This window comes from Alistipes sp. An66, assembly GCF_002161445.1.
GTDB classification, from domain to species: Bacteria; Bacteroidota; Bacteroidia; order Bacteroidales; family Rikenellaceae; genus Alistipes; species Alistipes cottocaccae.
Window position 1 is genome coordinate 57,672 of record NZ_NFHT01000006.1, and the last position, 57,671, is coordinate 115,342.

Here is a 57,671-nt window from a genome sequence, read left to right on the forward strand (position 1 = left end):
GACCGCCGTGGCAGCCACGCTTGCCGCCCTGACGGCAGCGGCCGACGGCACCGCCGCCCCTGCCGTCGCCTCCAAACCGGCCCCATCCGCCGGTCAACACCCCGACATCATCGTCATCATGACCGACCAGCAGACGGCCGGAGCCATGTCGTGCGCCGGCAACCCGTGGGTCCGCACGCCGGCAATGGATGCACTGGCGGCCGACGGCGTGCGTTTCACGCGGGCCTACTGTCCCTATCCGTTGAGCGGGCCGTGCCGAGCCTCGCTCGTGACGGGACGGATGCCCTTCGAAGTGGGGGCCGCCGACAACGGCATCCGACCCTCGGCCGAGGCGTTGCGCGAGGGGATCGGCCACCGCATGTCGGCTGCGGGCTACGAATGCCTCTACGCGGGGAAGTGGCACGTTCCGGAGGTGAACCTCCCGGATTCGGGCACGGGCTTCCGCCGCATCTCGAAGATGGACGACCCGACGCTGGCCGCGGCCTGCGACGCCGCACTCGGGGCCTGCGACGGACGCAAGCCGCTCTTCCTGGTGGCGTCGCTGCTCAATCCGCACGAGATCTGCGAATACGGGCGCAACGAGACGCTGCAATACGGCGAGCTGGAACCCTTCGCAACCGGGGAGTGCCCGAACCTTCCGGCGAACTTCATGCCCTCGACCTACGCGGCCGAGGCCCTGACGTTGGAACGCGCCGCTTCGCCCCGCTACCACGACACCGGCACCTACACCGAGGATGACTGGCGCCGTTACCTGTATGCCTACTACCGTTTTGTCGAGCGGGTCGACCACGAGGTCGGGCGGCTGATCGAGGTGCTCAAAAAATACAGGCTTTACGACGATGCGGTGATCCTCTTCCTTTCGGACCACGGCGACGGTGCGGCGGCCCACGGCTGGAACCAGAAGTGGAACTTGCAGGAGGAGGTCATCAACGTGCCGCTGATCGTCAAGTCGCCGAAAGGCGCGGGGCTTCGGGGTGCGGTGAACGCCGCGGCGCTGTCGAACGTCGGACTGGACCTCTACGCCACGGTGTGCGACTATGCGGGCGTATCGCCCGATGCCGGGCGCTACCGGGGGCGGAGCCTGCGTCCGGTAGCCGAGGGGCGTGCGGAGACGCTCCATGAGGAGGTCTTTGTCGAGACGCTGCTTTCGGGTGTCGGGATGCGCGGATGGAGCATCGTCGGACCGCGCTACAAATATGTCCTCTACCAGTGGGGCCGCAACCGCGAGGCGCTCTACGACTTGCAGTCCGATCCGGGTGAAATGGTCAATCTGGCCGTCGACCGCCGCTATTTTGGGGAACTCGTCCGCCTGCGCCGGGCACTTTACGAATGGGGCGTGCGGATCGGCGAGCAGCGCCTGATCCGGAATCTACGCCCCTGGGCCGGATCGGAGGAGTGAAGCTCCGCCGCGGCCTCCGTGCGGAGCCTGCCGGGCTTCTCCCGGCGCCGGATCCGAACCGGGACAAGCCGGGGAATCCCCGAACCGAAAGAGAACCGGAACAATCCGGAAAACCGTTGACCGGAACCATAACCTGTATGAAAAACCTCGAAACCTTGCGGACGGGCGTGCGTTGCGCCGCCGTGCCGCTGACGCTGGCGACCCTTTCGGGTTGCGGCGGGGGGCAGCCCGAGCGCCCCAACATTCTGGTGATGATGACCGACGACCACACGGCGCAGGCGATGAGCTGCTACGGGAGCCTTTTGGTCGAGACCCCGAATCTCGACCGCCTGGCGCGCGAAGGGATGCTCTTCGAGAATTGCTATGTCTCGAATGCCATTTCGGGGCCTTCGCGGGCCTGCATCCTCACGGGCAAGTACAGCCACGTGAACGGCTTCACGGACAATTCGCGGACCTTCGACGGCGACCAGCAGACCTTCCCGAAACTGTTGCACGCGGCGGGCTACCAGACGGCGATGATCGGCAAGTGGCACCTCAATTCGGACCCGCAGGGGTTCGACTTTTGGAGCATACTCGTCGGGCAGGGCGAGTACTACGCGCCGCGGTTCATCGAGAACGGCGAAGAGCGCACCGAGGAGGGCTACGTCACGGACATCATTACGGACAAGGCGATCGACTTTCTCGAACACCGCGATCCCTCGCGGCCCTTTGCCCTGTTGTACTACCACAAGGCGCCGCACCGCAACTGGATGCCGGCGCAGCGGCACCTGGGGATGAACGATGCGCGGGTCTACCCCGAGCCGTTCAACCTGCTGGACGACTATTCGGGGCGCGGAAGCGCCGCGCGCGAACAGGCGATGGAGATCGGGCGCGACATGTGGCCCGAGTGGGATCTGAAACTGATGACTCCCGAGCGTCTGGCGCAGTCTTACGAGCTGGCGGCCTCGGGGGATGCGAACAAGGACGACGTGTCGCGTGCGAACGACTGGCGGAGCAGCGTCATGCAGTATCAGGCGGCCTACAACCGGATGACCGATGCCGAGAAGGAGCGCTGGAACGCGGCCTATGCTCCGCGGATCGCCGAGTACGAACGCCTGAAACGGACGGCCACGCCCGACGAGCTGACGCGCTGGAAATACCAGCAGTACATGAAGGACTACTGCGCCGTCATCACGGCCGTGGACGAGAACGTCGGGCGGCTGCTGGACTATCTGGAACGGATCGGCGAGCTGGACAACACGATCCTCGTCTACACGTCGGACCAGGGCTTCTTCCTGGGCGAGCACGGGTGGTTCGACAAGCGCTTCATGTACGAGGAGTGCCAGCGCACGCCGCTTCTGGTGCGCTACCCGAAGGCCGTCGGGGCGGGTACGCGGAGCCGGGCGCTGGCCATGAACATCGATCTGGCGCCGACGTTCGTCGAGATGGCGGGTCTTCCGGTTCCCGACGACATGCAGGGACGTTCGCTGCGCGGGGTGCTGACCTCGGGCGGCGAGGCCCCCGAGGGTTGGCGCACGGGGGTCTACTACCACTACTATGAATACCCGTCGTGGCACTCCGTGAAGCGCCACTACGGCATCCGCACGGCCGACTACAAACTGATCCACTTCTACAACGACGTCGACGAGTGGGAACTCTACGACCTGAAACACGATCCGCACGAGATGCGTAACGTCTACGACGATCCGGCCTATGCCGGGATCCGCAGGCAGCTGCACGCCGAACTGGAAGCGTTGCAGGCCGAGTGCGGGGATGCGGATCCGTGCGAACGGGAGTACGAGTTCTTCCGGGGGTCCGACAACCTGTGACGAATGCGAAAAATCACCGAAATAAAACTGCAACAGCGATGGACAGACGAGAATTTCTGAAAACTTCGGGGTGGACCCTGCTGGGCCTTGCTGCGGTGCAGGCCCTGCCGGGCTGCTCGCGCCTCGGGGACCGGGAGACGCTTCCCGACGATGTGAAACACGACTTCCCGTCGCTCCGGGACTTTCGGGTCTTCTGGGGCGATGTGCACAACCACTGCAACGTGACCTACGGCCACGGCGACCTGTCGGACGCCCTTGCGGCCGCGGCGCAGCAGCTCGACTTCGTGTCGGTGACGCCGCACGCCCTGTGGCCGGACATTCCGGGTGAGAACGACCCGCGGCTGAACTGGGTCATCGGCTACCACACCGAGGCGTTCCGGCGGCTGCGGGCGGGGGGCTATGAGAAGTACCGGCGGATGGTCGAGGCGGCGAACCGTCCGGGCGAGTTCCTGACGTTCGTCTCCTACGAGTGCCACAGCATGGAGCACGGCGACCACGTGGCGCTGTTCCGGGATTTCGACGTACCGCTCGTGGAGTGCGCGTCGGTTCCCGACCTGAAAGAGCGGCTGAAAGCCTACGCCTGCTACATCACGCCGCACCACATGGGTTACCAGACCGGATTCCGCGGCTACAACTGGGCGGCCTTCCGCGACGGGGACCCGCAGCTGCCGTTCGTGGAGATGTTCTCGCGGCACGGCCTTGCGGAGAGCGACACGGGCGACTACGACTACCTGCACGACATGGGACCGCGCATCTGGGAGGGTTCGATCCAGTACGGGCTGGAACAGGGGCACAAGTTCGGACTGATGTGCTCGACGGACCAGCATGCCGGTTATCCGGGGAGCTACGGCGACGGCCGCATCGGGGTCTACGCTCCGTCGCTGGACCGCGATGCGCTGTGGGAGCACATGGGTCGGCGGCATGTCTGCGGCGTTACGGGCGACAAGATCAAGATCGATTTCCGGATCAACGAAGGCATGCCGGGCGACGTGATCCGGGCCTCGCGGCGGGAGATCTACCTGAATGTCGAGGCGCAGAACGCCATCGACTACGTGGATGTGATCCGGAACGGACAGTGCGTGGCGCGCCTGAACGGTCCGCACCGTGCTGCGGCGCCCTCCGACGAGGTGATCCGCACGAAGGTGAAGGTCAATTTCGGGTGGAACCGCGAGGAGGAGTACGTCCACTGGACGGGGTCGCTGCGGCTCTCCGAGGGGGAGATCACCGACATGCAGACCTGCTTCCGGGGTGCGGCGTTCACCTCGCCGCAGCCGGGCGAGACGGAGTTCCGCACGCGGGTGAACCGCGTCGTGGAGCGCGATGCCCGCCGCGTGGCGCTGGACCTCTACTCGTCGAAGAATCCCAACGTGATGACGCCGGCCATGCAGGGCGTGGTGCTCGACATCACGGCTCCGCGCACGGCGCGCCTCGTTGCGGAGTTCAACGGCCGGCGTTACGAACACACGATAGCCGAGCTGCTCGACGGTGCGCGTGCGCACTTCCTGCGGGGGTGGCTCTCGGAGGCGGTCCAGTTCGAGCGGGCGCAGCCCGAAGCGGCCTTCTGTGTCGGTCACCGCATGGTCGACACGGATGCGCAGCGCGATACGGATTATTATTACGTGCGGGTGCGCCAGCGTGACGGACAGTGGGGCTGGTCGTCGCCGATCTGGGTGGAAAGGGCCTGACGATGGAGCGGCATGCCATAGGAATCGACCTCGGTGGTACTTCGGTGAAGTACGCCGTGGTTGCCGCTTCGGGCCGGATCCTGCACCACGGGGAGCATCCTTCCCGGGCTGCGGAGGGAGCCGACGCGGTTGTGGAACAGATCGTGCGGGGGATCGACGCCTGCCGGACGTGGGCCGCGGCGTCGGGTGTCGAACTCTCCGGCGTCGGTATCGGCACGCCGGGGGTGGTCTCCGACGACGGGCGCACGGTGCTGGGCGGAGCCGAGAATATCGCGGGATGGGAGAACGTCCCGCTCGCGTCGCGGATCGAGGCGGCGACGGGCCTTCGGACCGTTGCCGGGAACGACGCCAACGCCATGGCGCTGGGCGAGACGCTCTACGGGGCGGCCCGGGGAGCTACGGACGCGGTTTTCGTGACGGTGGGGACCGGGATCGGCTGTGGGGTGCTGATCGGCGGCCGCCTCTTCCGCGGCTACCGCGGGCGCGGCATGGAGATGGGTCACATCACGGTCAAGTGCGACGGCGAACGCTGCGCCTGCGGCGGGGTGGGGTGCCTCGAACACTACGCCTCGACTTCGGCGCTGGTGCGGCGTTTCCGCGCGTTGAGCGGTGCGGCGGAGGCCGATGGCCGCGAGGTGGTGCGCCGTTACGAAGCGGGCGATCCGGCGGCCGTCCGGGCGCTGGAAGAGCATTGGAACTACCTCTCGCACGGCATTGCCTCGATGGTGAACCTTTTTGCGCCGCAGCGGGTCGTCGTCGGGGGCGGGATCTCCGAAGCGGGACCCTTCTACCTGGACCGCCTGCGCGAAGGGGTCCGGCGCCAGATGATGTCGGTCTGCGGTGCGGAGACCGAGATCGTGGCTGCCCGGCTCGGCAACCGGGCCGGAAGTCTCGGGGCTGCGGGCCTGTTTTTCAACAGCCTGAATACGCCGCAGCCATGAACCGGATTCTGCTGATTGCGGCGCTGCTGACCGGAATGCCGGCCGCGGCGCAACCCCTGCTTCCCGCCGAGAAACGACTCGACCGACCGTCCCTGCACCCGCGCTACCGGGAGTGGATGCAGCCCGCCGGAGGTGTCTCCGTGCCGCGGAATCCGCCGGCGCTGCTCTGGCCGGCGGGCGGTGATGATGTGTCCGGCTACCGGGTCGAGTTCTCTTCGTCGCCGGACTTTCCGTCCGACAAAACGCGGACCGGCGATCAGGAGTGGGCCGTCTGCGCGCTCCATACGCCGCTGGCGCCGGGGCGCTACTGGTGGCGGGTGACGGCCTTCACGCGGGACGGGGTCCCGCAACGCTCGGAGACGTGCGATTTCGTGGTGCCGGATTCCGCACGCCGCTTCGCCACGCCGACGGGCGGCGAACTCGTGCGGCGGATCGCCGCGATGCCCCACCACCGGCTCTACGTCACGCGCGACGGCCTCGGGGCGTTCCGCACCCGCTCGGCGTCGAACCCCGAAGCCCGGGAGTTCCTCGACCGTGCGCGCAAACGCATCGACATGGACCTGGTGCCGATCGCGCCGACGCGGCCGCGCGACACGACCGGGATGTCGCCCTTCCAGAAGCGGTCGCTCATCAACTTCATGTACCACAAGTTCGGCGAGGTGGCCACCCAGCCGATCGTCGACTTTTCGCTGGCGTGGCTGCTTTCGGGCGAGGAAGCCTTCCTGGACGCCGTGGTTCGCCATGCGCGGCACGTGGCGGCGATGCCCGTCGACAGCGACGCCACGTCGGAGGACTTCAACCGCTCGGCGATCATGTACGGGCTGGCCTTCGGCTACGACACGGCGTGCGACCGCATGACGGCGGCGGAGCGTGCGGCGGTGCTCGAAGCGATCCGCGTGCGGGGCGAACGCTTTTACCGGCAGTACGTGCGCGATTTCGAGTGCCACTCGATGGACAACCACGTCTGGCAGCATACGTTCCGCAACTTCTTCTTCACGGCGATCGCCACGCTGGGCGACCTGCCCGAAGCCGAGCGGTGGCTGCGCTACTGCTACGAGGTGTGGTGCGGGCGTTTCCCGATCCTCGGGGGTGACGACGGGGGCTGGCACGACGGCAGCAGCTACATGCAGGCCAATCTGGTGACCTTCATTTACGTGCCGTTCGTGCTGACGCGCCTGACGGGGACGGACTTCTTCGCGCTGCCGTGGTACCGCAACCTGCCGTCGTTTCTGGTCTGCTCCTTCCCGAAGGGCTCCTACGCCACGGGTTTCGGCGACGACTACGAGAAGATGACCTCGCCGTCGCAGCTCTACATGGGCTTTGCCGACGCGCTGGCGCGCGAGACCGGCAGCGGCGAGGCGCGCTGGTATGCCGACCGGCTGATCGGCCCCGATGCGCGGAACCTCTACCGCTCGAAGGGCTTCACGCTCTACCGGATCCTCACGGACAAACCGCGGGAGGGCGTGGCGCCGGTGGCTCCGGCGCGCAATACGTCGCGTTTCTACCCCGATGCGGGCTTCTCGCTGATGCACACCGACCCGGCCGATGCGCGGGAGGACCTGATGGCGGCCTTCTTTGCACTGCCGTTCGGCTCGACGGGCCACGCCCACGCGGCGCACAACGGCTTCACGATCAACTACGGCGGACGGCAGCTCTTCGGCGGTACGGGCTACTACTCGAACTTCAACGACAAACATACGCTGCTGCACTACCGCACGCGGGGTCACAACACGATCCTGGCCGACGGGCTGGCGCAGGTGATCGGCGAGAACGGCTACGGGTGGCTGGCGCGCTTCGCCGATACCGGGGCGCTGACCTATACGCTGGGCGACGCCTCGCATGCCTACGATTCGATCCGCACACCCTTCTGGATCGACCGCATGGCGCAGTCCGGGGTGGAGTATACGCGCGAGAACGGTCTCGGTGATCCGGGTGTGACGCGTTTCCGGCGACACTTCCTCTTCCTGAAACCCGACGTGATCGTCCTCTACGACGAACTGGCGGCGCGCGAGCCCGTCGCGTGGACGTGGCTGCTGCACAGCCACCACCGGCTGACGCAACCGGCCGCTGCGGCCGTCGAGGCGGATAACGGACTGGCCGTGGGACGGATGGACCTCTTCACTTCGAGCGATTTGGAGGTGAAGGTTTCCGACCGGTTCTATGCCCCGGCCGTCAACTGGAAAAAACGCACGGGCCCCGACGGGAAGGTGATGGAGTATGTGAACCACTGGCATTCGGAGTTCACACCCCCGGCGAAGAGCCGTGCGCAGCGCTTCCTGGCCGTCTTCCGCATCACGCCTGCGGGTCGGGAGCCGCTGCCGCTGACCCGCCGTGCCGACGGCTGCATCACGGTCGGGTCGTGGACCCTCCGCGCCGAGCTGGATGCCTCGCGACCCGCACGGCTCGAAGTCTCCGATTCCCGCGGCAACGCCGTGCTCTACGCTACCGAAGCGTCGAAGATCGGAGGCAGCACCCTCATCCGTACGCCCGGTGAGGCGGACCGCGAACTGATCGACGTCGTCCCGGCTTCGGTCCGCTGACAGCCCCGTTTCCCGATTGCCGCCGGATGCCCGACCTCCGGCGGCCCTCTTTTTGCCGGACGAAAAACCCGCCGAAGGTGCGGAATTCTCCGAAAAAAAACGTAATTTTACTCCTGATAACACGATACCCATGCTTAAATTCCGCTACTCGCTCTTCGGCCTGTTTGCTGTTTTGTTCGCCGTTCCGGCCTTCGCCGCGATCGAATTCCGGACCCTGTCGGTCAACGACGGACTTTCGCAATCGACCGTGCTGGCCCTTGCGCAGGACCCGCTGGGCCGCATCTGGATGGGTACGCAGGACGGACTGAACTGCTATGACGGCTATTCGTTCCGGGTCTTCCGCCATGTCGAGGGCGATCCGCAGAGTCTGGGCGACAATTCGGTCAATGCGCTGCTGGCCGACGGCGGGAGACTCTGGGTGGGAACCTCCTCGGGCCTTTCGTGCTACGATGCCGCGACGCAGCGCTTCGAGAACTTCCGGCTCGAAGGCTACAACATGCAGGTCTCCGACATCGCCATCCAGCCGGACGGGAATCTCCTGCTGGCCACCGACCTGGGTATCGTGCTCTTCGACCGTGCGGCGCGTTCGTTGGAGATCCGCACCTACCTCAAAGGCATCAGCGTGCATACCGTGTGCCCTTCGCACGACGGATTCCTCGTCGGGACCTCCGACGGCGTCTATACCTATTCGTCGACCTACGGCAACGCGATTCGGGTGCTGCCGCAGATGGCGCGCTTCGACATCGCCTGCATCGCTCCCGCCGGGGACGGCGGTTACTGGGTCGCCACCCACGGAAACGGGCTTTACCGGTTGGATGCGGCCTTGCAGGTCATCGGGCGCTATACGGCTGCGGAGCATCCCGGACTGGTCTCGGACTACATCCGCGTGCTGCGCAGCGACTCCGACGGGCGTCTCTGGATCGGGACCTTCGACGGCCTTTCGATCCTCGATCCCCGCACGGGCCGTTTCGAGAAGTATGTCCATACCTCCGAAAGCGGATCGTTGAGCCACAACTCCATCCGCTCGATCTTCATCGACGGGCAGCGTGGCGTCTGGCTCGGAACCTACTACGGGGGCGTGAGCTACTACCATCCGCTGGCGCGGCGTTTCGGGGTGCTGCGACATGATCCGGCCCGCAATTCGCTGGGCGACAATACGGTGAGCTGTATCGTCGAGGACCCGTCGGCGGCGTGCCTCTGGATCGGTACGAACGACGACGGCGTGAACCGCTACGACCGCCGCACGGGCCGTTTCACGGAGTTCAACGTCTCCGGCGGCGCCCTGCTGTCGAACAACATCAAGTGTATCCTTCCCGACGGGTGCGGGAACCTTTGGATCGGCACCCACGCCGGAGGCCTCTCCCGGATGTCCGCCGCCACGCACCGCGTGCAGCACTATTCGGTCAACGCCTCGATCCCGATCAACAACAGCTGCTATGCGCTGCTGGACGATGACGACGGCACGTTGTGGGTCGGGTCGCTCAACGGACTGCTGTCGTTCGACCCCGCGACGGGACGCTTCTCGCGTCACCCCTGCGCCGACTACGAACCCCGTCTGGCGTCGCTGCCGATTACGACGCTCTGCCGCGACTCGAAACGCCGGGTCTGGATTGGCACCCAGGCGGGTCTCTACCTCTGGCATCCCGACCGGAAACAGGTCTCGGCCTGCAACCTGACCACTTCGGAGCCGAGCATCACCCCCCCCCTTCGGCAGGAGGCCTCCGTGATGTGCGTTACCGAGGATTCGCACCGTAACATCTGGGTCGGGACGCGGCAGGGGCTCTACCGCTTCAACACTGCGGATTCCGGGTTTACGCGCTTCGCCGTGGCCGACGGCCTGCCCAACGATGTCGTGTACGGGATTCTGGAGGATGAGTTGTCGCGGCTCTGGATCTCGACCAACGCCGGGCTGGCCTGCTTCGACGTGCAGAAAAACTCCTTCCGCAACTATACCCTGCGCGACGGAATCGCCAACAACCAGTTCAATGCCTATGCCTACTGCCGGAGCCGTGACGGCGTCTTCTGGTTCGGCGGCATCGGCGGCATCACGTGGTTCCGGCCCCACGATCTGGTGGACAACCCCTTCGCGCCGGCGGCCCGGATCACGGAGGTCTCCGTGACCGACGCGGAGGAGGACCGCCGCGTGCGGATCGACCGCGACTCCGTCGGGCGAGTGGTACGGGCCGCCTTCCCGTCGGTGCGCAACATCTTCTCGGTAGGCTTCGTCGCGGTCAATCCGCTGGCCGCCGGGCGCAACACCTTCGCCTACAAACTCGAAGGTTTCAACACCCGGTGGTATGAAACCACACACCTCGAAGCCAACTACTCGAACCTCAAACCGGGCCATTACCTCTTCAAGGTGAGGGCGGCGAACAACGACGGGCGTTGGAGCGACGAGGTGTCGACGGTCGAGATCCGCGTGCTGCCGATGTGGTGGCAGACGCTTGCTGCGCGTATGCTGTGGGTCGTGCTGGCGCTGGGTGCTGTCGGCGGGGTGATTGCGGCGATTTTCGGCCGCATGAAGATGAAGGTGCAACTGCGTCTGGAACGCCTCGAACGCGAGTCCGTCGAACGGTTGAGCCAGGAGAAGATCCGCTTCTACATCAACCTCTCGCACGAGCTGCGCACGCCGCTGACGCTGATTCTCTCGCCGTTGCAGGAGATCCGCGACCACGGGACGTCGGACAAATACGTTGCCACGCGGCTGAACTACATCCGCCGCAACAGCCTGAAACTCCTGCATATCGTCAACCAGCTGCTGGATTACCGGAAAGCCGAACTGGGGATGTTCCGCATGCGTGTTGCCGTGCAGGACGTGGACGCCATCGTCGCGGAGGTCTTCTCGATGTTCGAGGAGGTGGCCCAGAACCGCGACATGGATTATATTTTGAGTTCGGACCTTCGGGGCGAGCTGCGTCCCGTAGACCGGATGTTCCTCGAAATGATGCTGACGAACCTCCTCTCGAACGCCTTCAAGTTCACGCCCGACGGAGGGATCATCCGCGTGGCGCTCCAACGCGGCGAGGGATGCTTCCGCATTCAGGTGCGCGACAGCGGCATCGGCATCACTCCCGAGCAGCAGAAGCATATCTTCGAGCGGTTCTATCAGGTCAACGAATCCAGCGCCGGAGCGGGAATCGGTCTGTCGATCGTGCAGCGGATCGTCGAGCTCCATCAGGGAACGATCACGCTGCGCAGCGAGCCGAACCGCTATTCGGAGTTCACCATCACGCTTTCGGACGATATGGAGAGCTATCCCGACGAGAAGCGGGCCCGTGAGAACGATGTGCGTGCGACCATCATCCGCGATGCGGAGAAGTTCCTGCCCGAGGAGTGGTCGGGCGACGGTTCGGGACAGCTCCCGGTGGAGGCGTCCGAGGAGGGGAAGCGCGGTACGATCCTCGTGGCGGAGTCCAATCCGGACGTCGCCCGCTATATCGCCGAGCATTTCCGGGCCCGTTACCATGTGGTTCCGGTTTCCGACGGCAGCGAGGCCCAGGAGCGCTTGAAGACACTCGAACCGGATCTGATCATCGCCGACCGGATGTTGCCGGGAATCGACGGTCTGAAACTCTGCCAGGCCGTGAAACAGAATATCCGCACGTGCCATATCCCGGTGGTGATCCTCGCTTCGGAAGGGAGCCTCGAAGAGCAGATCACGGGCATCGAGGCGGGAGCGGACAGCTATCTGCCGATGCCGCTGTCGATTTCGCTGTTGTCGGCCAAGGTCCAGAATCTGCTGAAAGCCCGTTACCGGATGCGGCACCACTATTCGGACGATACGGAGATCGATCCGGACAAGATCACTTCGAATTCGATGGACGGGGAGTTCCTGAAAAAGGCGATCCGGATTGTCGAGGAGAACATGGACAACGAGGAGTTCTCGTCGAACGATTTCAGCAAGGCGCTCTGCATGAGCCGTTCGAACCTCCACTTGAAGATGAAGTCCATCACGGGCGAATCGGCCACGAAGTTTATCCGCAAGATCCGCTTCAACCATGCCTGCAAGCTGTTGCTGGACCGCAAGTATTCGATTTCGGAGATCAGTACGATGGTGGGTTTCAATTCACCCTCCTATTTTGCCACGAGTTTCAAGAAGCATGTGGGGTGTCTGCCCACGGAGTATGTCCGTATCCGGACCCGCGGCGATCGGGATAAGGATCGGGACAGGGATCGGGAGAGTGGCGGTGAATAGTGCTCCGCGGTTCGGATTGTCCGGGCCGGCGGATTCGGGCCGGAACAAAAAATTCTCCCCTGTCGCGGTGTTGCGGCAGGGGAGAATCGTATGCGGTTGTCTGACATTGGCTGGTCGCGCCGTTTGCGTCGTGCCGCGTTGCCCGATACCTGTTTGTGTTGCGCCGTTTGCGTCGTGCCGCCGCTTGTCCGACCCCTGTGGTGTCGCGCTGTTTGCGTCGTGCCGCGTTGCCCGATACCTGTTTGCGTTGCGCCGTTTGCGTCGCGCCGCCGCTTGTCCGACCCCTGTTGGTGTCGCGCTGTTTGCGTCGTGCCGCGTTGCCCGACCCCTGTTTGCGTCGCGCCGCCGCCTGTCCGGCCCGCCTACTTGAAGAAGATCGAGGAGATCTCCTTGTAGTTGTGGACGCGCTCGATGACGTCGGCGAAGATGTCGGCGACCGAGAGGACCGTGAATTTGTGGAGATCCTTGTCGGGGTTGAGCGGAATGGTGTCGGTGACGATCACCTCCTGCAAGGCGCTGTCGTTGATGCGCTCGTAGGCGGGACCCGAAAGCACGGGGTGAGTGATCGCGGCCCGCACGCTCTTCGCACCGCGCGACATGAGCATGTCTGCCGCCATGCAGATCGTGCCGGCCGTGTCGATCATGTCGTCGACGATCAGGATGTTGCGGCCTTCGACCTCACCGATTGCGGTCATCTTGCCCACGACGTTGGCCTTCGCACGCTCCTTGTGGGAGATGATGATCGGTGTTCCGAGGTGTTTGGCGTAGGTGTTGGCACGTTTGGCGCCGCCCATGTCGGGTGCGGCGATCGAGAGGTCCTCGATGTTGAGGCTCTTGATGTAGGGCACGAAGATGCCGCTGGCGTAGAGCGCATCGACGGGGACGTCGAAAAATCCCTGAATCTGGTCGGCATGGAGGTCCATCGTCATCACGCGGTCGACCCCGGCGGCCATCAGGAGGTTGGCTACCAGTTTGGCTCCGATCGGCACCCGGGGGCGGTCCTTGCGGTCCTGGCGCGCCCAGCCGAAGTAGGGCATCACGGCGACGACCTTGTAGGCGGATGCGCGGCGTGCGGCGTCGATCATCATGAGCAGCTCCATGAGGTTGTCCGAGGGCGGGAAGGTCGACTGGATGATGAAGACCGTGCAGCCGCGGATCGACTCGTTGTAGCAGGGCTGGAACTCGCCGTCGCTGAACCGCAGCACTTCGACCTGGCCGAGCGTCGTGCCGAAACTTGCGGCGATTTTCTTGGCCAGATATTCCGAACCGCGCCCGGAAAAGATTTTGATTTTGTGGATAGCCATAGGTTACGAGGATTTTTGACGTTGCAAAGATAGGACAATAGGATGAAAAAATGCGCCCGGGAGGGCGCTAATTTTCAACAAAAAATTAAACTTTCAGACAGGATTCGATGAAATCCAGAATCTCCTCGCGGCCCAGCCCCTGTTCGGAGGAGCTGACCAGCATCGGCGGCAGCTCCTCCCACTGTTCGGAGAGAGCCTTGCGGAAGCGTTCGACGCTTTTTTCGCGCTGGGTTTTGGAGAGTTTGTCGGCTTTGGTGAAGATGATTCCGAAGGGCACTCCGTTTTCGCCGAGCATCTCGATGAAGCGCAGGTCGATGCGCTGGGGTTCGAGGCGGATGTCGACCAGCACGAAGAGGAAGTGGAGTTTCTCGCAGCGGAGGACGTAATCGGTGATGAGTTTCGAGAATTCACCCCGCTGCACCTTCGACGTGCGTGCGTATCCGTATCCCGGGAGGTCGACCAGATACCATGCGTCGTTGATCCGGAAATGGTTGATCAGCCGCGTTTTGCCGGGTGTTCCGGAGACTTTGGCAAGCCCCTGTCGTCCGGTGAGCCGGTTGATGAGCGACGACTTCCCGACGTTGCTGCGCCCGATGAAGGCGATGTCCCGCAGGTCGTCCTTCGGGACCTGGGAGATGCGCTCCGAGGAGCATTTGAATTCGGCTTTGGTGATCTGCATCGGTCGGCGGTTTTCGGCAAAGATAGCGTTTCTTGCAGGGATAAGCAAATTCCGCTCCGCCGGATCCCCGTATGCCGGGGCGCGAGCCGGTTATCGCGGTGTTTTTTGCGGGCTGCATCCGGGCGGGACTCCGGACGTCCGGGCGCGGGGCTTGTCGTCAGCGGTGGCGGGGATACTTGTTGTTGAAGCGGTATCCGACGCCGAGCATCAGGAAGTTCGGCAGGTGGAAGTCGCGCAGGCTGTACCCGATGTGGAGGAACGAACTGCGTGTCATGGCCACTTTGAGGGTCAGCATCTGGTAGAAGGCATTCAGGTCGCCGCCCTTGTGCAGGATGTTGCCGCCGAGCCCGATGCCGATCTGGAAGTAGGGCATGACGAACTCCGCGCGTGCCGAGAGTCCGAGTGCGATCTGGCGGTCGAATCCCGGATCGACGGTTTCGATTTCGGCCGTGGAGCCTATTTCGGAGATCGTATTGGCGGAGATGACGTTGGCGCTTCCGTCGTAGACGCCGTCGACGGAGATTCCCGCGCGGAACTTGTATCCGAAGTTGTACATCGGGGCGAAGTTGAATCCCACGACCGTGTAGGCGTCGGGAGCGGCGTATTGCATGTCGCCGACCTCGATGCCCCTGCGTCGCCACGATCCGAAGAGCACCAGATCGTAGCTCACGTGGCGCGGGAAGGCGGGACCGTGGAACCGCGGAGCGGTTTCGGGCGACGTGCGTCCGAAGTTGCAGGTCAGGCCGGCCCGGGCGCCGAGGGAGTTGAGCCCGGCGTTGGGGTACTTGGTGTTTCCGTTGGAGAAGTGCGTGAGGACGACGCCTGCCGTGAGGTCCACCTCGCGCATGATGCGCCACCGGAGCAGGAAGTCGACGTTGAGGTAGGCGTTGATCTTCGATCCCATCATCTGGTTGGCGGGGTTCGAGTCGGGATCGTAGGGGTTCCACCCGAACGAGAGACCGAAATTCCATTCGTAGTCGAACGTGATCCGGGGAGCGATCCGTGCGATGCGGGCCCCCTGGAAGAGGTAGACCGCCACGGGGTTTCCGATTTCGTCGGGGCGCTGGAAGTCGTAGTAGGCGATGCCGAGTCCCTGTCGGGCGCCGCCGTAGATGCGGTCGGGGAGCGACCCGGGCCGGAACTGGAAGGCATAGCGGAAATGGCCCGACAACGAGAGGTCGATCGGCCGTCCGTTCCGGTTTCCGCCTTCGAGGAAGGGGTTGGTCGGGAAGATGTATTCGGGTCGGAATTCCGCGCCGAGGCTGTGCAGGAAACGGCGTCCGGAGCCCTCCGACGGTGTGTAGTCCGTATCGAGTTTCTCCGTTTCCGGGAGTCGGGGTCCGGTTGCGGCGGTTGTTCCGGCGGGGTCGTTCCCCGTCGTTTTCGGGTCGGTATCCTCCCGCGGGATTCGGGCCGCCCGGCCCGCCCGGGCATCCCGGTATCCGTCCCGATAGCCCGCCCGGTATCCGGCTTCGTAGCCGCTCTGCGATCCGTTCGGGGCTTCGGATCCGGCTTCGGGCGTCGGCGCTGCCGCTTGGGCGGCGAGTGCGGCGCAGAGCAGAACGGCTCCCGCAAGAAGCCCGCTCAATCGGATCCGGATACACTGCTTCATGGTGTGTTGCGTCGTTTTGCGGCCGAAGATACGAATTTTTCCGGAAATGCCTCCTTCGGTGTCGGGAAAAGGTGTGGAAAAAGGCCTTCTCCGCGCGGGAAAAGGCCATTTCGTGAGATGTGTTGTGGTCTCGGCTCGCGGAGCCGGGCGTGCCGGGGCCGGATGTGCCGGATGTGCCGGATGTACCGGGGCAGCGGCCCTTCCTCCCGGGTCAGTAGCCGAGGATGCGGAGCATCGATCGGTAGGACTGCTCCTTGGCGAAGAGCCGCGTGTAGTATTCGTTGTCGGACTTGTCGCGGTCGATGATGATGTGCTTCGGCGCGGGAATCAGGCAGTGCTGGATGCCGCCGAATCCGCCGAGCGACTCCTGGTAGGCCCCCGTGTGGAAGAATCCGATGTACTGGGTGTTCCCTGGTTCGAGTTTCGGCAGGAAGATGGCGTTGGTATGGCACTCGGAGTTGTAGAAGTCCTCGCTGTCGCAGGTCAGTCCGCCGAGGAATACGCGCTGGTACTCCTTGTCCCAGTTGTTGATCGCCAGCATGATGTAGCGCTGGTTGATGCCCCAGGTGTCGGGCAGGGTGGTGATGAACGACGAGTCGATCATGTACCAGTTCTCGCGGTCGTTCTGCTGCTTCTGGTTGACGATCGAGTAGAGTGCGGCGCCGCTTTCGCCGACGGTGAACGAGCCGAACTCGGTGAAGATGTTGGGTTCCTCGATGCCGTTTCGCTGGCAGATGTTCTTGATCTGGGCGACGATCTCCTCGGTGAGGTACTCGTAGTCGTACTCGAAGTTCAGGGAGTTCTTGATGGGGAATCCTCCGCCGATGTTGAGGCTGTCGAGTTCGGGGCAGATGGCTTTGAGCTCGCAGTAGACGTTCATGCACTTCGACAACTCGTTCCAGTAGTAGGCCGTGTCCTTGATGCCGGTGTTGATGAAGAAGTGGAGCATTTTGAGCTGGAACTTCTTGCTGTTTTTGAGTTTGGCCTTGTAGAAGGCGACGATGTCGTTGTAGCGGATTCCGAGGCGGGAGGTATAGAAGTCGAACTTGGGCTCCTCCTCGCAGGCGATGCGGATTCCGACCTTGCACTTTTTGGTGAAGGCGTCCTCGAAGAGGTCGAGCTCCTCCTTGTTGTCGAGCACGGGGATGGTGTTGGTGAATCCGTCGTTGACGAGCTGTGCGATGTTCTCGACGTACTGCGGTCGTTTGAATCCGTTGCAGATGATGTAACGGTCCTTGTCGATGATTCCGCTGTCGTAGAGGGCGTTGATGATGTGGATGTCGTAGGCCGACGAGGTTTCGAGGTGGATGTCGTTCTTCATGGCCTCTTCGAGCACGAAGGAGAAGTGGCTCGACTTGGTGCAGTAGCAGTAGTTGTACGACCCCTTGTAGTCGACCTTCGCCATGGCCACGTTGAACATTCGCTTGGCGCGGTTGATCTGCTGGGATATCTTCGGCAGGTAGGTGATTTTGAGCGGCGTTCCGTACTGTTTGATGAGTTCCATGAGGGGGATGTCATGGAAATTGAGCTCGTTGTCCTCGACGGAGAACTCATCCTGCGGGAAGTCGAACGACTGTTCGATCAGGTCGATGTACTTGTCTTTCATGTCCGGTTGATCGGTTTTTCGGCAATCCGGCTCGGCTACATTGCGGAATTCCGGACAAAGTAGCTCGGCCGGATTTTGCGGAATTTCGGGATGCAAATTAGGCGAATATTTTTCGTATAACCAACACTTTGCCGGATTATTTTGAAAAACTGCGGGAGATTTTGGATTTTTCTCTGAAAAAGGGTAATTTTGGAGCCGGAATCAAAGAAACATTCGATCGTGCTGACAGCTGTCGTAACGCAATATTTGGAGTCGCACAAGCGGCTTGTGATCCCCCAGTTCGGGGCGTTCATCGTCAAGGAGCCGGGCCATGAGGTTCTCTTTTCGGAGCTGCTCAAACGGGACGACGGGGTGTTGCGGGGCCTGTTGCGCGCGCGGGGTCTAGGCGACCTGGAGGCTGCGGGCGAGATCGACCGCTTCGTTTTCGAGGTGCGCCATGCCGTGGAGCGCGGCGCGGAGTACCGCATGTCGGGCTTCGGCGTGCTGAAACCCGGTCCGAACGGGACGATCGCCTTCGTTTACGAGCCGCAGGCGACGCAGGCGGAGTCCTCTTCGGCTTCGGAGGTTTCGGACGGGGCCGCAGCGCCGGGAGCGCCGGCGGAATCCGCACGGACGGGTTCGCGCACGCAGCACGTGCATTCCGAGCGGGTGGCCGAAGCGGTCCGCACAGCCTTTTCCGAGCCCCGGGTGTCGCGTTCGGCGAAGATGGATCCGGATCCCTCGGTGCGGGGGCTGCGTTACGGGAAGCCGCCCAAGAATACCGATGCTTATACGTATGTCGACCGGGCTCCGCGCCGTCGTACGGACCGTTTCGTCTGGATTGCCGTGATTGCGGCGGTTTTGGCGCTGGCGGCCATTGCGTTCGGACTCTGGCACGACGCCCGCAAACAGCAGGCGGAGACGGAGTATATCGAGCTTCCCGCCGTCCCGCAGTCGGACACCTCCGCCTCCGCTGTACAACCCGAACAGCGCGAATCCGAAGAATAGACAAATGACAGAGATCACCACCGTAAAACAACGCTTCGGCATTATCGGCACCTCTCCGCTGCTGGACAGGGCGCTGGAAGTGGCCCTGCGCGTGGCTCCCACGGACCTGACGGTCCTGGTCACGGGCGAGAGCGGCGTGGGCAAGGAGTTTTTCCCGCAGGTCATCCACGCCTACTCCTCGCGCAAGCACAACAAATACATCGCCGTGAACTGCGCGGCGATTCCCGAAGGGACGATCGACTCCGAGTTGTTCGGTCACGAGAAGGGCTCCTTCACGGGGGCTTTGGAGGCCCGCAAGGGCTATTTCGAGGAGGCCGACGGGGGCACGATCTTCCTGGACGAGGTGGCCGAGCTGCCGCACTCGACGCAGGCCCGCCTGCTGCGGGTGCTGCAAACCGGGGAGTTCATCCGCGTGGGCTCGTCGAAGGTCCAGAAGACCAACGTGCGGGTCGTGGCGGCGACGAATGTCGACCTGCCGGAGGCCATCATGGCGGGGCGGTTCCGCGAGGACCTCTATTACCGTCTGGCGACGGTGCCCATTTCGGTTCCGGCGCTGCGCGAGCGTCCGGAGGATATTCCGCTGCTGTTCCGCAAGTTTGCGGCCGATGTGGCCGTGCAGTACCGCATGCCGGCCGTGACGCTCGACGACGCGGCGCGCGAGTTGTTGAAGAACTACTACTGGCGGGGGAACATCCGTCAGTTGAAGAACGTCGCCGAGCAGATCTCGGCCATCGAGCAGGTGCGGGTCATCACGCCGGAGGTGCTGGCGAAATACCTGCCCCCGCAGGAGGGCGGCACCGCGATGGCGGCGGCCGGGGCGCCCCGCATGGACGACGGTACGATGGCCACGGAGCGGGAATTGCTCTACAAGGTGCTGTTCGACATGCGGGCGGACATCAACGACCTGAAACGCATGCTTGCGGAGCTGATGCGTGGCGGGGGCGTTGCGGCTGCGGAGCCGGCGCGCGACATCCGGGCGCTGCTGCCGACCTCGACGCAGGGACGTTACGTTCCGGCGGTGCAGACCCCGGGGGCCTACGGACAGCCGGCGGGCCCGACGTTCGGGCAGCCCGCAACCCCGGGTTATGAACAACCCGCGTCCCCGGTCTATGCCGAGAGCGAGGAGGTGACCGACGAGCCGCCGCGCGAGAAGACCAAGGCGGACGTGCAGCGCGAGCAGATCGTCCGGGCGCTGAAACGCAACAACGGACGCCGCCGCGAGGCTGCTGCCGAGTTGTTCATGTCGGAACGCACGTTGTATCGTAAAATCAAGGAGTTGGGCATCGAGGATGTCTGACGTCCGCAAAACAGGAAAGACTGGAATGTTGAAACGCATGAAAGGTTTGAAACTTGCCGTCGTTGCGCTGGTGTTCTGTCTGCTGACGGGCTGCGGCGTGGCGATCAAATATTCGCTGTCGGGGGCCTCGATTCCTCCCGACGCCAAGACCTTCTCGGTGGCCTACTTCCCGAACAACGCCACGATGGTCTCGCCGATTTTGAGCTCGACGCTGACGGATGCCCTGGTGGACATCTTCTCGCGCCGCACGCGGCTGATGCAGGTCGACGAGGGGGGTGACTTTGCCTTCGAGGGGGAGATCACGAACTACACCTCGACGACGGCTTCGGTGTCGAGCGACGACTACGCGCTGCTGAACCGCCTGACGATCACGGTCAAGGTGCGCTTTACGAACGCGCTGGACGAGAAGGCGTCGTTCAACAAAACCTTCTCGGCCTATGCCGACTACGAGTCGACGCAGTTGCTGACCGAGGTCGAGGGGACGCTCATTCCGGAGATTGTCGACCAGCTTGTCACCGATATTTTCCAGGCTTCGGCCTCCAACTGGTAGCGGCATGGAGGGATCGAAATGCAGGCTGACGGCCCTGTTGGCCGGGTCGTCGGAGCATCCGCTTGCGGGCGAAACGCTCCCGCGGGAGGAGGTGGCTGCGGCGTTGGCCGCGGCTCCGTGGTTCGTGCCGCTGCGGGTGCTGCGGGAGCTGGCGACGGGCGAGCGTGACGCCGTGGTGGCGATGCTGGCTCCGTGGCGTTCGGAGAGTTCGCTGCGGATGCCGGACGTGGATGCCGGGGCGCTGTTGCGGCGCTCGTCGGAGGAGATCATCGACCGTTTCTTGCAGGAGAGCGATCTGCGGATCGTGGCCGAGGAGGGCGAGCCCGACGGGGAGGTGCGCATGCAGCCCGAATGGGACGAGGAGGACGAAGTTGTCAGCGAGGATCTTGCCGAAATTTATCTGGCGCAGGGTCTGCGGGATCGGGCCCTGGCGATTTATCGCAAATTAAGTTTGCGAAATCCCGAAAAAAGTGTTTACTTTGCCGAGCTGATTCGTAAAACAGAACAAAATAATTAAAATTTGAGGATATGTTATACACGATTTGCATTGCGCTGATTCTGGTTGCGAGTGTTCTGGTGATTCTCGCGGTATTGGTGCAGAACCCCAAGAGCGGCATGGCTGCGAACTTCGGAGCCTCGAACCAGGTGATGGGAGTCCGCGAGACGACGAACTTTCTGGAAAAGTTCACCTGGGCGATGGCCATTGCCATTGTCGTATTGAGTCTGGTGGCCACGCTGGCGATGGACCGCTCGAAGGTTGCCGAGAGCAACTCGGAGATTTCGAAGGACGCCAAGGCCTTGCAGGAGCGGGTTCTTGAAACGGAAGCCGCTACGATGCCGCAGGCCGAGATTCCGGCAGCCGCCGAGGAGGCTCCTGCAACGGAGGCTCCCGCCGCGGAAGCAGCTGCGACGGAGGCTCCTGCCGAGACTCCTGCCGCCGAGTAAGCCGGTCGGAGCGAATCGGAGTTTGAAGGCCGTGGATTTTTCCGCGGTCTTTTTTGCATTTGTATCTTTCGCCCGGTCCGTCTGCTGGTTCCCGCCCGGTCCGTCTGCTGGTTCCCGCCCGGTCCGTCCGCTGGTCCGCCGTCCGGTCCGTCTGCTGGTTCCCGTCCGGTCCGTCTGCTGGTTCCCGGCCTTTCCCGGCCTTTTTTGCCCCGGAAGATGGCTGCGATTGTACGGCCTTGATGGAAATGAACCGATAATTGTCTTGCTACTCTCCGAAACTTTTTTATCTTTGTGCAGTCTTTAACCAAACCCGATTGAAATGAAGAAAAATCCCACCTTGAAATTGCTGCCGCTGCTCTTTTTTCTGACCGGCTGCGCGGGCGGAGCCCGGAATGACGTGCCCCTTGCGGCCTACCAGGACGCAACCCTCCCGCTTGAAGAACGTATCGAGGACGCCCTGTCCCGTATGACGCTTGAAGAGAAGGTCGCCATGCTGCACGCACAGTCGAAATTCTCGTCGGCGGGCGTCCCGCGCCTGGGTATCCCGGAGGTGTGGTGCACGGACGGTCCTCACGGCATCCGCCCGGAGGTTCTTTGGGACGAATGGGACCAGGCGGGCTGGACGAATGACTCGTGTACGGCCTTTCCGGCGCTGACGTGCCTTGCCGCGACGTGGAACCCCGCGATGTCGGCGCTCTACGGGCAGTCGATCGGCGAGGAGGCCCGCTACCGGGAGAAGGACGTGCTGCTGGGCCCGGGCGTGAACATCTACCGCACGCCGCTCAACGGCCGCAACTTCGAATACATGGGCGAAGACCCGTACCTTGCTTCGCGGATGGTCGTACCCTACGTGCAGGAGGTTCAGAAGCAGGGCGTCGCGGCGTGCGTGAAACACTTTGCGCTGAACAATCAGGAGACGCGTCGTCTGTCGGTCGACGTGGAGGTCGACGACCGGGCGCTGTATGAGATCTACCTCCCGGCATTCAAGGCCGCCGTGGAGGAGGGCGGCGCCTGGGCGGTTATGGGGGCCTATAATAAATACAAGGGACAGCACTGCTGCCACAACGAGTACCTGCTGAACGACATCCTGAAAGGGGAATGGGGGTTCGACGGGGTTGTGATCTCGGACTGGGGCGGAGTCCACGACACGGAAGAGTCGATCCGGAACGGCCTGGACATGGAGTTCGGGACGTGGACGGACGGACTCCGGAGCGGGACTCGGAACGCCTACGACAACTACTATCTGGCGCATCCCTATCTGGATCTCTTGCGCAAGGGAGCCGCCGACGTGAATACGCTGGACGACAAGGTGCGCCGGGTCCTTCGTCTGATCTTCCGCACGGCGATGAATACGCAGAAGCCCTTCGGGTCGCTGAACTCCCCGGAGCATCTGGCCGCGGCGCGTCAGATCGCGGGTGAGGGCATGGTGCTGCTGAAAAACGACAACGGGACGCTGCCGCTGGATGCCGGATCGACGAAACGGCTGCTGGTCGTGGGCGAGAATGCCGTGAAGATGATGACCGTGGGCGGCGGCTCTTCGTCGTTGAAGGTCCGCCACGAGGTGACGCCGCTGGAAGGGCTCCGAGCGGCTGCTACGGCCGCCGGCTGCGAAGTGGTCTACGAACGGGGTTACGTGGGCGATCCCACGGGCTCCTATAACGGGGTGACGACGGGTCAGGACCTTTCGGAGACGCGGAGCGAGGAACAACTCCTTGCCGATGCGGTTTCGGCGGCGAAGGAGGCCGATGCGGTGCTCTTCATCGGGGGTCTGAACAAGAGCTGGGGACAGGATTGCGAGGGCGGTGACCGGAAGGAGTACGGCCTTCCCTACGCACAGGACCGGGTGATCGAGGCGCTGGCGGCTGCGAACCCGCGGCTTGCGGTGGTGCTGGTTTCGGGCAATGCGGTGGCGATGCCGTGGGTGGACCGGGTTCCGGCGGTTCTGGAAGCGTGGTTCTCGGGTTCGGAGGCCGGGAATGCGCTGGCGGATGTGGTATTCGGCAAGGTGAACCCTTCGGGGAAACTTCCGTTCACGTTCCCGGTGCACCTGGAGGACAATGCGGCGCATGCGCTGGGCGAGTTCCCGGGCGGGGATTCGGTACGCTACAACGAGAGCCTATTCGTAGGCTACCGCTGGCATGATACGAAGGCGATCAAGCCGCTCTTTGCCTTCGGTCACGGTTTGAGCTATACGACTTTCGAAATCGGGAATCTTCGACTTTCGACCGATCGGCTGGATGCCGACGGTTCGCTCACGTTGCGCGTGGACGTAACGAACACGGGCGACCGACCCGGTGCCGAGGTGGTGCAGCTCTACATCGGGGATGACGAATCGTTTGTACCGCGTCCGGTGAAGGAATTGAAAGGCTTTGCGAAAGTATCGCTGCAACCGGGCGAGACGCAGACGGTTGAGTTCGGGATCACGCCCGCGTCGTTGAGCTACTACGACGACACGAAGGGTGCCTGGACGGCCGAGCCGGGCCTCTTCACGGCCTACGTCGGCGCCGCGTCGGACGACATCCGCGGAAGCGTGGACTTCACGCTGGAATAGCCGCAAACTCGCTGCGGAAAGTCCGCAGACCCTGCGCGGGGTGCTTCCGCCGCTGCGCACATGAACCGGATGTCCGCAATCCCTTCGGGGGTTGCGGACATCCGGTTTACGGCCCTTCCGCAAGGCTCCGCCTTTGAGTCGGGACGCCTGATACGGCGGCTCCGGGCGCGGTTTTTGCAGCCATTGCGTCTGGTTCCGGAAACCCGTTGCAAATCCCGGATCCGGTTCTCCGATATGAACCCTTCCGAACTTGAAGATCGTCTTTTCAGCCTGTTGAGGGCCGCACTGTGGCGCCGTCCCGACGAATTGTCCGGCTTCGGGCCGTGCGACCCGATGATGTGGGAGCGGCTCTGCACGTTGGCGGCCCGGCAGGGGGTTGCGGCATTGGTGTGGGAGGCCCTGCCGTTCCTGCCCGAGGACCGGCGACCGCCGATGCCGTTGCGGCTGCGGTGGGCGCTCCGGGTCGGGACGGTCGAATCCCGCTGGCGGCGTCAGCGGCGGACGCTGGCGCGGCTCGCCGCCTTCTACGCCCGGCACGGCATCCCGATGCTGCTGCTCAAAGGCTGCGGATTGAGCCGTTTCTATCCGGTTCCGGAACACCGTCCGTGCGGCGACATCGACATCTGGCTCTTCGGGCATCGCGCCGAGGGCGACGAACGGATGGCCCGGGAGTGGGGGATTCGGATCGCTGCGGGGTCGGGACACCACACGACCTTCCGGATCGACGGCATCCCGATTGAGAACCACATCGACTTCATCGAATCGGCCCGGTATGCTTCGAATCGCCGGTTCGGGGAGCGGCTCGCCCGTCGTGCCGCCGAACCGGGCGGTTGTCTCGAACTCGGAGGAGCGCGGGTCTGCCTTCCGTCGGCGACTTTCGACGCCCTGTTTCTGATGCGCCACATGGCGGTGCACTTCGTCCTGTCCGGCATCACTGTGCGCCACCTGACCGACTGGGCGCTCTTCGTGGCCGGAAGCCGCTCGCGGATCGACTGGGCGGAGTTCCGCACGGCGGTCCGCGAAGCCGGGATGCAGCCCTTTGCGGATTGCGTGCAGGCCCTGTGCGTGGATTGTCTCGGGATGGAGCCCGCCTGGGTGCCGCCCTTCCGGCGGCATGCGTCGCTCGAACGCCGCATGCTGGACGATGTGCTGGACTTCCGGACACCGGAACCGCCTCCGGAGAGTCTGCTGCGGGGCGGCTGGTTCCGGCTGCGCCGCTGGTGGGCGCAGCGCTGGAAACACCGGATGGTCTATGCCGAGTCGCTGACGGGGACGTTCCTGCGCTTGTCGTGGCGCTGGCTGACCCGCCATTCCCGCCGTTTTCGCCGTTTCCGCCGTTTCCGCGGTTCCCGGCCGGCTCCTCCCGACCCCCCCCCAAAAAAAAACAAAACCCGGAACGAAAGTTCCGGGTCCGTAGATCAAAAAGGGTGAGCTACTCACATCGCACCGCTACGACCGCATACCCTTGCTCGATTCCTCGCCTGGGGGATTCTGCGGGAGCTGGTCGTGTAAGACTCACCCGGGGTGCAAAAGTAGGAATATTTTCCTATCTTTGCAAAAAATTTGGCGAAATGCGCAAAAAAACTTTGCTTCGGATCTTCCTCGGCTGCGTCGTCCTCGGGGCGGCTGCGGGCGTTTTTCTGCTTTTCCAGTTCAAGGGCAGCGCCGTCGGGCGGGAGTATGAGCTTTTCGTGAGCTCGCGCGCTCCCTATGAGGCGCTGACCGACTCGCTGATGCCCCACATCCGCCACCATGCGGCCTTCCGGACCTACGCCCGGCGGCTGAACCTCGCCGGGAGCTTCAAGCCCGGACACTATGTGATTAAACCGGGTATGAACGTCATCGAGCTCGTGCGGATGCTCAAACTCGGCATGCAGACCCCCGTGCGGGTTACGGTCCAGAACGTGCGCACGCCGGGGCAGCTGGCCCGGAAGCTCGGCATGCAGCTCGATGCCGACTCGGCGTCGTTTGCGGCGGCGCTGACCTCGCCGGCGCTGGCCGCCGAGGTGGGTTTCGACAGCGTGACGCTCTTCTCGATGTTCATCCCCGACACCTATGAATTCTACTGGACGGTGACGCCCGAGGAGTTCGTCCGGCGCATGAAACGCGAGTACGACCGCTTCTGGACCGCGGAGCGGGATGCCAAACGCCAACGCAGCGGGTTGAGCCGGCTGGGGGTGATGACGCTGGCGTCGATCGTCTACGAGGAGACGCGGCAGACGGACGAAATGCCCCGCATCGCGGGGGTCTACGTCAACCGGCTTCGTCGCGGCATTCCCTTGCAGGCGGACCCCACGGTGAAGTATGCCATGCAGGATTTCGGGCTGCGGCGCATTCTCTACAAGCATCTGAAATACCCGTCGCCCTACAATACCTACGTCAACAAGGGCCTTCCTCCCTCGCCGATCTGCATGCCGGGGAAGAACGCCATCGAGGCGGTTCTCGGCTTCGAGGAGCACGACTATATCTTCTTCTGTGCGCGTCCGACCTTCGACGGATACCACAATTTTGCCCGGACGCTGGCCGAGCACAACCGGAATGCGCGGGCATACAGTGCGGAACTGAATCGTCGTAAGATCAAATAAGCGGATAATTTTACCGTATTTTTGTTATATTTGCGATCCCATGCTGGTGAAGATTTACGGAGATAACCCCTCGGAACGGGAGTTGAAGCGGGTCGTGGAGGCCCTGGAACGCGATGGGATCGTGATTTATCCCACCGACAGCGTCTATGCGTTCGGGTGTTCGCTGCGTTCGGCGAAGGCCGTCGAGCGGCTGCGGCGCCTGCGGGGGCGGAGCGAAGCTCCGCTGACCGTGGTTTTCCACGACATCGCGCAGGTTGCCGAGTACTGCCGGGTGGACAATGCGGTGTTCCGGATCCTGAAACGCAACCTTCCGGGGCCGTTCACGTTCCTCCTCCCGGCTTCGTCGCGGGTTCCGGACAAGGCTTTGGAGCGCCGCCGCACGATCGGTATCCGGATTCCGGCGCACCCGGTGGCGCGTGCGGTCGTCGAGGCGCTGGGGTGCCCGATGATCACGGCCTCGGTGAAGGACGACGACGAGGTGGTCGAATATACGACCGATCCGGAGTTGATCGAGGAGCGCTACGGGCGCGAGGTTTCGCTGGTCATCGACGGCGGCATGGGCGACAACGTCCCCACGACGGTCGTGGACCTCACGGGCGGCGAACCGGAGATCGTGCGCGAGGGACGCGCCGAATTGCAGTAGGAGACCGGCGAGGAGGAGCCTGGGACGTCAGCGTCCCGGCGGATTGAATTGGAATGCGGCAGCGTCCCGGCTGTCGGCGGTAACCGCCCCGGGTCGGCGCCCGAAACGGAAAAACTAAATGCGAGATATGGAAAAGACGAACTTCTGGAACGATGCCGCACGCTACGGCGTCATCATGGCCCTCGCGGCGATCGTGTTCGATACGCTGAACTTCTATACGCAGCACGCGCTGTTGTCGCTGCTGTCGCTGGTGGTCTTCGTGTTCCTGCTGACGTGGTTCATGAAGCTCCGCGTGATGCGCTACGGCGCCAACGGATACGGCTACGGCCGCTGCCTGGGCTTCATGGTCAGCGTGATGCTCTGCGCGGGCTTCATCGAGGGGGCCTACATGAGCGCCGCGGCCAACTGGCTCTTCGCCGCGAAGTACGAGGCACAGATGAGCCAGCAGATCGCCCTGCTCGAAAGTACGGGATTCTATACCGCGGACCAGCTGTCGCTGATGGTTCGGATGCTGCGTTCGCCGCTGATGCTGATCTTCTCGTCGATGCTGGGCTCGGCGATCAAGGGTGGCTTCTTCGGTCTCTTCATTGCGGCCTATACGCGCCGCGAAGCGCATCCCTTCGGGCAGGACGAACCCCGCGAAAACGGCGATCACGAATAAATAATGGAAAAACTGGACATATCGGTCGTTGTTCCGCTCTACAACGAGGAGGAGTCGCTGCCGGAACTGACGGCATGGGTCGACCGTGTGGCACGTGAAAACGGCCTTTCGTACGAACTGCTCTTCGTGGACGACGGCTCGACGGACCGATCGTGGTCCGTGGTCGAGGAGCTGAAACAGCGCTATCCGGCCGTGCGGGGCATCAGCTTCGGGCGCAACTACGGGAAATCCGCGGCCCTGTACTGCGGTTTCGCGGCGGCCGAAGGCGAGGTGGTCTTCACGATGGATGCCGATTTGCAGGACTCGCCGGACGAGATTCCGGCCCTGCGTCGGATGATCCTCGACGAGGGCTACGACCTGGTTTCGGGGTGGAAGAAGAAGCGCTACGACCCGATCGGAAAACGCTGGCCGAGCAAATTCTTCAACTGGACGGCACGCCGGGCTTCGGGCATCCGGCTCCACGACTTCAACTGCGGCCTGAAAGCCTACCGGCGCAAGGTCGTGAAGTCGATCGAGGTCTACGGCGAGATGCACCGCTTCATTCCGATTCTGGCCAAGCAGGCCGGATTCCGGCGCATCGGCGAGAAGGTCGTCGAGCACCGCGCCCGCAAGTACGGACACTCGAAATTCGGTCTCGAACGTACGGTCAAGGGGTATCTGGACCTTATTTCGGTGATGTTCATGACGCATTTCGGGCGCTCTCCGATGTACTTTTTCGGGAGCCTCGGGACGCTGATGTTCCTTGTGGGCGGCGGCACGACGTGCTGGCTGATCGGCGAGAAGCTGTGGAAGCAGTACCACGGACTGCCGCTGCGGGGCGTGACGGACCAACCGCTGTTCTATCTGGCCATTCTGGCGGTGATTCTGGGCGTGCAGTTGTTTTTGGCGGGCTTCCTGGGCGAGCTGATCAACCGCAACTCGACGGACCGGAACAAATACCTGATCGACAAAACCCTGTAAACGATGATACAACGAATCCAAACCCTTTATCTGTTGATTATTACGGTGTTGATGAGCGTAACGCTGTTTTCGCGTCTGGCGTGGTTCGGGGGCGACGGCAGCGAGTTCGGGCTCTACGCCTTTGCGCTGAAAAGTGCGGAAGGCGAGGTGCTCCACCCGGCCTTCTATCTGGGGATCCTGCTGACGTTGTCGGCCGTTCTGCCGCTGGTGACGATCTTTCTGTACCGTCGTCGGATGCTTCAAATCCGGCTTTGCGTCGTTGAGCTGGTATTTCTGGTCGGGAGTGCGGTCATGGAGGGGATCTACTATTATTTGGGATGCCGGGTGGCTTCGGAGCTTCCGTTCCACACGCAGGGAGTCGGTGTTTCGATCGCGTTGCCTGTTGTGAGTCTGCTGTTTGCGTGGTTGGCGGCGCGTGCGATTTTCCGGGACGAGTTGCTGGTCCGTGCGGCGGACCGGATCCGCTGATTGGTCGGAATAGCGGGAAATATATGAAAAGAGTGTTACAAATCTTTGCGGAATCGGGAAATAATTTTAACTTTGGGGCACAATATTTACATGATGTAATATTTTTTTAATAATAGGGAATAGCAAGGCTATAAGTTTTTATTTTTAACCAACACTCACTTTTATGAAAAGAGTAAATTTTTGGAAAACATTGTTCTTCTCGGTATTGGCCGCAGCGGCCTTTACGGGGTGTTCGAACGATGATTCGGACGGCGGAGCCAGCGAGCCTTCGATTACGGTCGACGGCAAGGAGAATGCTGTCGGCGCCGTGAAATTCGAGGGCGGCAGCCTGACCTTCTCGGTCACGTCGTCGAATGACTGGACTTTGGCGTTGAGCGATGCTTCGGCTTCATCGTGGTGCAGCGTGGCCACGTCGGGCGGTCGCGGCACGACGTCGCTGACCTTCAACATTGCCAAATGGGAGGGTGCACAGGATGATGATGACCGTTCGGTAACGGCAACGCTGACCACCTACGGTACGATTGCCGGAGTTTCGGGCGTTCAGATTCCGGCCCGGGCAACCATCACGGTCCGCCAGAACAAAACCGGTTCGACGGTTCCCACGACCAATGTAGCTGAAATCCGCACTTTGCTCAAAGCCATGAGTACTACGTCGGGTGCTGTTTCCGATGAGTTGCAAGCCATGACCTTGAAGGGCATCGTTGTTTCGGATGCGACGGGTCAGAACATGGCATCCGGAAACTCGGCTCCTTATTATATTGCTGTTCAGGATGCCAATTCGGCTGCTGGATCGGGTCTTACCCTTAATGCAACGGCATTCAAGACGTTGAATCCGACTCCCGGTACTGTAATTGAGGTTGCTTTGACGGATGCACAGATCAGTTATTATAACAAGGCTCTTCAATTGAAGATCGACGATCAGCAAGAGATTTCGACCTCCCAGACCGATCCTCTTGAACCCGTAACGATTACGGCGGATAAGCTTCTGGACTATGAGTCGATGCTTGTGAAGATCGAGAATTGCCAGCCGAATGTCGACGTTGTAGGAACGACGTGGGATGGCAATAAGGATTTTGAGATTCTTCCGGATAAAAAGACTACGTTTGTTGTCCGTACGGGTTCCGCTGCAACCTTCAAGGATGAGACGATTCCCGAAAAGAGCGGTTCTATCATCGGTATTGCCAGCCAATACAATGGCGAAGGCCAGATCATGCCGCGTACTTCGTCGGATTTCAGTGGCTTGAATGGTACCTATTCGGGTCCGGAGTACAAGACCGGAACGATCAGCCAGATTGCAGCCGGCGAATATTGGGAGATCACGGGTTCGATCGTAGCTGTCAATACGTCCAGCTTCCTGCTTGCCGACGCATCGGGTTATGTGCTTGTTTACAACTCCTCGTGGACCACGCAGACCTCCAATACTTACGAGATCGGCCAGAAGGTAACCGTAAAGGGTAAGATCGAGCAGTTCCCGGAGAAGGTCGGCCTGCTCCAATTCGCATCGCCGACGATTACGGAGAACGGAAACGAAACGTTCAACCCGGGCGAGCCTACCGTATTCGATGCTGCTGCGCTTACGGCTTATGAAAGCAATATGAAGTACCAGTATGTGAAGCTTTCGGGTGTCCTCTCCATCACGGAGGGCGAGTCGTCCACGACGGGCAAATATTACAGCTATACGCTCGCTGTCAGCGGTTACAATGGCAAGAAGGTTACGTTGGCCTATGCTTTCGATAAAGATTTCACTGATTTCAAGAATGGTGATGTTGTTGACGTAACAGGCTTTGCCAGCGGTACGAATTTCGATCAGACGGCCATCAACATTATGATGACGTCGATCGAGAAGAATACCTCGACGCCTGCTGTTACGATTACGACCACTCCGTCGACGTTTGCAGCCGAGGGCGGTACGCAGAATATTGCCTTTACGGTAGCCAATCCCGGCAGCAACAAGGTGTATGCAAAGGTTGAGGGCGAAGGCTTCTCGGTTCCCTCCGATGTGGTGACCAGCCCGGTAACGGTTACGGCCGCAGCAAATGAAGGTGCTGCCCGCGAGGCCACGCTGACGATCTATGCGGCTGCTTCGGAAGGCGGAGCCGCTGTCGCTCAGGCTACGGTAACGCTGAAGCAGTCGGGTGTTTCGTCGGGCGCAGGCTATACCTTGATCGACAATGTTGCTGATCTTACGGCTGGTACTTATTATATGTCTGGGTATTCCACAGAATATAAGTCGGGAGAAAACAGTGTTACGTTTGCACCTTACTCGTATCACGTATGGGCTGGAACCGTATCTGGAAACAATCCTGCATCCTCGAATTCTGATCTTGTGACCGTTGGATATGAATTTGCTAAAGGGAACTTGACGGTTGATCCTTCGGCAACGGGAGAAGCGGCTTTGATCACGCTTGAAGCAGTTGGCGGGTCAGCAAATACCTATTATATCAAGTCCGGAGACAAGTATCTCAAGGTATTTAATGATAAGAACCGTCGTATGGGTCTTGCAGATACGTCGGATGGCGCCGAGTGGACTTTTGACACTCATGCGAAAGGCGGCATTAAGATCAGCAACACCTTTAATTCCAATGTTTATATTTTGGGAACGGCTGGAGCTCAGTCGAATATGTTGCGTTCGTACGGTGATCCGGCATCTTCGCTGGTCTATGGTGTTTGCTTCTTCAAGGCAAACTAATCTGACAGTCGAGGAAACCGACTTATAAACCAACCACTCTTGGCGGGGCCTTGGAGCCTCGTCAAGAGTTTGGTTTCTAAAAACGGGCTTGCAAAACGCCCCTGATTGGAGATTTATACTTTTTGGATGTTTTTCGAGTTTTTCAAGACGACAGCCCGGCCGATTTTGATTCTTGCGGCCCTGCTTGTCCTTTTCGCGGGATGCAGCGACGATGACGATGCGGTGGAGTCCGCAGCTTCGCTGGCCGCAACGACCGTGAATTGTTCCGCCACAACGAACACCTTGTCGACGCAAGGCCCTGCGGGGACCACCTTCGTGGCGACGATCTCCCTGGCCGACGGCGCGGAGAAATGGTGTGCGTTCCAATCCCAAACCTCCGTTGCAAACGGTTCCGTCGGGGAGCAGCTCCCCCTCGTTGTCGGGGAGAATACCTCCGATTCGTTCCGTTCGGCGGAGATCACCGTCACCTATTCCAACGGTTATTCCATCCTCCTGCGGATGTGGCAGATGCCTGCCTCGTCCCATCCGGAGTTCCAGCGGGCCTGGGCCGAACAGCCCGCCTACCGGCAGGGGGCCGATTATATCTACAAAACCTACTATACGACGCTGCGCTCCACGAACAAATACCTCACGGGCGGTTACCGGCGTAATTTTTCGATTTGTTACGATGCCTCGCAGCGTGTGGCGCTGTGGGTGGCCTATCCGTTGCACGGGTGCTATACGACGCCCAATTCGGGGCGTTCCGATGCCTGGGCCTACGATCCCAACGACCAGCTGCCGCTCATCGAACGCAGTGAGCAGGCCAATATCGTGAACACCTACGGCTCGGGCGATGCCCGCGGTCACCAGTGTCCGTCGGCCGACCGTTACAACACGGATGCGACCAACGCGATGACGTTCTATGCCACGAACATCATGCCGCAGAACGGCAGTTTCAATGGCGGCAGTTGGGTATCGCTCGAAAGCAAGATCCGCACGTGGGCGCCCACGACGGTGAACAAGATGCGTTACGACACGCTGTTCGTGGTGACGGGCGCCTACCTTTCGGGCTGGACGATCACCGACCGGAACGGCAACCGGGTGGGAAAACCCTCGAAGTGCTGGAAGGTGCTGTTGAAGCAGAAGCGCGACCAGAACCTGAACCGTCCGATCTGGGAGTTCTCGGCCGACGAGTTGCAGGCCATCGGGTTCATCTTCACGAACGACGCGGCGGGGGGCGCGATGAAGCTCCGCGATGCGGCCTGCACGGTGGAGGAGGTCGAGCAGCTGACGGGCTTCACCTTCTTCGGGAACCTCGATCCGGCGGTTGCCGCCGAGGTGAAGAGCCGCGAGCCCGACATGTCGCAATGGCCCGGATTGCTCGGCAGTTGAATGAAAGAAGCAGAACATACACTTAATAACTGTAAACCTTTATGAAGAAAAACCTTTTGACAGGACTTATTACCGTGTTGATCGCGGTGGCGTGCTTTGCACAGAAGCCCTATAAAGTGGTCTTCTACAACTTCGAGAACCTCTTCGACACGATCAACGATCCCGGAGTGAAGGACGAGGAGTTCACGCCCGATGGTCCCAAGCAGTGGAACTCGGTCAAGTACGGGAAGAAGCTGGCGAATCTCGAACGGGTGTTGTTCGATCTTGCGGCCGAGGATCGGGATTTTCCGGTGGTGATCGGCGTCTCGGAGATCGAGAACCGCTCGGTGCTGGAGGATGTGATCGCACAGCCGAAACTCGCGCACGGCAACTACCGGATCGTGCATTACGACTCGCCGGACGCCCGCGGTGTGGATGTTGCCTTTTTCTACCGTCCGGACGTCTTCAAGTTGGAGGGCAGCAAGGCCTATCCGTTCGTGATGCCGGGGATGCCGGACTTCAAGACGCGTGATTTCGTAACGATGTGGGGCACGATCGATGGCGAGCCGTTTTTCTTCGTGGTGAACCACTGGCCGTCGCGTCTGGGCGGCAAGGAGGCTTCGTCTCCGAAGCGTGAGGAGGCCGCACGGCAGGTCAAGCACATCATCGATTCGGTCATGGCGGTGAATCCCGCGACGAAAGCGGTGGTGATGGGCGACCTGAACGACGATGCCACGGACAAGAGCATCGTCGAGGGTCTGCGCGCCAAGGGCAAGATCAAGGTGCAGCCGGGCGACATGTTCAACCCGTTCATTGCGCTGTTGAAGGCGGGCTACGGCACGCTGGCCTACCGCGACGAGTGGAACCTGTTCGACAACATCGTCGTTTCGGAGAACCTGGCGACGGGCTCCACCGGGTCGTTGAAAATCCAGCCGGTCGGGAGCTCGAAGTTCTACGGCGGGATCTTCCGCCGTCCGTACATGATCCAGAAGGAGGGCCAGTACAAGGGCTATCCGTTGCGGACGTTCGTGGGGAACGATTTCCAGGGCGGTTTCAGCGACCACTTCCCGGTCTATATCTACATTGCCAAATAACATGCTAACAATACGTGTATGAAACTGAAATCTCTACTTATTCTGATGCTCACGGCCGTGACCTTCGCCTCCTACGCACAGGAGGGAGGCGTCATCGGTACGGTGGTTTCGCGCAACGGGCGCGTGGCATTGAGCAACGTCGAGGTGAAGATCGAGTCGCTGGGCGTGACGACGACGACCGACAATGAGGGTCGTTTCACGTTCGGGAATCTTCCCGCCGGCAGCTACACGCTGCAATTCCTGACTCCGGATTTCGAGCCGCTGGATGTGATGGTCCGTGTCGGTACGGAGCATGTCCAGAACCTCAAACAGATCGTGCTGGTTCCGGCGGGTCCCACGAACACGGCTTTCTTCGATGATGCGATCTTCGCGGAATTCGACTCGGATTCCTCGTCGTCGGACACGCAGGCGCTTCCGTCGTCGCTCTCCTCGTCGAAGGACCTGTTCAACAACATCGCCTCGTACCGTTTCAGCGAGATGCGTTTCAACGTCCGCGGTTACGACTCGCAGTTCTCGGACATCTACCTGAACGGCATCCGCTTCAACGATGCCATGACGGGTTACGGTCCGTGGTCGCTGTGGAGCGGTCTGAACGACGCGACGCGCAACCAGGAGAACTACACGGGTCTCGAAATGTCGGATTTCGGCATCGGCGGCATCGGCGGCATGACGAACGTCAACGCCCGGGCTTCGCAGGTGCGCAAGGGCTTCCGGGTGAGCGTCTCGAACGCCAACCAGATGTACCGTTTCCGGGCGATGGTCTCCTACGGTTCGGGACAGCTGGACAACGGCTGGTCGTATGCCTTCTCGGTCGGGACGCGTCAGGGCGGCAACGGCTATGTGGACGGGGTTTACTACAACTCCTATTCGTACTTTGCCTCGGTGGAGAAGCTCTTCGGCACGGATCACCGTCTGGCGCTGACGCTGCTGGCGTCGCCTTCGGAGCGCGGTGCGCAGCAGGCGTCGACCGACGAAGCCTACGCGCTGTTCGGCAACAACTACTACAACCCGAACGTGGGTTACCAGGCCGGGAAGCTGCGCAACTCGCGCGTGCGGAACACGCACGAGCCGATCGTGATGCTGAACTACACGTGGGACATGTCGGAGAACACGCGCCTGAATGCGGCGACGTCGCTTCGTTTCGGCAAGAACGGCTACTCGGCGCTGACGTGGAACAGCGGTTCGGACCCGCGCGGGGACTACTACCGCTACATGCCGTCGTCGGACTTCACGCAGATCGTTCCGGGGACGACGACCGACCAGACGATCTACTTCTTCGGGCAGGATGCCATTCTGGCCGCACAGGTTTGGGACGGCATGCTGGACTATGACGACTTCTACCACAAGAACCAGTACATCGACACGGAGCTGACCGATCTGATGGGCGACAGCCGCCGTTCGAACTACATGATCGAGGAGCGCCACACGGACCAGCTGGACTACAACCTGGCCGTGAACGTGCAGCACAACATGCGCAACAACATGAAGATCGTGGGAGGCGTGAACCTTCGCGTGAACCGCACGAACTACTACTCGCAGGTGAAGGACCTGCTGGGCGGCGACTACTGGTACGACATCGACAAGTTCGCCGAGCGCGACATGGCGAGCGAGACGGCCTACCAGAACGATCTGGACTACTACTGGGCCACGGGTCATGCGCGCATTGCCCGCAAGGGCGACAAGTACGGCTACTGGTACCGTGCGCACCTGCTCGAAACCGACGCCTGGGCCAACTACACGTGGGCCATCGGAGGTTTCTCGCTGGGGGTGGCCGGATCGGTCGGTTATTCGGAGATGCACCGCGAGGGTATGTGGCGCAAGGGTCTCTTCCCGAACAACTCGAAGGGCGATTCGAAGCACCTCGACTACCTGACCTACGAGGGCAAGCTCTCGCTGGGCTACAAGTTCTCGGGGGCTCATTCGCTGGAAGCCAATGCGGTGATCCTGCAACAGGCACCGAAGTTCAACACGGCGTTCGTGTCGCCGCGTACGCGCAACAACACGACGCCGGGGCTGAAAGCCGAGAAGATCTTCGGCGTTGACCTGACCTACAACCTGAACCTGCCCTACATCAAGGCCCGTCTGTCGGGTTACTACACGACGATCAAGGATCAGTCGAAGGTGATCTCGTTCTACGACGACACGCGGAGTTCGTTCACGAACTTCGCCATGAGCGGCATCGACAAGGAGCACTACGGCGTGGAGCTGGGACTTTCGATTCCGGTCTGGAACGGCATTTCGGTCGTGGGCGCGATCAGCTGGGGCGACTACACCTACACGTCGGACGCCGACTTCGTGCAGACGGTGGACAACGTCGACAAGATCGTCCTGCGTGACAAGGTGAACTGGAAGGGCTACCACGTGGAGAGCTCGCCGCAGACGGCCATCAACGTGGGTCTGGACTACAAGGGTCCGAACAGCTGGTTTGCGGGCGTGAACCTGAACTACTACGACCGTCTCTACCTGTCGATGAACCCGTTCTACCGCACGAACACGGCTTCGGAGTACTTCACGAACCTGATTACTGCGGAGGGTTCGAATCCCAGTGAGAATTCCGCCGCGGTGATTGCCGGGGCGGTGAAGTCGATCCAGGAGCTTCGTGCGCAGGAGGAGTTCGGCGGTTACTTCACGTTGAGCGCCAACGTGGGCAAGAACTGGTATCTGGGTCGCTACATGCTGGGATGCAGCCTTGAGGTGAAGAACATCCTCAATGATCAGAACATCCGCACGGGCGGTTACGAGCAGATGCGTATGAGCAAGGTCCGCGCCGCCGGCACGGGCGACTACGTGTTCGGGCGTTTCCCGTCGAAGTACTTCTACATGCTGGGCACGACCTACTTCCTGAATGTCTACTTACGATTCTAACAACCGAGAAGGACACACGATTATGAAAAGTCTTAAAATAACATTGGCGGTTCTTGTCGGCGCGTTGGCCGCAGGCTGCTACAACGATTTCGATACGCCGGCCCCCCGGAAGATCTACACCGACACGGACATGACGGCCCTGGGTCTTGAACATGTTACGATCAAGGCGGTGAAGGATTATTTCGGCAACACGTCGGGCACGGGCGAGAATGACGAGTGGTCGGATACGCAGACGGTGAAGTTCGGGGAGCTGACACCGGAGGAGACCGATTTTGTCGGACTGCGGAGCTGGCCGGCCGCCGCGAACTACTACATCAAGGGCAAGGTGATCAGCAGCGACCGTCAGGGCAACATCTACAAGTCGCTGCACATCTACGACGGCACGGCCGCCATCGAGCTGAAACTCTACAACGGTCTCTATCTGGATTACTATCTGGATCTGAATACGATGGAGAGTCAGTGGGTCTACGTTCGTCTGGACGGGCTCTATCTGGGCAACTACCGGATGATGCTTTCGATCGGCGGGGCTCCGTCGGATTCGAACAATGCGTCGGGCAAGCACAAGTTCTATGCGAACTCGAACCTGGACAACCCGAAGATTGCGAAGTTGAGCGTCTTCCCGGGCGAGCGGGTCAAGCTGGAAGCTTCGGACATCCTCGACGTGGATGCGTCGAACTACCAGACGGCGCTGGGCAAGGATCAGTTGGGACGTCTGGTTCGTTTCAATGGCGTCAAGGTTCGTTATGCGGGCGTTCCGAACCAGAATCATGAGCAGACTACGGCGTTGAAGAACGGCACGTATGAAAGCACCTTCCCGACGTGGATCGTGACCGATTCGGGAACTCCGCAGAATGCGCCGTGGTACCATTGGGCCTATAACATCAACAACATCCGTCTTTATGGTTCCGTGCTGATCTCCTACAACGATGCTGCGGTCTACACGTCGGATCCGGGAGTCTACTCGATCCGCACGAGCGGTTACTCGCAGTTTGCGATGCAGCCGATTCCGAAGGACGGGGCTGTCGGCACGGTGCTGGGTATCTACGCCATCTACTCGAAGCAGAGCACCTTTACCGGCGGGGAGCGGGACTACGCACAGTACCAGATTTCGGTGAGCCGTCTGGAAGACCTCGATTTCAAGGCCGAGGACCTGCTGACGGAGGCCGAAGCCGACGATCTGGCCCGCTGGGCCTATTCCCAGGGATATGCGGAATACGATCCGTTCAATCCTCCCGTGAAGAATGACCCGATGGGTGGCATGGAAGGCGGCGAATAGCCCCTCCGCGCCGATTGGCAGCGAAGGCGGTCCGGGATTTCCGGGCCGCCTTCTTTTGAAATGACAGCCATTCGGCGATTGTGTCCGTCCTGCGGTTCCGGCTGTCGTGGGGTCGTCGCTTCCTGCGGTTGCTGCTATTCCGTGGTTCCGGCTGTCGAGGGGCCGTGTCCGCTTTGCGGTTGCGGACCTTCTTGGACGATGAATGCCTGCAATTGCGGTTTTCCGGCCTTTTTACGGTGCCGGGGAGACTCCTTTTCGGGAGGGCCGGATGCGCGTTTCCGATTCGGATTTGCCCCGAAAAAAGCGGCCGACACGAGTACGTGTCGGCCGCTTTCAAGGATCCGGGAATCCCGGCGGGCTTTGGAGTTATTCTTCGGCCGGAGTTTCGGTCTTCTCGGGGCGCATGACGACCTTCACGAGGTTTCCGTCGTCGAGGACCTTGCGGGCCATGGCCTGCACGTCGGCATCGGTCAGGCTGCGCAGCGCCTGCTCGTAATCGGCGATGAAGTTGAGCCCGGATCCGTATTTGGCCTGAATGTACCCCATCCACCCGTTGTTGAGTTCCAGACTGTTCTGCCAGCTTTTGAGCATGAATTCGCGGTTTTTCTCGATATCTTCGCTCTTGGGGCCCTGCTCGGCGATCGTGCGGATCTCCTTCATGACGATTTCACACAGTTCGTCGGCCATCTGTTCGTTGGTGTCGAACATGATGCTCATGTCGTAGCTCTCCTTCGGGATGTAGTCGGTCGAACCGCTGACATGGACGCCGTAGGTTCCGCCCTTCTCCTCGCGGATCGATTCGAGATATCGGGAATTGAGAGCCTGCGAGAGGAACGTCAGGGCCAGCTTCTCCTTGAACGTGTAGGGCATCTCTCCGGAGAAGTAGTAGTACACCGAGACTTTGGGCTGCTGCATGGCGACGTTGAACACCTCGGTGACCTCACCCTGAACGGGGTCGGTCTTGTCGTCGCGCCAGGTCATGGGCTTCTTGGTCGTGGGGATCGATCCGATATACTTTTCGACCAGAGGTTTCAGCGAGTCGAGGTCGACATTGCCCACGAAGGTGAATACGAAGCTGTTGGCGCCGGGGTAGAGCTTGGCGTAGATGTCGGGGAGTTTCCCGAAGTCGAATCCGTCGATGATTTCGTCGGATACCATCCGGCGTCTGGGGTTGTTGCCGTATACGACCTCCATGGTCTTCTCCTGCATCCGGTAGTCGGGGTTCGACTGGACGTTGGCCAGCTGTGCGCGGAGCATCTTCATGAGGTTGTCGTAGTCGTTGCGGTCGAATCGCGGCTGGGTGAAGTTCAGGTAGAGGAGTTGGAGCATGGTTTCGAGATCCTTGGGCGACGCCGATCCGTTCATCGAGCTGGCGAAGTGTTCGACGGAGGGCTGTACCCCGGCGGTTTTTCCGGAGAGCTGTTTTTTCAGCTCCGTGGCGGAGAAGCGCCCGACGCCGGACATGGAGTTGATGGCGGGCATCATCTCACCCATGTAGAACTCCTCGTCGGAGAGCTGCGAGAGCCCGCCCTTTGCCACGGCGCTCATGAGCACCTCGTCGGCCTTGAAGGTCGTGGGTTTCACGACGACCTTCACGCCGTTTGCGAGCGTCCACTCGGTGGTTCCCAGCACGGCGTCCTCGACGCACTTCTTGACTTTCGAGCCTTTCAGCACGGTTCCTTCGGGGATCAGGGGCTCCTTGACGACGTTGTCCTCGTAGGGCTCCACGTCGGCGGCCGTCACCTTGTCGCGGATGGCCAGCAGCTCTTCGGCGGCGGGGGATGCGAGTCCCTCCTTTTCGGGGGCCGTAACGATGATGACCTGATTCGTCGGGGTGATGGTCTGCTGTACGAAGCCGTTGACCGCCTCGACGTTGATCATCCGGATGAGCATGCTGTCGAGCTTCCACTCGGTTTCGGCATCGGGCATCGGGGTGTTCTTCTGGAAGTTGTTCAGGTAGGTCTGCACGAAGCTGCCGTTGCGGCGGTCGTTGCGGTTGGCATAGCTGCGCTCGGCCTGGCGCAGGAGGTCCTCCTGTGCGCGTTCGAATTCGCCCTGCGTGAATCCGTGGCGGCGCAGACGCTCCATTTCGGTGTAGATCGATTCGAATCCGCGGTTGAGTTTTCCGTCCTGGGTCATGGCGACGAATACCGTGGCGTTGAGCGTCGGGATGATGCCGATGACGTCTCCGGAGCTCATGCCGGCACCGAGGAACGGCGCGTCGGGCTGCATGGCGATCTCCTGCAAGCGGGCATTCTCCATCGTCGAGATGTAGGCCTCGATGACATTGGCGGCCTCGCCGCCCACGGTGTTGGCCAGTTCGACGGGAAGAGCCGGGCGTTTGATGAAGATCTGGACTTTGGTTCCCTGCATTTCGGGGTCGGTGTAGATGCTGACGATGGGCTCCTCGTTGTCGGGGACGACGATCACCTCCTTTTGGGCGGCGTCGGCGGCCGGGGCGGGGATGTCGGACATCAGCTCCTTGACCTGCGCCTCGACGGCAGCGGCGTCGATGTCACCCACGACGACCACGGCCTGATAGTCGGGGCGATACCACTTGTGGTAGAAGTCTACCAGCTCCTGATGCTCGAAACTCTTCAATCCGTCGAGGTATCCGATCAGGTTGCGGTGTTCGTACTTGGTACCCTTTCCGAGCGCTTGCAGGAGCTTCATCGTGGCGCGCCACGAGGCGCCGTCGCGGGTGCGGAGCTCCTCCATGATGACGCCGCGTTCGGAGTCGATCTCTTTGGGTTCGAGGGCGATGAAGTGCGACCAGTCGTGGAGGATCAGCAGGGCCGAGTCGATGATTCCCTGCCGGGAGGTGGGGACGTCGGAGATGTTGTATACGGTCTGGTCCCAGCTGGTTCCGGCGTTGAGGTTGGCGCCGAACTTCACGCCGACGGTTTCGAGATATTCGATCATCTGCTTTCCGGGGAGGTTTTTCGTGCCGTTGAAAGCCATGTGTTCGAGGAAGTGTGCGAGACCCTGCTGGGAGTCCTCCTCCTGGATGGCACCGACGTTGTGGATGATGTAGAAGTCGGCCTGGCCTTTTGGTTTTTCGTTGTGGCGGATGTAGTAGGTCATTCCGTTTTCGAGTTTTCCGGTTCGGAGCTCGGGGTCGGCCGGAATGGGCTGCATCTGCGCCATTGCGCTGCACGCGGCGAAGGCCGCGAGGGTCAGCAAAATGATTTTTTTCATACGAAAGGTATTGATTGGACTTTAAAGATTGTTGTTTTCGGGTCTGTATTCGAGAATATCTCCCGGCTGGCAGTCGAGTTCGCGGCAGATGGCTTCGAGCGTGGAGAAGCGGATGGCTCGGGCTTTTCCGTTTTTGAGGATCGAGAGGTTTGCCGGGGTTATGTCGACACGTTCGGCGAGTTCGCCGAGCGAGATTTTGCGTTTCGCCATCATGACGTCGATGTTGATGATTATGGCCATAATTAGGGAGTTGTCAGATGGTTAGTTTTTGTTCTTCGCTGAGGTTCTGGCCGATGGCGAAGACCTCGGCGGCGAAGAGGATCAGGATGCCCATGATGATCATGGAGTAGGAGAGGTGGAGCGAGGTGTCGACCGAGAATCCGCTTTCGGCGAGGAGTTCTGCGGCGCGGAGGTTCATGGTGTGGCTCATGAAGCTGTTGACCAGTTCGGAGAGGATCGTCAACAGTCCGATCATGCGCAGATATCGGACGTTGCGGGGGTCGAGCGGGCGCTCCTCGCGGATCGAGCGGCGGAGCGAGTGGATGATCATGAACATCAGCACGATGATGGCGAGGAAGAGCACCGGGATGAGGAGTGTCAGGGCATAGATCCAGGGGCTTCCTCCGATCGATCGGAATGCGAGTCCGATGGGCGATCGGGTCGGTGAGGGTTCGTTGACGATGAGGTTGAGCCGGGTGATGCATGCGTCGGCGGCGGTCTCCCCGAGTTGGATCCGGTGCGTTTCGTCGGGTTGCCCGATGACACGGACATCGTTCAGCAGATAGATCAGGTGCGGGGTTCCCTTCTGGATCATTTCGGCCATCTCTTCGCCCATTTTCATGCCGGTGGCGGCCCCGCGGCTGAAATCCCCCAGCGTGGAGTGGATGATGCCGGTTACGATGACCAGAAAGAGGGCGATGTAGAGGAACAGGAGTCGTTTGAGGAGTGATTTTTTGTTCTGCATGGTTCCCGAAGGTTTTGTTTCCGAAGCAAAGATAGGATATATTTTTCGAAAAACAAGTAATATTTATCGTTTTTCGATAAAATTTTTGGGAGTAGCGGAAAAAAGGCGGCCGCAGATGACGGCCGCCGGGATTTCGGGATGCTTCCTGTGCGGGTGTTATTCCACGTTGTCTTTGAGCTGCTTCCAGTAGGATGCGTTTACGGCCATGCTGATCGAGATGGCGAGCACGTAGAGGACGAACATCACGATGAAGGTGATGAAGCCCACGTCGATGAGGTCGCAGAGGAAGCGGAAAATTCCCAGGACGATACCGACGATGATACCGACGACGAGCTGTACGGCGAACATGGTCCATTTGCTGCCGTATGTGGCGTCGTTCGAGGCCTTGATGGCCTGGATGGGGTTCTTCTCCTTTTCGATGAGGAAGTAGTAGGAGAGCGTCCAGGCGAGGGAGAGGACGATGGCCGGTACGATCATGAAGAGGACTCCGATGAGGATCGGGAAGACCATCAGCCCCATGGTGATGAAGTATTCACCCATATAGCGGCGGTATTTGCTGTCGAAGATGCCCAGGGGGTTGACGATTTCGCCTTTGGCCAGCCGGGTGGGGAGGAGCGTGATGGCGATGGTCGTTCCGACGTTGATGTAGGGCACCCAGATGGTGACGAGCCAGAGGGCCACGGCGGCGATGACCGAGGGGGCGTTTTTGAGCCCGATGGCGATCGCATCCTGCAACGTTGTCGCGAAGTCGAGTCGTTTTGTTTCCATAATCGGATGGTTTTAAGGGTTGATATTGTAAACAAATATAGTGAACGGTGTGTACAAAGGCAAACGAAAACGGAAGTTTTCAGATTTGACACTGCCGAACCGCCTCCTATGTTCTGTAAATATAGTAAAATTTTTTATCTTTGTCGTGTTAAAACAGCGGATATGGCAGAAAAATCGCTTTACAAATACCGGGTCGAGCCCCAGGAGGTCGACTTCACGCTTCGGGCGACGCTGGCGTCGCTGGGGTCGTCGATTCTCAACACGGCGGGTGTGGATGCCTACGGCAAGGGTTTCGGGGTGGATGTGCTGAATGCCGACAACCACTCGTGGGTTCTGTCGCGCATGGCGATCGAGATCGACCGGCGCCCGGAGCAGTATACGGACTATACGGTTGCCACCTGGATCAGCGACTACGGACGTGTTCTTTCGACGCGCAATTTCACGCTGACCGACGCTGCGGGCCGCGAATTCGGGCGCGCCGTGACGCAGTGGGCGATGATCGACCTGACGACGCGCTCGGCGGTGGATCTTTCGTGGGTCGGGCGCCAGCACGACGGGGCTGTGGTCCCGGTACCGCCCCCGGCGGAGAAGCCGCGGAAGATCCGCGAGGTGGCGCCCACGCAGCGCATGGATCACCGGGTCGTATACAGCGACATCGACTTCAACCGACACGTCAATACGATGCGTTATATCGAGATGATGCTCGACATGCTGCCCGTGGAGCTGCTGACCAGCGAAGCGCCGGTGCGGCTCGACATCCACTTTCTGAAAGAGTGCCGGCTGGGTCAGACGCTGACCGTGGGTTGCGAGCAGCGGGCGCACGGGGCGTTGTTCGAGATTTCGGGCGACGGCACGACGGCGGCGGTTCGGGCCTGCGTGGAGTGGAAAACCGACCCGTCGTCGAACGATTAACTTTCGGGCCGACTGCCGCGGAAGCCTCCCGTCCGGACCACATCGCCGGGCGGAGAGGTGCGCCGGGCGTGGGTCTCTGTATCAGCCTATGAAAATCACGATCGTGGGGCCCGCCCACCCGTATCGGGGCGGCCTGGCGTCGATTCTGGAAATCCTTGCACGGACGTTCCAGCGCCGGGGAAACGAGGTCGACATCCGGACCTTTACGTTGCAGTATCCGTCGCTGCTCTTCCCGGGGAAGAGCCAGACGGTGACGACGCCGGCTCCGGCCGACCTGCACATCACGCGATGCGTCCATACGATGAACCCGCTGAACTGGTGGCGGGTGGGGCGGCAACTCGGGCGCGAGCGTCCGGACTTCGTGCTGATGAAGTACTGGACACCCTTCATGGCGCCGTGCTTCGGGACGATCGCGCGGCTGGCGCGCCGTAACGGCCATACGAAGGTGCTGTGCCAGATCGACAACGTCGAACCGCACGAACACCACCTGATCGACCGCCCCTTCAACCGCTATTTCCTGCATTCGGTCGACGGTTTCATCTACATGTCCGAGCAGGTGCACCGCGAGCTCGCGGCCTACACGTCTGCTCCGGCGCTGTTTTCGCCGCACCCGCTGTTCGAGAACTTCGGCGAGCGGGTCGAACGCACGGAGGCATGCGTGCGTCTGGGGCTGGATCCTTCGCAGCGCTACGTGCTCTTCTTCGGACTGATCCGCGACTACAAGGGGCTGGACCTGCTGCTGGACGCGTGGGCGCAGCTCAAACGGAGCGGACGCACGGAGGGCCGGCGATTGATCGTGGCCGGGGAGTTCTACACGGCGCGGGAGCCCTACCTGCAACGCATCGCCGTCCACGGCTTGCAGGAGGAGGTGCTGCTGCACGACCGTTTCGTGCCGGACGAGGAGGTGAAATACTACTTTTCGGCGGCGGATTTCGTGGTCCAGCCCTACAAGACGGCGACGCAGAGCGGTGTGACGCAGATCGCCTACCAGTTCTGCGTGCCGATGGTCGTCACGGATGTCGGGGGGCTTGCGGAGATCGTTCCGGACGGCCGCGTGGGTTACGTGTGCGCTCCGACGGCGGAAGGGGTCGCCGCGGCGATCGAACGCATGTACGAAGGGGATGCGCTGGACCGCTTCCGTCGGAACTGCGTCGGGGAGCGGCGGCGTTTCTCGTGGGAGGAGATGTGCAACCGCATCACGGAGCTCTACGGACTGGTCGGCGGGCGGTAGCGGTCGGCGCCGGCTGGAATGAAAAGGGACGGAACCCAAATCGGGTTCCGTCCCTTTCGGTTCGGATGCCTTTGCAGGACTTGTGCGTCTGGGGAGGTATGGCCGCCGGAATTGTCGGACTCGATGATGTATGTTCCGGTCGGTTCACGGTTTTCATCCCGGGTTGCGCACTGCCTTCGGCGATCAGGCCTGTGCCGTCGGCTCCTCCGACATGGAAACATTCTTCCAGCCCAGGAGTACGATGACGAAGGCCACGATTTCGAGGATCGTTTCGATGATGCCTCCTACCAGCGGAATGAGTCCGATGATCCAACCGATGATTCCGAGGATCATGGCCGTGAAGAGTTTCGACATGCCGCGGCGTGCTCCTTCGGGGAATGTTACGGAATTTTTCAGGTTAGCGTAGGCGATCAGGAGCATGATCCACGCGATGAGGTTCAGGATACCTCCGACGAATCCCAGCATCGGGATGCAGGCCACGATGGCGGCCACGATCGAGAGGATCGTTGCGGTGCGGATCGAGCCGATGCGCGGGGCGTCGGCCGGGTTCACCAGCTGTTTGAAGATGTCGAGGGACTTGATGAAGAGCCAGTATCCGTAGATGACGGCTACGGTGGCGAGGATTTCGAGTATATCCCAGATTCCGAATCCTCCGCCCGACAGGTTACCTCCGGCAAAGGAAGCGACGGCCGAAGCCGCGCTGCCGATCGTGCCGATGAATCCGAAGATCGAAGCGGCGATTGCCGCAAACGTATAGATCATAACGGCCTTGTACAGATCGGCGGTAGTTTGTTTCCACGAGTAGTTCTGATTGTCCATAGTTAGTTGATATTGGGTTTTTCGAGTCCGTAATTTTTTCTGCGGTCTTCAATTTTGAGGTAGAAGCTGAAAATGAAAGCCAGGATACCGAAGGTCGAGAAGATGATCATCGGCACGGTATAGCCACCCGTAGCGTCGAGGACGAGTCCGATGAGCAGCGGCACGAGGCAGAGTCCGACGTTCTGGATCCAGAAGATCAGGCAGTAGGCCGATCCGAGGACCTTTGCGTCGATGATTTTGGGCACCGAGGGCCAGAGGGCCGCCGGGACGAGCGAGAACGACACGCCGAGGGTTACGATCAGCAGCAGGGCGAGTCCCTTCGAGGGGAATGCGGGCAGCAGGAAGGCAAAGCTCAAATGGCAGGCGATCATGATGATGGCGCCGATCATGAGCATCGTGGCGCCCTTTCCGCGGAAGTCGAGCATGGCGCCGAGGAAGGGTGTGAGGATCATGGCCAGGATCGGGAAGCAGCTGAACAGCCGGGCGGCCGATTCGGCGTCGATGTTTAGGGTCACTTCGAGGAAGTTGGGCGCATAGCGCTGGAAGGGGAATATGGCCGAGTAGTAGAGCACGCACAGCAGGGCCACGAGCCAGAACATCTTGCTGCGGAAGATCAGACCGAGGTCGCGGATGTGGAACTCCTCGTCAGCGGATTTCTGCTCTTTGAGTTCACCGGCGGCGATGAGCTGGCGGTCGAGTTTGCGGTCCATGTATACGAATACGGTGTAGCAGAGCAGGCCGACGACGAGCAGGGCGGTGCAGAAGGCCACGGGAGCGACGATCGACTTGTCGAAGTGGTTGGAGATCATGGGCGAGATCCACATGACGGCGAAGACGCCCAGACGGGCGATGGCCATTTCGAGTCCCATGGCCAGCGCCATCTCCTTGCCTTCGAACCACTTGGCGATAGCCTTCGAGACGGTCGTGCCGGCCATTTCGCATCCGCATCCGAAGATCATGAATCCGAGCGACGCCATTTTTGCGCTTCCGGGGAATGCCACCCACCAGCTGTCGAGCCACGTGCAGAATGCCGTGGTCTGGAACCAGTCGGAGATGCCGACGAACTTGATCGAAGCGCCGATGACCATGAGCGACGCGGAGAGGAGACCCGTGAATCGGATTCCCATCTTGTCGAGGATGATTCCTGCGAAGATCAGGAAGAAGACGAAGACGTTGAGGAAGTATTCCGAAGCGGCATAGGTTCCGAACGTTCCGCTGTCCCAGCCGCGGGCCGACTCGATGAGGGATTTGAGCGGGGACATGACGTCCACGAACATGTATCCGAAGAACATCATCAGGGCGATGAGCACCAGAGCCGTCCATCGGGCCGCGGGCGAATCGTTGAGTTTGCGTTGGATAGTTGCTGTCATATTTGCAGGGTTTGAATTAGTTTTCGAGATTCGCATAGCGTTTGAGCACTTCGTACGCTTCGGTGATTCCGAGTTCGCCGGCCTTCGAGAGGTCGAGACACCCCTTCCGGGTATCCTTCATGAAGATCTGGATGACGCCGCGGTTGTAGTATGCCTCGGCGAAGGCGGGGTTCAGGGCGATGGCCTTCGAGTAGTCCTCGTAGGCTTCTGGGAGGCTGCCCGACAGGGCACGGAGGTTGGCGCGGTTGTAGTATGCTTCGGCGAAGTCGGGGAAGAGTTTGACGGCCTTGTTGAGGTCGGCGACGGCCTCGTCGTAGCTGTACGTTCGTTTCGAGTTGTTGTTCAGCCGGTTTGCGGGATCGGAGTCGATCGAGATCCGCTGGTATGAGTTGTCGATCGAGGAGATGAAGTCGATCATTTCGGCGCGTGTGGTCGACCGGTTCAGATAGAGGAAGGGGTTCGAGGGGTTCTGCTCGATTGCCGTCGAGAAGGTGTTCACCGAGTTGGTGTACTGCTTGATGAGGGCCTGCGAGACGCCCCGTTCGAAGAGCCGCGGCCACGACGCATCGCCGGCTTTGAGCCGCCGGACATACTCCTTGTCGAGCATGACGAGCGTATCGGGCGCGATGTTGCTTTCGCGGCACGAGAGGGCGAGCCACGGGTTTCCGATCCGTTTCTTGAAGTCCTCGATGCGTTGCAGACGGAAGGCCTTGACGTCGGGCAGCGTGTCGGGACGCATGAGCGTGAATTTGAACAGGGGCAGCAGACGCATCTCCTCGTGTCCGCCGTTGTGGCCGGTGATCCGGTCGAAGCTGCTGCCGGCGAATTTGCTGTCGAACGACAGCAGGCGGTCGAATCGCTGGGTGGTGTCGGCGAAGATCGAGTAGGTGCTGTCGCTCAACCGCGAACGGTATTCGGCGATTTTGCGCCGTGCGGTTTCGCGGTCGCTGCGGGCGCCCTGGGGGTCGCGGAGGAGTTCGCGCAGCTGCCCGCGGTAGATGTATGCGTTGGCGAAGTCGGGATAGAGTTCGATGGCCGAGGTGTAGTCCTTGACGGCCTCTTCGATTTCCCCCAGCTGGGCGTGCACGCCGGCGCGGTTGTAGTATACGAGGACGTTGTTCGGCGAGTAGAGCGCCACGCGGTCGTAGTCTTCCAGTGCGCGGTTGTAGTCACCGATCTGGGTGCGGAGCATGGCGCGGTTGAAGTAGGTGAGCGAGTTGGTCGAGTCGAGCTGGATCACGCGGTCGAAGTCGGCCAGGGCCTGCATCGGGCGGTTGGTGGCGTTGTAGACCAGCGCGCGGTTGAAGAACGAGAGCAGATACGTTGAATCGCACTCGATGGCCTTGTTGAAATCGGCCTCGGCCTCGGCATAGCGCTCCTGATCGAGATAGAGTCCTCCGCGGCGGTTGTATCCGTTTGGGTTTTCGCGGTTGGTGCGGATGGCGGTGTTGAAGTTTTCGTAGGCCCGGGTGGTGTCTTTGAGGTGGAGGTAGCTCAACCCGCGGCAGATGAAGGCGTCGGCGACCTTGTTCTCCTGGCGGATGAATTTGTCGAAATCCTCGATGGCCTCCTTGAACTGCTGGTTCAGCAGGCGCGTGACACCTCGGCTGTAATAGGGGCCGGGGAGGTCGGGGCGCAGTTCGATGGCCTCGCGGAAGTCCTGCAAGGCGTCGTCGTAGTTTCCCAGGCGCGAGCGGGTGATGGCGCGGTAGGTGTAGGCCTGCGTGTAGACGGGGTTGAGGCGGATGGCGGTGGAGAAGTCCTCCTCGGCGCCGAGCAGGTCGTCGAGGTTGTACTTGGCGATACCGCGCAGGAAGTAACCCTCGAAGGCGTCCTCGTCGAAGCGCAGCAGGATGTTGAGCGTGCGGATGGCCTCCTGATAGTCGTTGTTCATCATGCACGAGCGGCCCATCCAGAAGAAATACTCCCGGTTGTACTGGGCACGGGCCTGCGGGCTGCACAGCAGTGCGATGCCTGCCAGGATGGCGATGATGAACTTCCGCATTTTTCCGATCTTTTGTTTCAAACGACCTTTCGCGCCGCTTTATTGTCCGATTTTTTCAGTCCGTCGTTCTGTTTCCGTTCTGTTCCCGGGGCCGGATTCCGCACCGGGGGGGGCTTTGGCGATAGTCCTGCGGTCCCGGGTGCCGGTCGGTCGTTACTCCGGGTCGTATCCGAATTGTTTGAGTTGCCGTTCGTTGTTGCGCCAGTCGTCGCTGACCTTGACGAAGAGTTGGAGGAACACCTTCTTTCCGAGGAACTGTTCGAGGTCCTCGCGTGCGGCCTGCCCGACGCGTTTGAGGCGTTCGCCCTTGTGTCCGATAACGATTCCCTTCTGGGAATCGCGTGCGACGTGGATCGTGGCGGCGATTCGGTCGATGGCGGGCTCCTCCTTGTAGGCGTCGATTGCGATTTCGCAGCAGTAGGGGATCTCCTTGTCGTAGAATCGGAGGATCTTCTCGCGGATGATCTCCGAGGCGAAGAAGCGCAGGGTTTTGTCCGTGAGTGTATCCTTCGGATAGAAGGCGGGGCCTTCGGGGAGGAGTTCGAGGATGGTCCGGAAGAGTCCCTCGATGTTGAACTGCTCGCGGGCCGAGACGGGGACGATGCGGGCCTCGGGGAGGGTTTCGTGCCACCGGGCGACCAGGGCATCGAGCGCTGCGGGATTCGAGAGGTCGATCTTGTTGACGACGACGATGGTGGGGATGGCACTGCGGCGGATGTTTTCGAGGATTTCGGCCGAGCGGTCGCTCTGCTCGACGGTATCGGTGACGTAGAGGATGACGTCGGCGTCGGTGAGCGCGCCGTTGACGAACTTCATCATCGACTCCTGCAACTTGTAGGCGGGTTTCAGAATGCCCGGGGTGTCGGAGTAGACGATCTGGAAGTCGTCTCCGGAGACGATCCCGAGAATCCGGTGCCGGGTGGTCTGGGCCTTTGCGGTGATGATGGAGAGGCGTTCTCCGACCAGCGCGTTCATGAGTGTGGATTTCCCGACGTTGGGATTTCCGATGATATTTACGAAGCCCGATTTGTGCATGAATAGTCTTTTTTGATTTTCAAAGGTAGAAAATTATTCGATTTTTTCCTATATTTGACCAATACAAACACATAAAACAGTTGCCTATGAAGTGATAAAGATTTGAATTTCAGTTTTACGAGAACTAATTCAGTTTCACCACATGAAGCGTCGACGCAAATAGTGATCTCAATCATGCATTCAGAATTTGGATGTTTTGAATTGCGGAGATGAATTAGGGTGAAGTGTCTATCATTTTTGGAGGTGGTTATTTTTGAACTATTTATGAATGATTAATGGTTAAGAATATGAAGAAATTAATCTCTTTGCTGAATATGCTTTTGTTATTGAGCCTTGTCTTGCAAGCACAAGCGCAGGTTCAAGATCATTTGATACGAGTAAAACGTTTCCATGATTATGGACGTGATTATCTGACGATAATAGATCCCAAATTATATGTGGATCCGGTCGGAATGGTAACTCGTATTTATGGTTATAATTTTTATTCTCTTCAAGATGATCCTGTTACAATAGGTATTGGATATCTGGTTAAGGAAATCAACGGTCGCTCGACGAAAGAAATGGATGAGGACGAATTCTATCAAATTCTTGATAATCATCGTGATAGCGTGTTGCTTACTCTTTGGAAAAATTGTTCGACGAAGCCATATCAAATCGTGCTTCATGAGACAAAAAGGCCGGATTTATTCAATCTTTTGGGGATTACCTCGTCAGACTTTCTCAAAGCTCGGGATATTACCCCTGATTATATGAAGAACAGGATGGATAAACGAAAAAAAGAATTTGATAGAACAAAGACATATTGTACAGAATTAATTGATAAGGATTTTGATTGGTTTTTTGTGTCAACATATGATTTTATGCTTGAAGGGAATGATCCGTTAATGGATAAAACCATATTGGAGCACTTTGTTTCCTGCGGATTGCCTTCGCATTGGAAACGAGATACAGAACATCCAGATGTTTTAATCTCTATTTCGAAGAATGCGGATGAAACTATCTCGTCCACTTATGTTCCACCAACGAGTCGTGTGGTAAATACGGGAAGTAAGATGACATCTCAATACAATTTTTTGTCAAAGGGTTATGATTACATAACCAGACAACAGAATCGAGTGATTCATGAAGGGGGATATACGGAAACGACAAAAGATACGAATATTTTTCTGGAACTTTCTATTCTGGATACCAAGCGGATTGATGATCCGAATCAGACTACACCACCCATTATCTGGCAGATGACACTAAAACGACATGTGTTGAATGCGGATTTCAATATTCTGGATGAATATATGGCTTATGCATCTTGGTCTGCAAAAATTCCTACTGTATATGATCGACCTGTCCATAAATCTATAACAGCTTATTATTCCAATGTCGAAATGTCAGGACGAACGATAGTGTCTATAAGAGAAAATAGTTCGGCGCAGAAGATGGGTTTACAGGTTGGCGATGAGTTTATAAAAGGGAAAGCAGGGAAAAAATGGGTAACAGATTTGGGAACAATCAACTCTTATTTCCATTATAATTGCAGTTATAAGGTAAGGCGAAATGGCAAAATTGTAATAGTGAATGGTACGGTGTGCAATTTATATGGCGATATAATATTTAAATATTGGTTACCATCATCCAGATTTGAGAATTAGAAACGAAAGGGACTGTTTACAGACAGTCCCTTTCGTTTCTAAGATTGGAGAGCAATTACCGCCGGCGCATCATGCCGGGCATCTTGGGCATTTTCAAGCCGCCGCCCGCCACGGCCTTCATCATCTTGCGCGTATCCTCGAACTGCTTCATCAGACGGTTGACGTCGGCCATGGTCGTTCCCGAGCCTTTGGCGATGCGTTCGCGGCGCCGGGCGTTGATGATCTCGGGGTGTTCGCGCTCGGCGGGGGTCATCGACGAGATGATCGCTTCGGTCTGCTTGAAGACGTCGTCCGGGATGTCGACGTTCTTCAACATCTTGCCCATGCCGGGCAGCATCGAGGCCAGATCTTTCAGATTACCCATCTTCTTGATCTGCTGGATCTGTGCGATGAAGTCGTTGAAGTTGAACTGGTCCTTGACGAGTTTCTTTTTGAGTTTGCGTGCCTCCTCCTCGTCGAACTGCTCCTGGGCGCGCTCGACGAGCGAGACGACGTCGCCCATGCCGAGGATGCGGTCGGCCATGCGCTCCGGGTGGAATACCTGCAAGGCATCCATCTTTTCGCCGCTGGAAATGAATTTCAGGGGCTTGTTGACCACCGAGCGGATCGAGATGGCGGCACCGCCGCGCGTATCGCCGTCGAGTTTGGTGAGGACCACGCCGTCGAAGTCGAGCCGGTCGTTGAACTCCCGGGCCGTGTTGACGGCATCCTGACCGGTCATGGCGTCGACGACGAACAGCGTCTCCGAGGGTTTGACGGCGGCCTTGATGGCCGTAATCTCCTGCATCATGGCCTCGTCGACGGCCAGACGTCCGGCCGTATCGACGATCACGACGTTGTAACTCTTCTGCCGGGCGTATCGGATGGCGTTTTCGGCGATCTGGACGGGATTCCGGTTCCCCTCCTCGGTGTAGACCTCGACGCCGATCTGACCGCCGAGGACCTTCAACTGGTCGATGGCCGCGGGGCGGTAGACGTCTCCGGCCACGAGCAGCACCTGGCGTCCCTTCTTGCTTTTGAGCATCGAGGCGAGTTTTCCGGAGAAGGTGGTCTTACCGGAACCTTGCAGACCGGCGATGAGGACGACGGCCGGCGTACCTTCGAGCCGGATGTCGGTGGCCGTACCGCCCATCAGGGCAGCGAGTTCGTCGCGGACGATCTTGGTCATCATCTGTCCGGGCTTGACGGCTTTGAGTACGTCCTGCCCGAGGGCTTTCTGCTTGACCTCGTCGGTGAAGGTCTTGGCGACCTTGTAGTTGACGTCGGCGTCGATCAGCGCGCGCCGGATCTCTTTGAGGGTTTCGGCGACGTTGATTTCGGTGATGCGGCCCTCGCCCTTGAGGATTTTGAACGACCGTTCGAGTTTGTCGGTCAGGTTTTCGAACATATCTGTTTAAAATTTCGTGCGTTTGTATTTCGCGCAAAGTTAAGAAATAATTCAGAAAGCGCAATCCGCGGGTTGAAATTTGTGACAGCAGGTCGGGGCCGTGCGACGAAAAACGGAGAGTCGGGTCATGGCCCGACTCTCCGTTTTTGCGGGAATCCATGTTCCGGACCGTTTTCCGGGTCCGGGCGGATGATTACTCTTCGTCGTCCTGTTCGGCGTCGATCTGATCCTTGTACTGATCGAGGATCTCCTGGGGGATGCCGTCGCAGCGGACATAGAGCGAGACGTTGTCGGCATTGTCCGTAGCGATCCAGGTCATGCGGTCCGGGAAGAGGTTGCGGATGATGTATCGGTGTGTCCAGTCTCCGTTTTCGTAGTCGTACATGCCCCGGATGACCGAACCGAGCGACTCGTCGGTATAGAGGTTGTAGCTGCCGGTGATTCTGCGGGGTCCGAAGCTGTCGAGGTTCTGGTAGATGGTGAACTCCTTGCCGTTGCGGTAGGCGAGATCGATGTAGACGTAGCTGCCTTCGGCCAGTGCGGCTCCGTTGTTCCAGGATTCGAGCTTCCAGGTTCCGGAGATGTTGTAGAGCGACACTTCAAGACCGGGATCTTCGTAGCTCTTGTCGTCGTCGCATCCTGCGAAGGTTGCGGCAAGGATCAGCAGAAACGAGAATTTGAGTAGATTTTTCATATTTTTCACTTGTTGTTCACGGTTTTGGATTCGTTGTTGTCGGCGTCGATTCGGACGGTTACGGCACTTTTCCCGGGCGGGAGTCCCACGCCGCGGATGAATACCGGGATGCGTTCCGGAGCGCGGCCTGCCGCGGGGTCGAACCGCACGGTCAACTCGCCGATCGCACCCGGCAGGAGCTCCGCAGGGGAGAATTCTGCGCGGATGCAGGGGGGCAGGATCCGGGTGTCGATTCCGATCCGCAGGGTGTCGTTCCCGCCGTTGAGGCACTCGATGCTTTCGGCGGCGGGCGCCGTACCGGTGAAACGGATCACCTCCTGTTTGAGGAGCAGGTTGCCCCGGGCGTAGGGATAGGCATAGGTCGGGCGGGCCGAGGGGATGACCTCTCCGGCGAGTTCGAGTGTGGCCGTCGGGGCGTTTTCGTCGAGCTGCGTGAAGAGGAAGATCTTCCTTGCGAAACTTCCCGGATGCCCTTTGGGGTGGTAGGTCACCGTCACGGAGGCCTTTTCTCCGGGTTTCACGGGGCGCTTGTCGAAGGTCGGGACGGCACATCCGCAGGTGGTCCGCACGCGGGTGATGACCAGGGGCGTCTCTCCGTTGTTCCGCCACGTGAAGACGAAACTTTTCGGTCCGTCGTCCTCGCCGATCGGTCCGGTTTCGATCCGCGTGCGGTCGAAACGCATCGCCTGTGCACCATGGGCCAGTGCGGGTTGTGCCATGCTGTCGAGGCGCTCACGCGGAACGATGTGGAACTGCCCCCGGGCGGGACGTGCGGCGACGAGTGCCGCCGCCGTCCCGAGCGGGACCAGTACGTAACGTATGAAGCCTTGGTGCAGCATGGTTTTTTCTTCGGGCTGTTAGAGCCAGCCGCTTCCGTTGGCCGACTTGCGGACGGTGATGTTGAACGAATGGGTCTCACCGTTGCTGGCCTTGATGGATGCCGGGGTGGCACCTTCGGCCAGACCGGTGAATACGGCCTTGCCGTTTTCGATCTTGCCCGAAGCGATCGCGGTGTTTTCGATCGTAAGGGTGTAGGTCAGCGATTCTCCGTTGACGAAGTAGCGGGCCGGGGTCTCGATCACCTTGTTTTCCTCGCCGATTCCGAGGTAGATGTTCGGGAAGGAGACCGCCGTGCCGGCCGACTCGTTTTCGACGGCGGCCAGGAGCTTGTCGGCATTGACGAGACCTCCGCTTTTGCCGGCGTATTGCGACAGCTCTAAGATTCTGGGATAGGTTTTGCCCAGGTCGGTCACATAGTGGTAGTACTTCTTGTCGCCGGTGAGGTACTCGTCGATGGGGGTGACGCTCTCGACGATCAGTTTGCGGAATTCGGCAGCCGTGAAGTGCTTGCGCAGCTGGGCGGCATACGAGAGTCCCAGGGCGGCCACACCCGAAACGTGAGGACAAGCCATCGAGGTACCCTCCATGTAGCCGTAGCAGGTGTCGTCGCTGACCTGCGGGGGCAGGGTCGAGAGCACGCATCCCACGGCACCGCGGGCTGCGGTATACTCCGGGGCCGACGGGTCCTTCTCCCCGTCTTCGCGGATGTCGACATAGTCGAAGTAGTAGTCCTGGTCACCGCCCGGGGCCGCGATGTCCGAGAAGGTCCCGTAGTTCGAGAAGGTCGAGATGGTGTAGTCGCCAGCGATGGAGTTCACGGAGATGCAGTACTCGGCGGCTCCGGGGAATCCGGCCGCGGGGGCGTATTCGTTTCCCGAGGAGAAGATGGGAATACCGCCTTCGATGGGGCCGTTTGGCGATCCGGCGTTGTAGACGAAGTAGTCGAGCGACGCCTTTTCCAGCGGGCAGGCTGCCTCCCACTCCTCCTGGGTCGCGAAGCCCGGGGTGTTTTCATATCCGTTGGCCGCGCTGGATGTGTATCCCCAGCTGCACTGCAGGATGACGGCACCGTTGTCGGCGGCATACTTGAAGGCGCGGGCCAGGTTGATGGTGTTGCTGGACGCGCTTCCGGAGAAGATCTGGCACGACATGATCTTGACTCCGGGCTTCTCTTCCGTACCTCCGGCGATGGAGGCGATTCCGATTCCGTTGTTGTTGCGGGCGGCGATGACTCCGGCTACGTGCGTGCCGTGTCCCGTGTCGGCCGAGGCGTCGCACGAGATGATTCCGGTGTTGTTGACGAAGTCGTATCCGTAGTAGTCTCCGGCATAGCCGTTCCCGTCGTTGTCTTCACGAGCCCCGTAGGTTTCGCCCTCGTTGATCCACATGTTGTTGATCAGGTCGGGGTGACGCCAGTAGATACCCTCGTCGAGCACGGCCACGACGATCGACGGATCGCCCGTCGAGCGTTCCCAGGCCTTTTCGCAGTTGACATCGGCACCGACCTTGAATTTGGCTTTGGCCACTTCGGGGTCCTCCTCCGGATCGATGATGAAGTAATCCTTGTAGCCGCGGTTGATGATGTGCCACTCCCATTTCAGGAGCTGGTCGTTGTAGACGTACCCGTTCTCGCCGTCGGCGCGGGTTGCCGGGGCGTTGAGCAGCCTCTTGGGGAAGGGGACGGGCTTGCGGTCGGTGCGGTAGGCGCGTTTGATGGTGCGGTTGGGCGTTGCGGTCTGCACCTCGCCGAGGGCCGAAAGCCGGTCGACGACCTCCTCGACGCTGTACTTGTCGCTGAAGCGGACTACATACCACAGATGGAGCCCGGCCTCGCGTGTGCGCTCCTCGTGGAGGGCGTCTACCGGGAAAATGCGTTCCAGCTCGCATTCGCCGAGCATGTCGAGGACTTCGTCCACGGAGTAGATTCCGCTGCGTGTGGCGGGAGCCCCGCTTCGGGTTTGGGCCAGGCCGCGTTCGTCGAGCATGTCGCTCACCGCGGCATCGAACTTCACGATGACCTCTCCGGCCATCTCCGCGGGCTCCGATGCGGATTCGGAGCCGGTGGAAACGGAGGGTTCTGCGAGGTCTTCGGTTGAGCAGGCATTGAAGGCG

The 57,671-nt window shown here is 60.4% G+C and carries 42 protein-coding genes and 1 other RNA gene (2 of these 43 cut by a window edge); 26 read left to right on the top strand and 17 right to left on the bottom strand.

Features of this window, described 5'->3' with window-relative positions; all coding sequences use genetic code 11:
- From B5G16_RS05865 to B5G16_RS05890, 6 genes are all read left to right on the top strand, one after another.
- Positions 1-1,399, top strand: partial view of a sulfatase family protein gene (locus B5G16_RS05865; RefSeq protein WP_087262332.1) — the 3' portion only. It extends 17 nt beyond the left edge of the window; only the last 1,399 of its 1,416 coding nucleotides appear in the window; its start codon lies beyond the left edge, outside the window; its stop codon occupies positions 1,397-1,399.
- Positions 1,400-1,536: 137 nt separating this feature from the next.
- The gene (locus B5G16_RS05870; protein WP_087262188.1) at positions 1,537-3,207 is read left to right on the top strand and encodes a sulfatase family protein; all 1,671 of its coding nucleotides are present in this window, start codon (positions 1,537-1,539) and stop codon (positions 3,205-3,207) included.
- A 38-nt stretch (positions 3,208-3,245) separates the two neighbouring features.
- Positions 3,246-4,892 carry a Tat pathway signal sequence gene (locus B5G16_RS05875; protein ID WP_087262190.1) on the top strand — a complete coding sequence of 549 codons (1,647 nt, stop codon included), beginning with the start codon at positions 3,246-3,248 and terminating at the stop codon, positions 4,890-4,892.
- A 2-nt stretch (positions 4,893-4,894) separates the two neighbouring features.
- The gene (locus B5G16_RS05880) at positions 4,895-5,833 is read left to right on the top strand and encodes an ROK family protein (protein WP_087262192.1); all 939 of its coding nucleotides are present in this window, start codon (positions 4,895-4,897) and stop codon (positions 5,831-5,833) included.
- Positions 5,830-8,373, top strand: coding sequence for a DUF4962 domain-containing protein (locus tag B5G16_RS05885; RefSeq protein WP_087262194.1), 2,544 nt, complete (start codon positions 5,830-5,832; stop codon positions 8,371-8,373). The genes B5G16_RS05880 and B5G16_RS05885 overlap by 4 nt, the downstream gene beginning before the upstream one ends.
- Before the next feature lie 130 nt (positions 8,374-8,503).
- The gene (locus tag B5G16_RS05890; protein ID WP_087262197.1) at positions 8,504-12,568 is read left to right on the top strand and encodes a hybrid sensor histidine kinase/response regulator transcription factor; all 4,065 of its coding nucleotides are present in this window, start codon (positions 8,504-8,506) and stop codon (positions 12,566-12,568) included.
- Between the two features lie 362 nt (positions 12,569-12,930).
- Here B5G16_RS05890 and B5G16_RS05895 read toward each other — a convergent pair whose 3' ends face one another.
- The 4 genes from B5G16_RS05895 to B5G16_RS05910 all read right to left on the bottom strand — a co-directional run bounded on the left by B5G16_RS05895 (position 12,931) and on the right by B5G16_RS05910 (position 17,769).
- Positions 12,931-13,872 carry a ribose-phosphate diphosphokinase gene (locus B5G16_RS05895; RefSeq protein WP_087262199.1) on the bottom strand — a complete coding sequence of 314 codons (942 nt, stop codon included), beginning with the start codon at positions 13,870-13,872 and terminating at the stop codon, positions 12,931-12,933.
- A gap of 85 nt (positions 13,873-13,957) precedes the next feature.
- Positions 13,958-14,551, bottom strand: coding sequence for a ribosome biogenesis GTP-binding protein YihA/YsxC (gene yihA / locus B5G16_RS05900; protein ID WP_087262201.1), 594 nt, complete (start codon positions 14,549-14,551; stop codon positions 13,958-13,960).
- Positions 14,552-14,708: 157 nt separating this feature from the next.
- Positions 14,709-16,163, bottom strand: a complete 1,455-nt coding sequence (locus tag B5G16_RS05905; protein WP_087262203.1) for an acyloxyacyl hydrolase — start codon at positions 16,161-16,163, stop codon at positions 14,709-14,711.
- Positions 16,164-16,374: 211 nt separating this feature from the next.
- The gene (locus B5G16_RS05910) at positions 16,375-17,769 is read right to left on the bottom strand and encodes an arginine decarboxylase (RefSeq protein WP_087262205.1); all 1,395 of its coding nucleotides are present in this window, start codon (positions 17,767-17,769) and stop codon (positions 16,375-16,377) included.
- Between the two features lie 189 nt (positions 17,770-17,958).
- Between B5G16_RS05910 and B5G16_RS05915 the strand changes: the two genes are divergently transcribed.
- The 7 genes from B5G16_RS05915 to B5G16_RS05945 all read left to right on the top strand — a co-directional run bounded on the left by B5G16_RS05915 (position 17,959) and on the right by B5G16_RS05945 (position 25,530).
- The gene (locus tag B5G16_RS05915) at positions 17,959-18,756 is read left to right on the top strand and encodes a hypothetical protein (RefSeq protein WP_239405990.1); all 798 of its coding nucleotides are present in this window, start codon (positions 17,959-17,961) and stop codon (positions 18,754-18,756) included.
- A gap of 4 nt (positions 18,757-18,760) precedes the next feature.
- Positions 18,761-20,053, top strand: coding sequence for a sigma-54 interaction domain-containing protein (locus B5G16_RS05920; RefSeq protein ID WP_087262207.1), 1,293 nt, complete (start codon positions 18,761-18,763; stop codon positions 20,051-20,053).
- Positions 20,054-20,090: 37 nt separating this feature from the next.
- Complete coding sequence (locus B5G16_RS05925) at positions 20,091-20,603, top strand: LptE family protein (protein WP_087262335.1); 513 nt, start codon at positions 20,091-20,093, stop codon at positions 20,601-20,603.
- A gap of 4 nt (positions 20,604-20,607) precedes the next feature.
- Positions 20,608-21,120: a hypothetical protein gene (locus B5G16_RS05930; RefSeq protein WP_239405992.1), complete on the top strand. Its 513-nt coding sequence runs from the start codon at positions 20,608-20,610 to the stop codon at positions 21,118-21,120.
- Between the two features lie 11 nt (positions 21,121-21,131).
- Positions 21,132-21,548: a preprotein translocase subunit SecG gene (secG, locus tag B5G16_RS05935; protein ID WP_087262209.1), complete on the top strand. Its 417-nt coding sequence runs from the start codon at positions 21,132-21,134 to the stop codon at positions 21,546-21,548.
- 319 nt (positions 21,549-21,867) lie between these two features.
- Complete coding sequence (locus B5G16_RS05940) at positions 21,868-24,099, top strand: glycoside hydrolase family 3 C-terminal domain-containing protein (RefSeq protein WP_087262211.1); 2,232 nt, start codon at positions 21,868-21,870, stop codon at positions 24,097-24,099.
- 234 nt (positions 24,100-24,333) lie between these two features.
- Complete coding sequence (locus B5G16_RS05945; protein ID WP_087262213.1) at positions 24,334-25,530, top strand: nucleotidyltransferase domain-containing protein; 1,197 nt, start codon at positions 24,334-24,336, stop codon at positions 25,528-25,530.
- On the opposite strand, the gene ffs is transcribed toward B5G16_RS05945, so the two are convergent.
- An RNA gene (gene ffs, locus B5G16_RS05950) (signal recognition particle sRNA small type) lies at positions 25,522-25,620 on the bottom strand. The genes B5G16_RS05945 and ffs overlap by 9 nt on opposite strands.
- Positions 25,621-25,670: 50 nt before the next feature.
- Between ffs and mltG the strand changes: the two genes are divergently transcribed.
- The 10 genes from mltG (at position 25,671) to B5G16_RS06000 (ending at position 38,690) form a co-directional block, all read left to right on the top strand.
- Positions 25,671-26,684 (top strand): endolytic transglycosylase MltG, encoded by a 1,014-nt coding sequence (mltG, locus tag B5G16_RS05955; RefSeq protein ID WP_087262214.1) that lies wholly within the window; start codon positions 25,671-25,673, stop codon positions 26,682-26,684.
- A 40-nt stretch (positions 26,685-26,724) separates the two neighbouring features.
- Positions 26,725-27,327: an L-threonylcarbamoyladenylate synthase gene (locus tag B5G16_RS05960; RefSeq protein WP_087262216.1), complete on the top strand. Its 603-nt coding sequence runs from the start codon at positions 26,725-26,727 to the stop codon at positions 27,325-27,327.
- Between the two features lie 127 nt (positions 27,328-27,454).
- Positions 27,455-27,988: a DUF4199 domain-containing protein gene (locus B5G16_RS05965; RefSeq protein WP_162612029.1), complete on the top strand. Its 534-nt coding sequence runs from the start codon at positions 27,455-27,457 to the stop codon at positions 27,986-27,988.
- Between the two features lie 3 nt (positions 27,989-27,991).
- Complete coding sequence (locus B5G16_RS05970) at positions 27,992-28,948, top strand: glycosyltransferase family 2 protein (RefSeq protein WP_087262220.1); 957 nt, start codon at positions 27,992-27,994, stop codon at positions 28,946-28,948.
- Between the two features lie 3 nt (positions 28,949-28,951).
- Complete coding sequence (locus B5G16_RS05975) at positions 28,952-29,416, top strand: DUF4293 domain-containing protein (RefSeq protein WP_087262222.1); 465 nt, start codon at positions 28,952-28,954, stop codon at positions 29,414-29,416.
- A gap of 163 nt (positions 29,417-29,579) precedes the next feature.
- Positions 29,580-32,105, top strand: coding sequence for a DUF5689 domain-containing protein (locus B5G16_RS05980; RefSeq protein ID WP_143260839.1), 2,526 nt, complete (start codon positions 29,580-29,582; stop codon positions 32,103-32,105).
- A gap of 126 nt (positions 32,106-32,231) precedes the next feature.
- Positions 32,232-33,476: a DNA/RNA non-specific endonuclease gene (locus B5G16_RS05985; protein ID WP_087262226.1), complete on the top strand. Its 1,245-nt coding sequence runs from the start codon at positions 32,232-32,234 to the stop codon at positions 33,474-33,476.
- Positions 33,477-33,517: 41 nt separating this feature from the next.
- On the top strand, positions 33,518-34,549 hold the full coding sequence (locus tag B5G16_RS05990) for an endonuclease/exonuclease/phosphatase family protein (RefSeq protein WP_087262229.1): 1,032 nt from the start codon (positions 33,518-33,520) through the stop codon (positions 34,547-34,549).
- 18 nt (positions 34,550-34,567) lie between these two features.
- Entirely contained in the window at positions 34,568-37,414 is a 2,847-nt protein-coding gene (locus B5G16_RS05995) for a TonB-dependent receptor (protein ID WP_204228034.1), read from the top strand.
- Positions 37,415-37,436: 22 nt separating this feature from the next.
- Positions 37,437-38,690 (top strand): DUF5689 domain-containing protein, encoded by a 1,254-nt coding sequence (locus tag B5G16_RS06000; protein WP_239405994.1) that lies wholly within the window; start codon positions 37,437-37,439, stop codon positions 38,688-38,690.
- 366 nt (positions 38,691-39,056) lie between these two features.
- Here B5G16_RS06000 and B5G16_RS06005 read toward each other — a convergent pair whose 3' ends face one another.
- The 4 genes from B5G16_RS06005 to B5G16_RS06020 all read right to left on the bottom strand — a co-directional run bounded on the left by B5G16_RS06005 (position 39,057) and on the right by B5G16_RS06020 (position 43,620).
- Complete coding sequence (locus B5G16_RS06005; RefSeq protein WP_239405996.1) at positions 39,057-41,888, bottom strand: M16 family metallopeptidase; 2,832 nt, start codon at positions 41,886-41,888, stop codon at positions 39,057-39,059.
- Between the two features lie 21 nt (positions 41,889-41,909).
- Positions 41,910-42,128 carry a helix-turn-helix domain-containing protein gene (locus tag B5G16_RS06010; RefSeq protein WP_087262232.1) on the bottom strand — a complete coding sequence of 73 codons (219 nt, stop codon included), beginning with the start codon at positions 42,126-42,128 and terminating at the stop codon, positions 41,910-41,912.
- A gap of 13 nt (positions 42,129-42,141) precedes the next feature.
- Positions 42,142-42,852: a DUF2975 domain-containing protein gene (locus B5G16_RS06015; protein WP_087262234.1), complete on the bottom strand. Its 711-nt coding sequence runs from the start codon at positions 42,850-42,852 to the stop codon at positions 42,142-42,144.
- Positions 42,853-43,008: 156 nt separating this feature from the next.
- Positions 43,009-43,620, bottom strand: coding sequence for a hypothetical protein (locus B5G16_RS06020; protein WP_087262237.1), 612 nt, complete (start codon positions 43,618-43,620; stop codon positions 43,009-43,011).
- A gap of 162 nt (positions 43,621-43,782) precedes the next feature.
- On the opposite strand from B5G16_RS06020, the gene B5G16_RS06025 reads away from it, so the two are divergent.
- Together B5G16_RS06025 and B5G16_RS06030 are read left to right on the top strand one after the other, a co-directional pair.
- Positions 43,783-44,532: an acyl-[acyl-carrier-protein] thioesterase gene (locus B5G16_RS06025; protein WP_087262239.1), complete on the top strand. Its 750-nt coding sequence runs from the start codon at positions 43,783-43,785 to the stop codon at positions 44,530-44,532.
- Positions 44,533-44,620: 88 nt separating this feature from the next.
- Complete coding sequence (locus B5G16_RS06030; RefSeq protein WP_087262241.1) at positions 44,621-45,763, top strand: glycosyltransferase; 1,143 nt, start codon at positions 44,621-44,623, stop codon at positions 45,761-45,763.
- 183 nt (positions 45,764-45,946) lie between these two features.
- Here the strand turns inward: B5G16_RS06030 and B5G16_RS06035 are convergent, their stop codons facing one another.
- From B5G16_RS06035 to era, 4 genes are all read right to left on the bottom strand, one after another.
- On the bottom strand, positions 45,947-46,582 hold the full coding sequence (locus B5G16_RS06035; RefSeq protein ID WP_087262243.1) for a hypothetical protein: 636 nt from the start codon (positions 46,580-46,582) through the stop codon (positions 45,947-45,949).
- Positions 46,583-46,584: 2 nt separating this feature from the next.
- Positions 46,585-47,952, bottom strand: a complete 1,368-nt coding sequence (locus B5G16_RS06040) for an MFS transporter (RefSeq protein ID WP_204228036.1) — start codon at positions 47,950-47,952, stop codon at positions 46,585-46,587.
- A gap of 16 nt (positions 47,953-47,968) precedes the next feature.
- On the bottom strand, positions 47,969-49,957 hold the full coding sequence (locus B5G16_RS06045; protein ID WP_087262343.1) for a tetratricopeptide repeat protein: 1,989 nt from the start codon (positions 49,955-49,957) through the stop codon (positions 47,969-47,971).
- Positions 49,958-50,110: 153 nt separating this feature from the next.
- A complete protein-coding gene (era, locus tag B5G16_RS06050) occupies positions 50,111-50,992 on the bottom strand; it encodes a GTPase Era (RefSeq protein WP_087262245.1) in 882 nt (293 codons plus the stop codon).
- A gap of 287 nt (positions 50,993-51,279) precedes the next feature.
- Between era and B5G16_RS12550 the strand changes: the two genes are divergently transcribed.
- Entirely contained in the window at positions 51,280-52,638 is a 1,359-nt protein-coding gene (locus B5G16_RS12550) for a hypothetical protein (protein WP_143260840.1), read from the top strand.
- 55 nt (positions 52,639-52,693) lie between these two features.
- Here the strand turns inward: B5G16_RS12550 and ffh are convergent, their stop codons facing one another.
- The 4 genes from ffh to B5G16_RS12855 all read right to left on the bottom strand — a co-directional run.
- Positions 52,694-54,025, bottom strand: coding sequence for a signal recognition particle protein (ffh, locus tag B5G16_RS06060; protein WP_087262249.1), 1,332 nt, complete (start codon positions 54,023-54,025; stop codon positions 52,694-52,696).
- A 193-nt stretch (positions 54,026-54,218) separates the two neighbouring features.
- A complete protein-coding gene (locus tag B5G16_RS06065; RefSeq protein WP_087262251.1) occupies positions 54,219-54,719 on the bottom strand; it encodes a hypothetical protein in 501 nt (166 codons plus the stop codon).
- 5 nt (positions 54,720-54,724) lie between these two features.
- The gene (locus B5G16_RS06070) at positions 54,725-55,558 is read right to left on the bottom strand and encodes a DUF1573 domain-containing protein (RefSeq protein WP_087262253.1); all 834 of its coding nucleotides are present in this window, start codon (positions 55,556-55,558) and stop codon (positions 54,725-54,727) included.
- 18 nt (positions 55,559-55,576) lie between these two features.
- A protein-coding gene (locus B5G16_RS12855; protein ID WP_162612030.1) for a S8 family peptidase crosses the window boundary here: on the bottom strand, positions 55,577-57,671 show its 3' portion. Its footprint extends 50 nt past the window's final position; the window shows 2,095 of its 2,145 coding nt (coding positions 51-2,145); the start codon falls outside the window, past its right edge — the gene reads right to left on this strand; the stop codon is at positions 55,577-55,579.

Coding starts and splice junctions, on each gene's coding strand:
- B5G16_RS05870 (WP_087262188.1), top strand. CDS start 1,537: ATGAAAAACCTCGAAACCTTGCGGACGGGCGTGCGTTGCGCCGCCGTG.
- B5G16_RS05875 (WP_087262190.1), top strand. CDS start 3,246: ATGGACAGACGAGAATTTCTGAAAACTTCGGGGTGGACCCTGCTGGGC.
- B5G16_RS05880 (WP_087262192.1), top strand. CDS start 4,895: ATGGAGCGGCATGCCATAGGAATCGACCTCGGTGGTACTTCGGTGAAG.
- B5G16_RS05885 (WP_087262194.1), top strand. CDS start 5,830: ATGAACCGGATTCTGCTGATTGCGGCGCTGCTGACCGGAATGCCGGCC.
- B5G16_RS05890 (WP_087262197.1), top strand. CDS start 8,504: ATGCTTAAATTCCGCTACTCGCTCTTCGGCCTGTTTGCTGTTTTGTTC.
- B5G16_RS05895 (WP_087262199.1), bottom strand. CDS start 13,872: ATGGCTATCCACAAAATCAAAATCTTTTCCGGGCGCGGTTCGGAATAT.
- yihA (WP_087262201.1), bottom strand. CDS start 14,551: ATGCAGATCACCAAAGCCGAATTCAAATGCTCCTCGGAGCGCATCTCC.
- B5G16_RS05905 (WP_087262203.1), bottom strand. CDS start 16,163: ATGAAGCAGTGTATCCGGATCCGATTGAGCGGGCTTCTTGCGGGAGCC.
- B5G16_RS05910 (WP_087262205.1), bottom strand. CDS start 17,769: ATGAAAGACAAGTACATCGACCTGATCGAACAGTCGTTCGACTTCCCG.
- B5G16_RS05920 (WP_087262207.1), top strand. CDS start 18,761: ATGACAGAGATCACCACCGTAAAACAACGCTTCGGCATTATCGGCACC.
- B5G16_RS05925 (WP_087262335.1), top strand. CDS start 20,091: ATGAAAGGTTTGAAACTTGCCGTCGTTGCGCTGGTGTTCTGTCTGCTG.
- B5G16_RS05930 (WP_239405992.1), top strand. CDS start 20,608: ATGGAGGGATCGAAATGCAGGCTGACGGCCCTGTTGGCCGGGTCGTCG.
- secG (WP_087262209.1), top strand. CDS start 21,132: ATGTTATACACGATTTGCATTGCGCTGATTCTGGTTGCGAGTGTTCTG.
- B5G16_RS05940 (WP_087262211.1), top strand. CDS start 21,868: ATGAAGAAAAATCCCACCTTGAAATTGCTGCCGCTGCTCTTTTTTCTG.
- B5G16_RS05945 (WP_087262213.1), top strand. CDS start 24,334: ATGAACCCTTCCGAACTTGAAGATCGTCTTTTCAGCCTGTTGAGGGCC.
- mltG (WP_087262214.1), top strand. CDS start 25,671: ATGCGCAAAAAAACTTTGCTTCGGATCTTCCTCGGCTGCGTCGTCCTC.
- B5G16_RS05960 (WP_087262216.1), top strand. CDS start 26,725: ATGCTGGTGAAGATTTACGGAGATAACCCCTCGGAACGGGAGTTGAAG.
- B5G16_RS05965 (WP_162612029.1), top strand. CDS start 27,455: ATGGAAAAGACGAACTTCTGGAACGATGCCGCACGCTACGGCGTCATC.
- B5G16_RS05970 (WP_087262220.1), top strand. CDS start 27,992: ATGGAAAAACTGGACATATCGGTCGTTGTTCCGCTCTACAACGAGGAG.
- B5G16_RS05975 (WP_087262222.1), top strand. CDS start 28,952: ATGATACAACGAATCCAAACCCTTTATCTGTTGATTATTACGGTGTTG.
- B5G16_RS05980 (WP_143260839.1), top strand. CDS start 29,580: ATGAAAAGAGTAAATTTTTGGAAAACATTGTTCTTCTCGGTATTGGCC.
- B5G16_RS05985 (WP_087262226.1), top strand. CDS start 32,232: ATGTTTTTCGAGTTTTTCAAGACGACAGCCCGGCCGATTTTGATTCTT.
- B5G16_RS05990 (WP_087262229.1), top strand. CDS start 33,518: ATGAAGAAAAACCTTTTGACAGGACTTATTACCGTGTTGATCGCGGTG.
- B5G16_RS05995 (WP_204228034.1), top strand. CDS start 34,568: ATGAAACTGAAATCTCTACTTATTCTGATGCTCACGGCCGTGACCTTC.
- B5G16_RS06000 (WP_239405994.1), top strand. CDS start 37,437: ATGAAAAGTCTTAAAATAACATTGGCGGTTCTTGTCGGCGCGTTGGCC.
- B5G16_RS06005 (WP_239405996.1), bottom strand. CDS start 41,888: ATGAAAAAAATCATTTTGCTGACCCTCGCGGCCTTCGCCGCGTGCAGC.
- B5G16_RS06010 (WP_087262232.1), bottom strand. CDS start 42,128: ATGGCCATAATCATCAACATCGACGTCATGATGGCGAAACGCAAAATC.
- B5G16_RS06015 (WP_087262234.1), bottom strand. CDS start 42,852: ATGCAGAACAAAAAATCACTCCTCAAACGACTCCTGTTCCTCTACATC.
- B5G16_RS06020 (WP_087262237.1), bottom strand. CDS start 43,620: ATGGAAACAAAACGACTCGACTTCGCGACAACGTTGCAGGATGCGATC.
- B5G16_RS06025 (WP_087262239.1), top strand. CDS start 43,783: ATGGCAGAAAAATCGCTTTACAAATACCGGGTCGAGCCCCAGGAGGTC.
- B5G16_RS06030 (WP_087262241.1), top strand. CDS start 44,621: ATGAAAATCACGATCGTGGGGCCCGCCCACCCGTATCGGGGCGGCCTG.
- B5G16_RS06035 (WP_087262243.1), bottom strand. CDS start 46,582: ATGGACAATCAGAACTACTCGTGGAAACAAACTACCGCCGATCTGTAC.
- B5G16_RS06040 (WP_204228036.1), bottom strand. CDS start 47,952: ATGACAGCAACTATCCAACGCAAACTCAACGATTCGCCCGCGGCCCGA.
- B5G16_RS06045 (WP_087262343.1), bottom strand. CDS start 49,957: ATGCGGAAGTTCATCATCGCCATCCTGGCAGGCATCGCACTGCTGTGC.
- era (WP_087262245.1), bottom strand. CDS start 50,992: ATGCACAAATCGGGCTTCGTAAATATCATCGGAAATCCCAACGTCGGG.
- B5G16_RS12550 (WP_143260840.1), top strand. CDS start 51,280: ATGAAGAAATTAATCTCTTTGCTGAATATGCTTTTGTTATTGAGCCTT.
- ffh (WP_087262249.1), bottom strand. CDS start 54,025: ATGTTCGAAAACCTGACCGACAAACTCGAACGGTCGTTCAAAATCCTC.
- B5G16_RS06065 (WP_087262251.1), bottom strand. CDS start 54,719: ATGAAAAATCTACTCAAATTCTCGTTTCTGCTGATCCTTGCCGCAACC.
- B5G16_RS06070 (WP_087262253.1), bottom strand. CDS start 55,558: ATGCTGCACCAAGGCTTCATACGTTACGTACTGGTCCCGCTCGGGACG.